Origin of the sequence: Pseudomonas huaxiensis (genome assembly GCF_003231275.1) — a bacterium.
Lineage (GTDB): Bacteria > Pseudomonadota > Gammaproteobacteria > Pseudomonadales > Pseudomonadaceae > Aquipseudomonas > Aquipseudomonas huaxiensis.
Window position 1 is genome coordinate 168,175 of record NZ_QKVL01000006.1, and the last position, 56,687, is coordinate 224,861.

Annotated in this window: 53 protein-coding genes (2 of these 53 only partly in view); 28 read left to right on the forward strand and 25 right to left on the reverse strand. The window is 62.3% G+C overall.

All coding sequences use genetic code 11. The features are described from left to right. The 4 genes in view from DM374_RS09990 to DM374_RS10005 are tightly spaced (at most 28 nt apart) and all read left to right on the forward strand, a layout consistent with a single transcriptional unit that may run on beyond the window. Positions 1 to 940: the 3' portion of an MFS transporter gene (locus DM374_RS09990; protein ID WP_110969691.1), read on the forward strand. The gene continues 602 nt to the left of window position 1, outside the view; the window shows 940 of its 1,542 coding nt (coding positions 603-1,542); the start codon falls outside the window, past its left edge; it ends in the stop codon at positions 938 to 940. A gap of 27 nt (positions 941 to 967) precedes the next feature. After that, entirely contained in the window at positions 968 to 2,029 is a 1,062-nt protein-coding gene (locus tag DM374_RS09995; RefSeq protein ID WP_110969692.1) for an HlyD family secretion protein, read from the forward strand. Continuing rightward, entirely contained in the window at positions 2,026 to 3,468 is a 1,443-nt protein-coding gene (locus DM374_RS10000; protein ID WP_110969693.1) for an efflux transporter outer membrane subunit, read from the forward strand. Before DM374_RS09995 ends, DM374_RS10000 begins: the two co-directional genes overlap by 4 nt. Positions 3,469 to 3,496: 28 nt before the next feature. Next, positions 3,497 to 4,291 (forward strand): SDR family NAD(P)-dependent oxidoreductase, encoded by a 795-nt coding sequence (locus DM374_RS10005; RefSeq protein ID WP_110969694.1) that lies wholly within the window; start codon positions 3,497 to 3,499, stop codon positions 4,289 to 4,291. A gap of 110 nt (positions 4,292 to 4,401) precedes the next feature. Here the strand turns inward: DM374_RS10005 and DM374_RS10010 are convergent, their stop codons facing one another. The 15 genes from DM374_RS10010 to yaaA all read right to left on the reverse strand — a co-directional run bounded on the left by DM374_RS10010 (position 4,402) and on the right by yaaA (position 24,153). Beyond that, positions 4,402 to 5,226 (reverse strand): SDR family oxidoreductase, encoded by an 825-nt coding sequence (locus tag DM374_RS10010; protein WP_110969695.1) that lies wholly within the window; start codon positions 5,224 to 5,226, stop codon positions 4,402 to 4,404. 54 nt (positions 5,227 to 5,280) lie between these two features. Continuing rightward, the gene (locus DM374_RS10015; RefSeq protein WP_110969696.1) at positions 5,281 to 5,745 is read right to left on the reverse strand and encodes a multidrug transporter; all 465 of its coding nucleotides are present in this window, start codon (positions 5,743 to 5,745) and stop codon (positions 5,281 to 5,283) included. A 219-nt stretch (positions 5,746 to 5,964) separates the two neighbouring features. Further along, a complete protein-coding gene (locus DM374_RS10020) occupies positions 5,965 to 7,416 on the reverse strand; it encodes a mannose-1-phosphate guanylyltransferase/mannose-6-phosphate isomerase (protein WP_110969697.1) in 1,452 nt (483 codons plus the stop codon). A 37-nt stretch (positions 7,417 to 7,453) separates the two neighbouring features. Further along, on the reverse strand, positions 7,454 to 8,110 hold the full coding sequence (locus DM374_RS10025) for an alginate O-acetyltransferase AlgF (RefSeq protein ID WP_110969698.1): 657 nt from the start codon (positions 8,108 to 8,110) through the stop codon (positions 7,454 to 7,456). A 13-nt stretch (positions 8,111 to 8,123) separates the two neighbouring features. Then, positions 8,124 to 9,281, reverse strand: a complete 1,158-nt coding sequence (locus DM374_RS10030) for an alginate O-acetyltransferase (protein ID WP_110969699.1) — start codon at positions 9,279 to 9,281, stop codon at positions 8,124 to 8,126. A gap of 11 nt (positions 9,282 to 9,292) precedes the next feature. Further along, a complete protein-coding gene (locus tag DM374_RS10035; protein ID WP_110969700.1) occupies positions 9,293 to 10,750 on the reverse strand; it encodes an MBOAT family O-acyltransferase in 1,458 nt (485 codons plus the stop codon). A gap of 173 nt (positions 10,751 to 10,923) precedes the next feature. Beyond that, positions 10,924 to 11,997 carry a mannuronate-specific alginate lyase gene (locus DM374_RS10040; protein WP_225422474.1) on the reverse strand — a complete coding sequence of 358 codons (1,074 nt, stop codon included), beginning with the start codon at positions 11,995 to 11,997 and terminating at the stop codon, positions 10,924 to 10,926. Positions 11,998 to 12,019: 22 nt separating this feature from the next. Then, positions 12,020 to 13,456 (reverse strand): alginate O-acetyltransferase, encoded by a 1,437-nt coding sequence (locus DM374_RS10045; protein ID WP_110969702.1) that lies wholly within the window; start codon positions 13,454 to 13,456, stop codon positions 12,020 to 12,022. Positions 13,457 to 13,467: 11 nt separating this feature from the next. Continuing rightward, positions 13,468 to 15,030, reverse strand: a complete 1,563-nt coding sequence (algG, locus tag DM374_RS10050; RefSeq protein ID WP_110969703.1) for a mannuronan 5-epimerase AlgG — start codon at positions 15,028 to 15,030, stop codon at positions 13,468 to 13,470. A gap of 18 nt (positions 15,031 to 15,048) precedes the next feature. Continuing rightward, positions 15,049 to 16,536, reverse strand: coding sequence for an alginate export family protein (locus tag DM374_RS10055; protein WP_110969704.1), 1,488 nt, complete (start codon positions 16,534 to 16,536; stop codon positions 15,049 to 15,051). Next, a complete protein-coding gene (algK, locus tag DM374_RS10060) occupies positions 16,533 to 17,936 on the reverse strand; it encodes an alginate biosynthesis TPR repeat lipoprotein AlgK (RefSeq protein WP_110969705.1) in 1,404 nt (467 codons plus the stop codon). The genes DM374_RS10055 and algK overlap by 4 nt, the downstream gene beginning before the upstream one ends. Before the next feature lie 106 nt (positions 17,937 to 18,042). Beyond that, positions 18,043 to 19,209 carry an alginate biosynthesis protein Alg44 gene (locus tag DM374_RS10065; RefSeq protein ID WP_110969706.1) on the reverse strand — a complete coding sequence of 389 codons (1,167 nt, stop codon included), beginning with the start codon at positions 19,207 to 19,209 and terminating at the stop codon, positions 18,043 to 18,045. Positions 19,210 to 19,248: 39 nt separating this feature from the next. Continuing rightward, positions 19,249 to 20,739, reverse strand: coding sequence for a mannuronan synthase (gene alg8, locus DM374_RS10075; protein WP_095154574.1), 1,491 nt, complete (start codon positions 20,737 to 20,739; stop codon positions 19,249 to 19,251). A 61-nt stretch (positions 20,740 to 20,800) separates the two neighbouring features. After that, positions 20,801 to 22,117, reverse strand: coding sequence for a nucleotide sugar dehydrogenase (locus DM374_RS10080; protein WP_110969707.1), 1,317 nt, complete (start codon positions 22,115 to 22,117; stop codon positions 20,801 to 20,803). A 1,256-nt stretch (positions 22,118 to 23,373) separates the two neighbouring features. Next, complete coding sequence (gene yaaA / locus DM374_RS10085) at positions 23,374 to 24,153, reverse strand: peroxide stress protein YaaA (RefSeq protein WP_110969708.1); 780 nt, start codon at positions 24,151 to 24,153, stop codon at positions 23,374 to 23,376. 121 nt (positions 24,154 to 24,274) lie between these two features. Here yaaA and DM374_RS10090 point away from each other — a divergent pair, with 121 nt between their 5' ends. The 6 genes from DM374_RS10090 to DM374_RS10115 all read left to right on the forward strand — a co-directional run bounded on the left by DM374_RS10090 (position 24,275) and on the right by DM374_RS10115 (position 29,368). Beyond that, positions 24,275 to 25,402: a polysaccharide deacetylase family protein gene (locus tag DM374_RS10090; protein WP_110969761.1), complete on the forward strand. Its 1,128-nt coding sequence runs from the start codon at positions 24,275 to 24,277 to the stop codon at positions 25,400 to 25,402. 318 nt (positions 25,403 to 25,720) lie between these two features. Beyond that, positions 25,721 to 27,115, forward strand: coding sequence for a PhoH family protein (locus DM374_RS10095; protein ID WP_110969709.1), 1,395 nt, complete (start codon positions 25,721 to 25,723; stop codon positions 27,113 to 27,115). A gap of 95 nt (positions 27,116 to 27,210) precedes the next feature. After that, positions 27,211 to 27,684 (forward strand): cyclic pyranopterin monophosphate synthase MoaC, encoded by a 474-nt coding sequence (gene moaC / locus DM374_RS10100; protein ID WP_110969710.1) that lies wholly within the window; start codon positions 27,211 to 27,213, stop codon positions 27,682 to 27,684. Then, positions 27,681 to 27,926, forward strand: a complete 246-nt coding sequence (locus tag DM374_RS10105) for a MoaD/ThiS family protein (RefSeq protein ID WP_110969711.1) — start codon at positions 27,681 to 27,683, stop codon at positions 27,924 to 27,926. Before moaC ends, DM374_RS10105 begins: the two co-directional genes overlap by 4 nt. Before the next feature lies 1 nt (position 27,927). Next, complete coding sequence (gene moaE, locus DM374_RS10110) at positions 27,928 to 28,374, forward strand: molybdopterin synthase catalytic subunit MoaE (RefSeq protein ID WP_110969712.1); 447 nt, start codon at positions 27,928 to 27,930, stop codon at positions 28,372 to 28,374. 217 nt (positions 28,375 to 28,591) lie between these two features. Further along, the gene (locus DM374_RS10115; RefSeq protein WP_110969713.1) at positions 28,592 to 29,368 is read left to right on the forward strand and encodes an ABC transporter substrate-binding protein; all 777 of its coding nucleotides are present in this window, start codon (positions 28,592 to 28,594) and stop codon (positions 29,366 to 29,368) included. Between the two features lie 74 nt (positions 29,369 to 29,442). On the opposite strand, the gene DM374_RS10120 is transcribed toward DM374_RS10115, so the two are convergent. From DM374_RS10120 to DM374_RS10140, 5 genes are all read right to left on the reverse strand, one after another. Beyond that, positions 29,443 to 30,063: a helix-turn-helix transcriptional regulator gene (locus tag DM374_RS10120; protein ID WP_110969714.1), complete on the reverse strand. Its 621-nt coding sequence runs from the start codon at positions 30,061 to 30,063 to the stop codon at positions 29,443 to 29,445. Positions 30,064 to 30,136: 73 nt separating this feature from the next. Further along, positions 30,137 to 31,279 (reverse strand): NAD(P)/FAD-dependent oxidoreductase, encoded by a 1,143-nt coding sequence (locus tag DM374_RS10125; protein WP_110969715.1) that lies wholly within the window; start codon positions 31,277 to 31,279, stop codon positions 30,137 to 30,139. 16 nt (positions 31,280 to 31,295) lie between these two features. Further along, on the reverse strand, positions 31,296 to 32,246 hold the full coding sequence (locus tag DM374_RS10130; protein ID WP_191985318.1) for an ornithine cyclodeaminase family protein: 951 nt from the start codon (positions 32,244 to 32,246) through the stop codon (positions 31,296 to 31,298). A gap of 221 nt (positions 32,247 to 32,467) precedes the next feature. Beyond that, the gene (gene rhlB / locus DM374_RS10135) at positions 32,468 to 33,895 is read right to left on the reverse strand and encodes an ATP-dependent RNA helicase RhlB (protein ID WP_110969717.1); all 1,428 of its coding nucleotides are present in this window, start codon (positions 33,893 to 33,895) and stop codon (positions 32,468 to 32,470) included. Between the two features lie 102 nt (positions 33,896 to 33,997). Further along, on the reverse strand, positions 33,998 to 34,654 hold the full coding sequence (locus DM374_RS10140) for an alpha/beta hydrolase (protein ID WP_110969718.1): 657 nt from the start codon (positions 34,652 to 34,654) through the stop codon (positions 33,998 to 34,000). Positions 34,655 to 34,987: 333 nt separating this feature from the next. On the opposite strand from DM374_RS10140, the gene DM374_RS10145 reads away from it, so the two are divergent. The 4 genes from DM374_RS10145 (at position 34,988) to DM374_RS10160 (ending at position 39,137) form a co-directional block, all read left to right on the forward strand. After that, on the forward strand, positions 34,988 to 36,016 hold the full coding sequence (locus DM374_RS10145; RefSeq protein ID WP_110969719.1) for an amino acid ABC transporter substrate-binding protein: 1,029 nt from the start codon (positions 34,988 to 34,990) through the stop codon (positions 36,014 to 36,016). Positions 36,017 to 36,083: 67 nt separating this feature from the next. After that, complete coding sequence (locus DM374_RS10150) at positions 36,084 to 37,253, forward strand: amino acid ABC transporter permease (RefSeq protein WP_110969720.1); 1,170 nt, start codon at positions 36,084 to 36,086, stop codon at positions 37,251 to 37,253. A 10-nt stretch (positions 37,254 to 37,263) separates the two neighbouring features. Further along, entirely contained in the window at positions 37,264 to 38,361 is a 1,098-nt protein-coding gene (locus tag DM374_RS10155; protein ID WP_095154603.1) for an amino acid ABC transporter permease, read from the forward strand. A gap of 11 nt (positions 38,362 to 38,372) precedes the next feature. Beyond that, a complete protein-coding gene (locus DM374_RS10160) occupies positions 38,373 to 39,137 on the forward strand; it encodes an amino acid ABC transporter ATP-binding protein (RefSeq protein WP_095154605.1) in 765 nt (254 codons plus the stop codon). 205 nt (positions 39,138 to 39,342) lie between these two features. Here DM374_RS10160 and algW read toward each other — a convergent pair whose 3' ends face one another. Continuing rightward, on the reverse strand, positions 39,343 to 40,500 hold the full coding sequence (algW, locus tag DM374_RS10165) for a Do family serine endopeptidase AlgW (protein WP_095154607.1): 1,158 nt from the start codon (positions 40,498 to 40,500) through the stop codon (positions 39,343 to 39,345). A 239-nt stretch (positions 40,501 to 40,739) separates the two neighbouring features. Here algW and DM374_RS10170 point away from each other — a divergent pair, with 239 nt between their 5' ends. The 3 genes from DM374_RS10170 (at position 40,740) to cysN (ending at position 44,471) form a co-directional block, all read left to right on the forward strand. Continuing rightward, the gene (locus DM374_RS10170) at positions 40,740 to 41,498 is read left to right on the forward strand and encodes a Nif3-like dinuclear metal center hexameric protein (RefSeq protein WP_110969721.1); all 759 of its coding nucleotides are present in this window, start codon (positions 40,740 to 40,742) and stop codon (positions 41,496 to 41,498) included. A 138-nt stretch (positions 41,499 to 41,636) separates the two neighbouring features. Next, complete coding sequence (cysD, locus tag DM374_RS10175; RefSeq protein WP_095154611.1) at positions 41,637 to 42,554, forward strand: sulfate adenylyltransferase subunit CysD; 918 nt, start codon at positions 41,637 to 41,639, stop codon at positions 42,552 to 42,554. Positions 42,555 to 42,569: 15 nt separating this feature from the next. After that, positions 42,570 to 44,471 carry a sulfate adenylyltransferase subunit CysN gene (gene cysN, locus DM374_RS10180; protein ID WP_095154613.1) on the forward strand — a complete coding sequence of 634 codons (1,902 nt, stop codon included), beginning with the start codon at positions 42,570 to 42,572 and terminating at the stop codon, positions 44,469 to 44,471. A 78-nt stretch (positions 44,472 to 44,549) separates the two neighbouring features. Here the strand turns inward: cysN and DM374_RS10185 are convergent, their stop codons facing one another. Beyond that, positions 44,550 to 45,029, reverse strand: coding sequence for an Lrp/AsnC family transcriptional regulator (locus DM374_RS10185; protein ID WP_110969722.1), 480 nt, complete (start codon positions 45,027 to 45,029; stop codon positions 44,550 to 44,552). Positions 45,030 to 45,156: 127 nt separating this feature from the next. Here DM374_RS10185 and DM374_RS10190 point away from each other — a divergent pair, with 127 nt between their 5' ends. After that, on the forward strand, positions 45,157 to 46,362 hold the full coding sequence (locus DM374_RS10190) for a methionine gamma-lyase (protein WP_110969723.1): 1,206 nt from the start codon (positions 45,157 to 45,159) through the stop codon (positions 46,360 to 46,362). A 65-nt stretch (positions 46,363 to 46,427) separates the two neighbouring features. On the opposite strand, the gene DM374_RS10195 is transcribed toward DM374_RS10190, so the two are convergent. Beyond that, on the reverse strand, positions 46,428 to 46,862 hold the full coding sequence (locus DM374_RS10195; protein ID WP_110969724.1) for a YhcB family protein: 435 nt from the start codon (positions 46,860 to 46,862) through the stop codon (positions 46,428 to 46,430). Between the two features lie 141 nt (positions 46,863 to 47,003). On the opposite strand from DM374_RS10195, the gene DM374_RS10200 reads away from it, so the two are divergent. From DM374_RS10200 to zapE, 3 genes are all read left to right on the forward strand, one after another. Next, positions 47,004 to 47,639, forward strand: coding sequence for an alpha/beta hydrolase (locus DM374_RS10200; RefSeq protein WP_110969725.1), 636 nt, complete (start codon positions 47,004 to 47,006; stop codon positions 47,637 to 47,639). Between the two features lie 25 nt (positions 47,640 to 47,664). After that, positions 47,665 to 49,014 carry a tryptophan--tRNA ligase gene (locus DM374_RS10205; RefSeq protein WP_110969726.1) on the forward strand — a complete coding sequence of 450 codons (1,350 nt, stop codon included), beginning with the start codon at positions 47,665 to 47,667 and terminating at the stop codon, positions 49,012 to 49,014. Between the two features lie 81 nt (positions 49,015 to 49,095). Then, on the forward strand, positions 49,096 to 50,190 hold the full coding sequence (zapE, locus tag DM374_RS10210) for a cell division protein ZapE (protein ID WP_095154627.1): 1,095 nt from the start codon (positions 49,096 to 49,098) through the stop codon (positions 50,188 to 50,190). 85 nt (positions 50,191 to 50,275) lie between these two features. Here zapE and DM374_RS10215 read toward each other — a convergent pair whose 3' ends face one another. Continuing rightward, a complete protein-coding gene (locus DM374_RS10215) occupies positions 50,276 to 51,172 on the reverse strand; it encodes a GlxA family transcriptional regulator (protein WP_175652472.1) in 897 nt (298 codons plus the stop codon). Positions 51,173 to 51,663: 491 nt separating this feature from the next. On the opposite strand from DM374_RS10215, the gene rplM reads away from it, so the two are divergent. From rplM to DM374_RS10250, 7 genes are all read left to right on the forward strand, one after another. Then, complete coding sequence (rplM, locus tag DM374_RS10220) at positions 51,664 to 52,092, forward strand: 50S ribosomal protein L13 (RefSeq protein WP_095154629.1); 429 nt, start codon at positions 51,664 to 51,666, stop codon at positions 52,090 to 52,092. Positions 52,093 to 52,106: 14 nt separating this feature from the next. Continuing rightward, entirely contained in the window at positions 52,107 to 52,499 is a 393-nt protein-coding gene (gene rpsI / locus DM374_RS10225; RefSeq protein WP_095154631.1) for a 30S ribosomal protein S9, read from the forward strand. Between the two features lie 262 nt (positions 52,500 to 52,761). Then, positions 52,762 to 53,355: a ubiquinol-cytochrome c reductase iron-sulfur subunit gene (gene petA, locus DM374_RS10230; RefSeq protein WP_095154633.1), complete on the forward strand. Its 594-nt coding sequence runs from the start codon at positions 52,762 to 52,764 to the stop codon at positions 53,353 to 53,355. Further along, positions 53,355 to 54,566, forward strand: a complete 1,212-nt coding sequence (locus DM374_RS10235; protein ID WP_110969727.1) for a cytochrome b — start codon at positions 53,355 to 53,357, stop codon at positions 54,564 to 54,566. Before petA ends, DM374_RS10235 begins: the two co-directional genes overlap by 1 nt. After that, positions 54,566 to 55,348 carry a cytochrome c1 gene (locus DM374_RS10240; protein WP_110969728.1) on the forward strand — a complete coding sequence of 261 codons (783 nt, stop codon included), beginning with the start codon at positions 54,566 to 54,568 and terminating at the stop codon, positions 55,346 to 55,348. The genes DM374_RS10235 and DM374_RS10240 overlap by 1 nt, the downstream gene beginning before the upstream one ends. A 119-nt stretch (positions 55,349 to 55,467) precedes the next feature. Then, entirely contained in the window at positions 55,468 to 56,091 is a 624-nt protein-coding gene (locus DM374_RS10245; protein WP_095154639.1) for a glutathione S-transferase N-terminal domain-containing protein, read from the forward strand. A 10-nt stretch (positions 56,092 to 56,101) separates the two neighbouring features. Continuing rightward, on the forward strand, positions 56,102 to 56,518 hold the full coding sequence (locus tag DM374_RS10250) for a ClpXP protease specificity-enhancing factor (RefSeq protein ID WP_095154641.1): 417 nt from the start codon (positions 56,102 to 56,104) through the stop codon (positions 56,516 to 56,518). 47 nt (positions 56,519 to 56,565) lie between these two features. Here DM374_RS10250 and DM374_RS10255 read toward each other — a convergent pair whose 3' ends face one another. Then, positions 56,566 to 56,687: the 3' portion of a BON domain-containing protein gene (locus DM374_RS10255; RefSeq protein WP_095154643.1), read on the reverse strand. 457 nt of this gene lie beyond the right edge of the window; only the last 122 of its 579 coding nucleotides appear in the window; the start codon falls outside the window, past its right edge; its stop codon occupies positions 56,566 to 56,568.

A 56,687-nucleotide genomic window follows, 5' to 3' on the forward strand; every position in this document is an offset into this window, starting at 1 on the left:
CGTCGGCTGGGGCCTGCCGCAAGACCCGCTGCGCCTGGAACGCTTCCGCCAACTCGACTGGCGCGGTGTGCTGCTCGGCCTGCCGGCGATCAGCTCGCTGGTGCTCGGCCTGAGTCTGGGTGACCGCTGGGGCTGGTTCGATTCGACGCTGATCTGCTGGCTGCTGGGCGGTGGCCTGCTGTTGCTGGTGCTGTTCATGTTCAACGAATGGTCCGAGCCGCTGCCGTTCTTCCAGTTGCGCATGCTCGGCCGGCGTAACCTCAGCTTCGCCCTGGTGACCCTGGCCGGTGTGCTGGTGGTGCTGTCGGCGGTGATCAGCATTCCGTCCGCGTACCTGGCGCAGATCCAGGGTTACCGCCCGGCCCAGACCAGCCCGCTGATGTTGCTGGTGGCGATGCCGCAACTGATCTCGCTGCCGCTGGTGGCGGCGCTGTGCAACATCCGCGCGGTGGACTGCCGCTGGGTGCTGGCGGTGGGCCTGGGGATGCTGGCGCTGAGCTGTTTCGGCGGCACGCAACTGACCTCGGAATGGATTCGCGACAACTTCTACCTGCTGCAACTGTTGCAGGTGTTTGGCCAGCCGATGGCGGTGTTGCCGCTGCTGATGCTCGCGACCAACGGCATGAGCCCGCAAGAAGGCCCGTTCGCCTCGGCTTGGTTCAACACAGTCAAAGGCCTCTCGGCGGTGGTTGCTGGGGGCTTGCTGGATGCCCTCGGCACCCTGCGCCGGCATTTCCATTCCAACCACCTCACCGACAGCCTGGGCAACGCGCCCTTGCTCGACGACAGCGCTGCCAACCTGGCCCGGCGCATCCATGAACAGGCGCTGGTGCTGGCTTCGGCCGACCTCTATCTGGTTGTGGCGTGCATCGCCGTGGCGCTGATCTGCCTGATTCCTTTCGTGCCTGTCCGGGTCTATCCACCGCGTGCGGTGGCCTGAGCCTGGATGAATTAGAGACTTGCCGACATGACTAACACACGCAAAAACATCCTTATCGGCTCGGTGCTTGCCATTGCCGTTCTCGCCGCCATCGGCGGCCCGCACCTGCTGGGCAGCGACCACCGCCAGCGCACCAACGATGCCTACGTCAGCGCCGACTACACCGTGGTCGCGCCGAAGGTGGCGGGTTTCATCAAAGAGGTGCGGGTGGAAGACAACCAGCAGGTGCGCGCCGGGCAGTTGCTGGCGACCCTCGATGATCGCGATTACCAGGCCGCGCTGGACGCCGCCCAGGCCCAGTTGCTGGTGGCCCGCGCGCAGAGTGCCGATGCCCGCGCTACCCTTGAGCGCCAGGCCGCGCTGATCGCCCAGGCCGACGCTGCGCTCAAGGCCGCGCAGGCCGAAACGGCCTTCGCCAACCATGAAGTGACGCGCTACAGCCGCCTCGCCGAGCAGGGCGCAGGTACCGTGCAGAACGCCCAACAGGCGCGCAGCCGGGTCGATCAGGCCAGCGCTCGCCAGGCCAACGCCCAGGCCGCGCTACTGGCGACGCGCAAGCAGGTGGACATCCTCCAAGCCCAGGTCGCCAGTGCCGATGGCCAACTCAAACGCGCCGATGCCGGGGTGGAAAAAGCCCACCTGGACCTGTCCTACACGCGCATCGTCGCGCCGGTGGACGGCATGGTCGGCGAGCGCGCCTTGCGCGTCGGCGCCTACGTCAATCCGGGGGCGCGGCTGCTGTCGGTGGTGCCGCTGACCGAGGCCTACGTGGTCGGCAACTTTCAGGAAACTCAACTGACCCACGTGCAGCCCGGCCAGCCGGTGAGCATCAGCGTCGATACCTTCTCCGGCGAAACCCTGCGCGGCCATGTGCAGAGCATCGCCCCGGCCACCGGCGTGACCTTCGCCGCAGTCAAACCGGACAACGCCACCGGCAACTTCACCAAGGTGGTCCAGCGGATTCCGGTGAAGATCGTCTTCGACGCCGATCAGCCGCTGCTGGAGCGCTTGCGCGTTGGCATGTCGGTGGAGGCGACCATCGATACCCAGGGCGACACCCTCGGCGGCAAGGAGGTCAGCGCCCGATGAATGCCGTCTTTCGTGTAAGCCCGTTGCTGCTCGGCCTGGTGTTGGCCGGCTGCAGCCTTGGCCCGGATTTCCAACGTCCCGACAGCCACGCGCCGACTGATTGGGCGCCGTTGCAGGGCGACGTTGCGGCGAGCCAGCCGCAGGCCGAGCCGTTGGAACTGCGTTGGTGGGAAAGTTTTCATGACGCCCGGCTCAGCGGGTTGATCCAGCGTGTTGCCGACAACAACCTCGACCTGCGCATGGCCAGTGCCCGGCTGCTGCAAAGCCGGGCACTGCGCAGCAGCATCGCCGCCGACGAGACGCCGTCGGTCGGCCTGAATGCCGGTTACAGCCGCGCCCGCAACAGCGCCGAAGGCCTCAGCGACCCGTCCGGCAATTCCGGCAAGGCCGCCTACAACCTGTGGCAGGGCGATCTGGTGGCGGGGTGGGAGCTCGACCTCTGGGGGCGTGTGCGGCGTCAGGTCGAAGCCGCCGACGCCACGGTGCAAGTGGCGGAAAACGACCGTCGCGGCGTACTGCTGGCACTGCTGGCGGAAACCGCCGGCGACTACATCCAGTTGCGTGCCGTGCAGCACACCTTGGCGGTGACCCGCGACAACCTCGAGGTGGCCCGGCACAGCCTCAAGCTGTCCCGTGATCGCCAGGACCAGGGCGTCGCCACCCGTCTTGATGTCGCCCAGGCCAGCGCCCAAGTGGCGTCCATCGAGGCGCGCCTGCCGAGCCTGGAAGCGCGACAGGCTGACCTGATCAACGCCCTCAGCCTGCTCGCCGCCGAGCCTCCGCGCAGCCTGCAAAGCGACTTGCTGGAAGCCACCGAACTGCCGGCGCCGCAACAACGCTTCGCCATCGGTGTGCCGTCGGAACTGGCCGAGCGCCGACCGGATATCCGTCAGGCCGAGGCCCGGCTGCATGCCGCCACCGCCAGCATTGGCGTGGCCAAGGCGGACTTCTATCCGAGTATCCGCCTGTCCGGAAATCTTGGTTTCCAGGCCCTGCAACTGAGCGATTTCGGCGCCTGGGATTCGCGTCGGTTCGCTATCGGCCCGCAGCTTTCCCTGCCGATTTTCGAGGGTGGGCGCTTGCAGGGCACCCTCGAATTGCGCGAGGCCCAGCAACAGGAAGCGGCGCTGAATTACCGTCAGGTGGTGCTGCGTGCCTGGCACGAAATCGACGATGTGCTACGCCTGTACAACGCCAGTCAATTGCGCCGCGATCATCTCGCCGAAGCGGTGCGGCAGAACCGCATCGCCCTGGAAACCGCCCAGCGCCAGTACGTCGAAGGCGCGGTGGACTTCCTCAATGTGCTCAGCGTGCAAGGGGCGTTGCTGGCCAGTGAAGAACAATGGATCGACAGCTCGGCGGCGGTGTCACAGGCCCTGGTGGGGTTGTACAAGGCGCTGGGCGGGGGCTGGCAGGCATTTGACGTTGCCAGTAACTGAAGATTGATAACGGTAGGAGCAAGCTCGAATGCATATTTCCCTGAACGGTAAACGCGCCATCGTCAGCGGTTCCACCGCCGGTATCGGCCTGGCGATCGCCATCGGCCTGGCCGAGGCGGGCGCCGAAGTGGTGCTCAACGGCCGCACCCAGGCGCGGGTCGACCAGGCCCTCAAGCAGGTTCGCGAACGGGTGCCGGCGGCGCGGATCATCGGCATTGCCGCTGACCTGGGCACGGTGGATGGCGCTCGCGTGCTGTTCGAGCAGGTGCCGCAGACCGACATCCTGGTCAACAACCTGGGCATCTTCGAACCCAAGGGCTTCTTTGAGATCAGCGACGACGACTGGCAGCGCTTCTTCGACGTCAATGTCATGAGCGCGGTGCGCCTGTCGCGGCATTACGCGCCGGGGATGGCCGAGCGCAACTGGGGACGGGTGCTGTTCCTGTCCAGCGAGTCGGCGCTGGAAATTCCTACCGAGATGGTTCACTACGGCACCACCAAGACGGCGCTGCTGGCGATTTCCCGCGGACTGGCGGAAACCCTGGCTGGCACAGGGGTGACGGTCAACGCGGTGTTGCCGGGGCCGACCCGCTCGGAAGGTGTGGGTGATTTCTTCGCTGAAATGGCGAAAGAGCAGGGCGTGTCGGTGCAGGAGATGGAAGCCAACTTCATCGCCGAACACCGGCCCAGCTCGATCATCCAGCGTCTGGCGACGGTGGAAGAAGTGGCGAATCTGGTGGTGTACCTGTCGTCGCGCCAGGCCAGTGCGACCACCGGTGCAGCGATGCGGGTGGATGGTGGGGTGGTGCGGGCGATTGCTTGATTGATGGGGTGGTTTTCAGGGCCTCATCGCTGGCAAGCCAGCTCCCACAGGGTAGGTGCATGCAGTCCATGTGGGAGCTGGCTTGCCAGCGATGAGGCCCAGAGCACCCCCTACAAATCCCGATCCAGCCCAAATTTCTTCTTCAACACCTTATCCAGCAACCGCGTCGGCAACCAACTCGCCAGCCACGGCAACGCCCGACTCCCATTCCCCAACCGCACCAGCGGCGGTGTCGGGCTTTGCTGCGCTGCCTTGAGCAATCCCTTGGCGAACTCCGTGGCCGGGGTCGGCTTGTCCTGCGAGGCCCGCGCCCGCGCTCGAATGCTTTCACGCATCGGCCACCACGCCGATTCCGGCTTCAGCAACTGCTCAGCCTCATGCCCGGCATTGCTGGCGAAACTGGACTGGATCGCCCCCGGCTGCACTTCCATCACCCGGATGCCAAAGGGCGACAATTCAAGCCGCAACGCATCGCTCAACGCATGCACCGCCGCCTTCGACGCGCAGTAGGCACCGGCGAACGGTGTCACCAACACGCCGGACACGCTGCCGATATTCACCACCAGCCCGCGGTTGCGCCGTAGCAAGCCGAACAGCGCGCGAGTGACCCCGATCACGGCAAACACATTGGTTTCGAACTGCCGGCGCATCGCCTCGACGCCGCCGTCCAGCAGCGGCCCCATGGCGCCGTAGCCGGCGTTGTTGATCAGCACATCGAGGCCGCCGTGGGCGTAGTCGATTTCTTCGCTCAAGTGTTGCAGAGCCTGTGGATCGTTCACGTCCAGTTGGCGGGCGCGAAACCCGGCGGACGTCAGCGCCGCCACATCCTCGGCCTTGCGTGCCGTGGCCCAGACCTCGTAGCCCGCCTGTTTGAACGTGTCGGCCAGGGCACGGCCGATACCACTGGAGCAACCGGTGATGAGAGCGATGGGCATGGGGCGGTCCTTCGTTTGATTCAGGAAGAGGGGATTGTGCCGCAGTGGAAACATCTAGTTGGCGAAGCTGCCTTGCAGGTGCTCGGCGCGAAACTCCAGGGTTTGTGGCCGATAACCGGGACGCACCGGCGGAAGGGGCAGGCAGTCGCTCCAGCTGGCGCCGGCCTGGAGTTCGCCAGGTCCACGGTAGCGGGGCGCGGCGTAGGTGTTTTCGGCGAGGTTGACGCTGTCGCCCGGCGCATAGGCCGCAACCCGCCAATGCAACTCCACCAGTGGCACGTCGTTGCCGTTGTTCATCTTCACCCGCAACGGGCGCCCGACGGGGCACTCTTGCGGCGCGTAGTCCAGGCGCAATTCCAGCCGGGCCAGTTGGCGTGCTTCGCGGTTATCCAGCCAGACCACCCAGGCGCCGACCATGACCAGCCCGAGCAGCGCCGCCAGCGAGACCGGCAGCGCCTTGGCCGGGTAGCGCAGCAGCAGGACCAACCAGGTGAGGATGAGCAGGATGCCGATGATCATGTCCAGTACCGAAACAGAAGGGTTCCTTGATCCTAGCGGCAAGGGGGGCGGACTGTCATGTTTGTCTGGGGGAAATGGGGCGTTGGTGCTTTCAAGTGCATGGCAATGAGTTTTCAGCGCCGTTGAGATCGAGCGAGCAGGATATCTCTGGACCTGCACCAAGCGGGCCTCACCCGAACCCCAAGCAGCCGTGCCCCGAAGGACACGGCCCGGTCATCTTTACTGCGCAATCGTCTTGATCGACACCCCACGCTCGATCGGCGTCGAGCGCCCGTAGATGTCTTCGAAGCGCTCGATATCATCCTCACCCAGGTAACTGCCGGACTGCACTTCGATGATTTCCAGCGGAATCTTGCCGGGGTTGCGCAGGCGGTGGATGGAGGCGATCGGGATGTAGGTGGACTGGTTTTCGGTGAGCAGGAACACGTTCTCGTCGCAGGTCACTTCGGCGGTGCCGGTGACCACGATCCAGTGTTCAGCACGGTGGTGGTGCATTTGCAGCGACAGGCTGGCTCCCGGCTTGACGGTGATGTGCTTGACCTGGAAGCGCCCGCCCATGTCCACCGAGTCATACGAGCCCCACGGTCGGTAGACCTCGCAGTGGTTTTGCGTCTCGCTGCGGCCTTGGGCGTCGAGGGTGTTGACCATCTGCTTGACGCCCTGAACCTTGTCCTTGTGGGCGATCATCATGGCGTCCTTGGTCTCGACCACGACGATGTTTTCCAGGCCAATCACCGACACCAGTTTGCCGTTGCCGTGGATCATGCAGTTGTGGCTGTCCTGCACCACCACGTCGCCCTTGGTGACGTTGCCGTTGTCGTCTTTCGGGTGCACGTCCCATAGCGACGACCAGCAGCCGACATCGCTCCAGCCCGCAGACAGCGGCACCACGCAGGCGCGCTGGGTTTTTTCCATCACGGCGTAGTCGATGGAGTTGTCCGGGCAGCAGGCGAAGGTGGCCTCGTCGATGCTCAGGCTGTCGCCGTCTTCCTGGCTGCGTTCGAGGGTCAGCAGGCAGGTGTCGTAGATGTCCGGGTCGTGCTTTTTCAGCTCTTCGAGGAAGCGGCTGGCGCGGAACAGGAACATGCCGCTGTTCCAGAAATAACCGCCGGCATCGACGAATTCGCGGGCGCGTTTTTCATCGGGTTTTTCCACGAACTGCGCCACCCGGCTGACGCCTTCGGGCAGCAGCGCGTCCTGGCTGGAGCGGATGTAGCCGTAACCGGTTTCCGGTTTGGTCGCGGGGATGCCGAACAGCACCATCTCGCCGCGCTCGGCGGCCACGGTGGCCAGGGCGAGGGCGCGTTGCAGGGCTTTCTGGTCGTCGATCACGTGGTCGGCCGGCAGCACCAGCATCAACTCGTCACGGCCTTCATTGATCAGCTTCATCGCACTCAGCGCCACCGCCGGTGCGGTGTTGCGGCCGAAGGGTTCCATGAGGATGGCCTGGGTCTCCAGGCTCAGGGTGCTCAGTTGCTCGTTGACGATGAACCGGTGGTCTTTGTTGCAGACCACGATGGGCGTGTCCATGCCGTCGAACACCAGTCGCGACAGGGTCTGCTGGAACAGCGTGTGTTCGCCGGTGAGGGCCAGGAACTGCTTGGGGAATTGCTTGCGCGACAGTGGCCACAGACGCGAACCGTTACCGCCGGACAGGATGACTGGAATCATGGGTGTTCTCCGAATCGTTCAATAAAGGGCAGTGGGATTAACGGGTCGATACCGGGCGCTTGACCCAGACCGGGGACAGCGTGTTGCCGGAACCGGTGACGTAGAGCACGGCGGCTTCGCCGCGCTCCAGGGCGACCGGTTTGACGTCGCTGACTTTCTTGTCGCCTTCGTACAGCGCCAGGCTGACCTTGACCGGGTTGATCTCGCGCTCGCCGCGGCCGCTGGCGGCCACCGGCTTGACCACTTCGGTCTTGCCGTCGGCGGTCTTCAGGGTCAGGGCCTGGTCGCTCAGGTTCTGCACCCGAACCAGGGATTTCTGCTTGTTGCGAAACGGCGGTTCTTCCACCAGTTGCGGCTTGCCGTTGGCGTGGTTGACCAGGGTGTAGTAGTGGTCCGCAGCCAGTTTTACCGGCAGGTTGGCGCTGCCGACTTTGGCGCTGTAGTCGCCTTGCGGCATGAAGCTGAAGTCACTGCTGGCCTGCGCCCCGACCTGGTTGATCGGGGTGTTGCCGACCGTGGCTTCGACCGGCTGGCTGGAGGCGTTGTACAGGCGCACGAAGGTCGAGCCTTTTGGTGCGGTCGGGCCGTAGAGCGCGGCGTCTCCGCCGGCCCAGGCTTGCAGCGAGGCGAGGGTGAGGCCGGCAGCGAGGGCGCAGGCTTTGGCGATACGGTGCTTGGAAGTGTGCAAGGTCATGTGCGTTTCCTCTTCAGTGTTCCGTCCGATGGGACGACAGGGCCAGCTCTTGATGGGATGTACGGGTTTTTTTCAGTTGCGCGATCCAGTGCGGATCGAAGCCGCTGAGATCGTTCTTGATTGGCAGATAACGCTCGGGGAATTCCCAGACCACGACTTGTGGCGGGCTGTTTTTGAATTCGTCGCTTTGCAGGTACTTGAGCATTGGCAGGATTGGGCCGTGGCCGTCTTCGGCGTAGTTGGCCACGTCGCTGCGCAGCGCTTGTTGAAGCGCGCCGAGGAAGTTCCAGTTGGGGTTGGCGCTGTAGCTGGTGCCGACCAGTGCTACCGGAATCTGCTTGTCGGCGAACAGCGCGCCGTCGTCGCCGTTGCCTTCTTCGGTGGCGCGGGTGCTGCGTTTTTGCAGTTGGTCGGGCTTGGGCAGCAGGTTGCTGAACAGCGGGTCCAGCGGCAGGAAGTTGGTCAGGTCGCCCTTGTACGGCGTCTGTTGCTGGTTCTCGGTGACGAAGGTCTGCGGCTCGCCGTTGAGCAGGGTCTGCCGGGCCACGGCTTCGGCCAGTTGCTGGGCGGCGACTTCCGCGCCCATCGGCGTCCAGTGGCTGTCGGTGCGCAGGAACACCTGGCCGCGGGACTTGGCCGCTTGCAGCGGGCCGAACAGGTCCGGGGCGAAGATGTTGGCCTGGCGGGCCTGGGCGTGGAAGGCGTTGTAGAGGTCATCGTGAAGGCTGGCTGGGGCCTGCTCGCCGATGTACTCGGGATAGACCCGCGCCTTGGCCGGGACGATCGCCAGCACCAGTTCCACTCCGTGCTCGCGCAGGGTGTCGCGCACGCCGCGCAGCAGGGCGAGGTTCTCGGCCTGGGTCTGTTCGGCGTTGGCCGCCGGCTTGAATTCCTCGTCGCTGAACAGCCACTGGTCGCGGCCCAGGACCACGCCGGGACGGCCTTCATTGAACAGCTTGAAGTCCAGCGCCGCCCACAGGTTGGTGCCGATGCGCTTGAGCGGGAATTGCTCGTCGTAGTGGGTTTCGGCGGCCTTGGCCAGCTTGCCGTCGAGCAGGCTCATCTGCGCCGTGCGCTGGAAGCCGCCGAGCCCGCCGAGGGACCACAGGCCCAGCGCCGCCAACAGCGCGAGGAACAGCAGGGAGTAGAGGATGCGTAATGATCGGGTCATGGTCGGCTCGCTCAGAACTGGAAGTAGAGGAAGGGCGAGTAGCTCTGCGCCGAGAGCTTGAGGATCGAGGCCACGAACAGCATCAGCACCAGCACGCGGGTGGCGTAGAGGCTCCAGTCGAGGCCGACGCTGCCGTCGTTGTGGATCACCACCGGGCTGGCTTTGGCGGTCGGTTTGGCGTTGCGATAGAAGTCGCGCAGGCCGAACCAGGCCAGGGTGATGTAGGCCAGGATCAGCGTTGCCACTTGCAGGCCGGTGAGGCTGGCGCGGTTGAGTTCCGAGAGGCTCCAGTCGCCGAGGCTGAACATGGCGGCGTACATGCGGCCGGCGACGTGCAGGTTTTCAGCGCGGAAGATTACCCAGCCGATCACCACCAGCAGGAAGGTGAAGGCCCATTTGACCGGGTTGAAGCGTTGCGGATTGGTGTCCAGGCCCAGCGCCCGCTCGATCGCCAGCCACATGCCGTGCCAGGCGCCCCAGAGGATGTAGGTGAAGTTGGCGCCGTGCCACAGGCCGCCCAGCAGCATGGTCAGGAACAGGTTGCGGTAGGTGGCGAAGGTGCCGCCGCGATTGCCGCCGAGGGTGATGTACAGGTAGTCGCGCAGCCAGGTCGACAGGCTGATGTGCCAGCGCCGCCAGAACTCGGTGATCGACTGGCTGATGTACGGCTGCTTGAAGTTCTCCATGAAGCGGAAGCCCATCATCAGGCCGAGACCGATGGCCATGTCGCTGTAACCGGAGAAGTCGAAGTACAGCTGTGCGGTGTAGGCCAGCGCGCCGAGCCAGGCATCGCCGGTGGTGGGGTTTTCCAGGGCGAAGCAATGGTCGGCGACCACCGCCAGGGTGTCGGCGATGAACACTTTCTTGATGAAGCCCTGCATGAAGCGGGTGCAGCCTTCGGCGAACTTGTCGACGGTGTGGGTGCGGTGGTTGAACTGGTCGGCCAGGTCCTTGAAGCGCAGCACGGGGCCGGCGATCAGGTGCGGGAAGATCGCGACGAAGGCGGCGAAGTCGATCAGGTTGCGGGTGGCCGGGGTGTCGCCGCGGTACACGTCGATGATGTAGCTGATGGACTCGAAGATGTAGAACGAGATCCCGATCGGCAGCAGCACGTGGGTGAGGATGAACGGTTCGAGGCCGAACGACGTCATGATCGCGTTGATGCTGTCGACGCCGAAGTTGGCGTACTTGAAGTAGCCGAGGATGCACAGGTCCACCGCCACGCCGAGCAGCAGCCAGCGTTGTGCGGATTTGGTGCGCACGCCGGCGGCGCCGACTTTCAGGCCGATCCAGTAGTTCCACAGGGTGACTCCGGCGAACAACGCGAGGAAGTCCACCCGCCACCAGGCGTAGAACAGGTAGCTGGCCAGCAGCAACAGCAGGTTGCGGTAGCGTTGCCCGCTCAGGTAGTACAGGCCGAGGAAGGTCGGCAAAAACAGGAACAGGAACACGTTGGACGAGAAAACCATCCCGGTTCTCCTTGTTGTTCAAGCATCCGGGGCAACAGCGCCCCCCAAACCCCCCGCTGTTTGGCGGGGGAAACCAGTGTTTCAAGATCCTTGTAGGAGCGAGCTTGCTCGCGATCGCGTCAGCAGGTCCGGCGCCGGTGTCCGGGCGGGCCTCATCGCGAGCAAGCTCGCTCCTACCGGGCTCCCGGGTCGTACACCCGCGTCACATCCCCGCCGAGGCGGAAGCTGTTGAAGGGCTGCAGGTCATGCCGGCGCTGCTGCACGTCGGCGCCGCAGGCGTAGACGCTGCACCACGGCTCCAGCCAGGCGTACTTGCTGCCGACCTTGAGGTCTTTCATGTCCTGGTCTTCGCCGTTCTTGCGCTCGAACGCCGACGGGTCCTTCGACCCGCTCAGCACCCGATCCCCCAGCCGCTTGAGGGCCTGATGGTTTTCATCGCGCAGGTCCACGCCGTTGACCTGGGCGAAGCTGGCGATCATCGCCAGCGGCGGCAGGGCGTAGTTGTGGTAGGCGAGGGCGCGTTGTTTGCGCTTGAGTTCGTTGGGCAAGAAACCCTGGTCGTCGATCTGGTTGGCGGCGACGCGGTATTCCTTCACCGACCAGTCGAACAGGTCACGACGATCAGTAGCGACGGCGGTCGCCATTACCGACCAGGCGGCCCAGTAGCTGTGGTTGTTGATCTTGGCCAGCGGCAGGTTGCTCCAGTCGCTGACCACCTGGTCAGCCAGGCGGCCGAACCATTTTTCAATTTCTTCAGCCTGGGCCTGATGTGCTGCCAGCGGCCGCGCATTGGAGAACTTCAGGCGCAGCCAGGCGCTGCTCATGCTGCCCAGCGCCCATTTGCGCATCGACTTGCCGGTGTGGTTGAAGTCTTTCGACAGCAGCGCATCGGCCCGTGCCCAGGTGCCCAGCCAGGTGAGCGTGCAGTCCAGTTGTTGCGGACGGCCATCGCGCAGGTAGCGGTTGACCTGCTGGGCGACGCCGCGCTCCAGGGTGGTGATGCTGGCGGTGGAGTCGCGGAAGGCCTGTTCGGCGTCTTCGTTGAGGGTCGAGCGGGCGCGGTCCGAGCCTTCGTACTTGCTGCGAAATTGCAGCTTGCCGGTATAAGGCGTCGGTACGGCATCGCACTTGAAGTCGTTCTTGCCGGTTTTCTGTTTCTCGATGCCGGCGTAGTAACCGGGCGGCGGCACCAGCCCGGCAGCCATGACCTGGCCGCCGAGGCTGAGCAGTACCGCGCTGGCGAGCATGCTGAGTCTGTTCATGGTGTCCTCACAGTCCGGCCTGGGCGTTGCGCGAGGCATCGCCTGAACCGCGTTTGCACAAGGTGGCCTGCACCTTCTGGCTGCCGTTTTCCGGACCCTGGAGTTCCACGGCCAGCAAGGTCTGCCCGGCCCAGTCCTCGTCCTCGCGCAACTGGAAGGTGAAACGGCCATCGGTGTCGGAGGTGGTCGGCTTGTCGATCTTCAGGTCTTCGTGGCGGCCGTTGAGGTACCAGAGGGTGGCCTGCAGGGTCTTCACCGAGGTGTCTTCGAAGCGGATATCGAGCTGGTGATTGCGGTTGGTCAGGTCCTTGATCACGCCGTTGCGACCGTTGACCAGCAGCTCGTTGGTGCCCGGCTTGAGCGAGGAACTGGCGCTCATCTGCGCCGGCTTGCCTTCGCAGCCGTTGTCGAGCAGGGCGAGCATCTGCCGCCAGATGGTTTCCTGGTTGAGCGGGTACAGCGGCGAGAATTCCCAGACCAGAATCTTCGGCGGGTTCTTCTTGAATTCCTCGCTGCCCAGGTACTGGATCATCGAGCCTTCCAGGCCACCACCGGGGAAGGCGACGTTGAGCACGTCGGCGCCGATGTACTGTTCCAGGAAGCCGGCGAAGTTGTAGTTCTTGCCGCTGTGGCTGGTGCCGACCAGGGTGATCTGCGCGTTGCCGGAGTCGCCGAACAGGTCGTCGCCGCCGCTTTCGCCCTTGGGTTCGGTGGCGAACTGGTCCATGTACTGCACCGCGTAGCTGGTGCCGCAGAGCTGGCCGGCGACGTTGTGCAGGGTGCCGGTCTTGCCCATGCGCCCGGATTTGGTCGTCTCGAATTCCTTGCGCGGGATGCCTTCGAAGGCGGGCATCGAGTGCACCGTCTCGGCCACGATTTTCGCTGCGCGCTCGGCGCCGTAAGGCGTCCAGTGCTGGTCGCCGCGGAAGTAGAAATCCTTGCCCTGGTCGGCGGCGGCCAGTTGCTCGTTGGTCAGCGGCGACAGGTCGGGCACGTTGTAGCCCATGCCGCCAAAGCGCTTGAGCATCGCTTTGTAATTGCCGAGGGCCTTCTGGTAGTCGAAGCCGGCTTTGTCGGCGGGGTTGAGCATGTTGCGGTTCACCAGGCCACGGGTCGGTTGATAAACCACCACCAGCTCGATGCCGCGTGCCTTGAACGCATCGTGGATCTGCTGCAGGCGTTTGTAGCCGGCCGGGGTGGTGCTGAACTCGGTGCGCAAGTCTTCCTTGGTACGGAACAGCCAGTCGCCCTGGGCCTGCACCAGCGTGGTGAAGTTCTGCTGGTAGCGGGTGGTGTAGCGGCTGGCATCGTGAGCTTCCGGGCACAGTTGGCAGCAAGGCTCGGCGCTGAAGGTCGGCGCCTTGATCTCGTCGGCGCGCACGCCGTTGCTGATCGCCAGCAGGGCGGCGCTGAGGCCGAGGAGTTTCATCAGGTGTGGGGTCATGTCGGGCTTCCTCAATCCAGCATTTCGGTCTGGCGTTCGACCGGGTCGATCAGTACGGCCTTCTGCTGGCGCACCATCAGGTCGAGGATCTCGTCCTGACGCTCGCCGAGCACGCCGGAGAAACTGATGCCGCTGGCCTTGCTCGGGGCCAGCATCGACACCCGGTACAGCTCGACGCTCAGCGGCGAGTCGATGGACAGCGGGCCGCTGCCGTTGGCCGCCAGTTCGCCGCCGACGAGAATCAGCGAGACCTTGGTGTCGAACGGGTCGAGGGCGATGTCGCGGTCGGTGTCGGAGAGGTCCTTGATGTGCCCGTAGACACCCACCAGGCCGTTGGCCATGGCGAGGTTTTCGTACAGGCGGATGTTCACGCTGTTGCGCACGCGGATGCCGTGGCGACGGTTGCTGATCAGCTTGTTGCCCCAGATCAGGTTGTCGCCGCTCTCGTACAGGGTGATGCCGTCGGTGTGGTTGCGGTAAATCTCGTTGTAGGCGATCAGGTTGTTGACGCTGTTGCGGTCGATCACCACGCCGGAGAGTTTGTTGTCGAAACTCTTGTTGTTGATGATCCAGCTGTCGTTGACCTCGCGGGAAATGATGATCCCGTGCTTCTTCTTCGTGCCGTGCACGGTGTTGCCGGCGATGATCAGCCGGTGCGAGCGGTCGTGGGGGTCGATGCCGTAGACGATGTTGTCGCGGTAGGTGCTGTCCTTGACCACGAAGTCGCTGGTCTCGTAGCAGTAGAAGCCGTACCACATGTCGCTGAAGGTCGAGCCGATGATCCAGCCGGTGGGTTCGGCGCGGCCCATCTGCTTGGCCATGTTCGGCGTGTACTGCGAGATGCTCACACCGTAGGACTTGCTCTTGGCGTAGCCGAAGCTGGCCATGGTGGTGTTGACGATGTAGGTCTCGGTGCCGCCCCACGACAGCAGGAACGGACGGAATTCATCCGGTTTGCGGAAGGTCGCCGGGCCGTTGTCGGCCTCGCGCCAGCCGACCACCCGGCTGTCGCTGACGAACAGTTTGCCGTCGTTGACCAGGAACGAGCCGCCTTCCTGGGACAGCCGCAGTTCCTTGACCTTGCCGTTGATTTCCAGGGTCGCGTCGTGGCCGACGACGATCGGCAGGCGGGCCAGGTACACGCCCGGCGAGACTTCACGGACATAGCGGTCGGGCACTTTTTTCGCCAGTTCGGCGAAGTCCACATGGCCGCCGTCGATGAAGATCGCCTGGGGAATGCCACGCTGGCGGGCGACCCATTCGGCGCCCTTGTTGTCGCCGCCGATGAACTCCTTGAGGGTGGTTTCCTGGAGCATGCGGCGCACCGAAACCTGGCCCTTGTGACTGCGGTCGATCTTCTTCTGCACCGCCTCGGCGGTGTAGCCGCTGAGGTCCGGCAGGGTCGGCGGGTCCATGTGCAAGGGCTCCACCGGCGCGCTGCTGACGGTGTAGGTCTTGGCGTGCTGCAGCCCTTTGGCGGTCGGCGCTGCCTGGCCATTGGCCTGGGCGATGCCGCTGGCCAGCAGCAGGGCGCCGGCCAGCAGGGCGTGGAGCCTGTTCGGATGAAGGTTCATGTCAGTGCTCTCCGTGCATCAGAAGCGCCAGACCACGTCAACGAAGGCGCGATGCATGTAGGAGTCGGCCTCTTTGCCGTAGGCGTCGCCCGGCTTGAACACGCCGCCGCGAAAACGCACCAGCGCCGAGGGTTCGTCGATCGACTTGCTCAGCGCCGCTGGCAGCAGGCCCTGTTTGAAGTACTTGGTGACCACCAGGTCCATTTCCTGCCCGACATCTTTTTCGCCCTGGATCAGCGGACGGTTGATGCCGCCGTCGTCGACCACAGCGTTGATGCCGCTGCCGCCGAGGTTCTGGTCGCCATCGACGCGCCAGAACTTGTGGTAGATCAGGCTGGCGTCGTAGTCGTCGCGCAGTTGCCAGGAGGTGAACAGGGTCGCCGCTTGCAGGTTGCCCAGCTCGCCGCGGAAGGCTTCGCCGAAGCGGTGTACACGCGAGCGGGTGCCGGTGAAGTTGGAGCGGTTGCTCTCAAGGCCGGTCTGCTCGTAGTTGTTCGAGCCGTCGCTGCCGCCACCACCGCTGCCGCGGGCGTAGGCGGCGCCGACTTGCCAGTTGGGATCGAGACGCAGGCGGATGCCGAGGTCGGTGGCCCAGGCGTTGACGTCGCCGCTCTGCTTGCCGGTGGCGACCTGTTCGCCGTTCACCGTGGTGCTGCCGAGGGTGTCGCGGTCGCCGGTCAGCCAGGTGAGGCTGCCCCAGTAATTGACGGTGTTCTGGTTGCGCCAGTTGTAGGCGTCGCTGTTGGCTTCAACACCGAGCCAGGTGAGGTCGCCGGTGCGGGTCTTGTCGAGGGCGTCGAGGGTTTCGCCGGGGTTCTTCAGCTTGCCGTCGTCGTGGGTGTGGTGGGCGCGCAGGCCGACCCAGTGGCCGGGTGTCCATTGCGCCGCCACATCGCCGTAGACATGCAGGCGGTCCTTGTCTTCGGCAGCCAGTTCCGTGAGGTCGGTGCGGTACTCGCTGAAGCGTTCGGCCACGCCGAGGTTGGCCCGCAGCAGGGTGGTGTCGAAGGTCCAGTTCAGCGCTTCGATGTTGGTGTCGCGCCACATGCCGTCGTCGTTGCGCAGGCGCTGGCGGCCGAAGCGCAACTGCTCGCCGGGGTAGGCGGTGAAGCCGCTGTAGCCGACCCAGAACTCGCGCATCGCCAGGTAGTTTTTCTTGGCTTCGCGGTCGTCGCTGCTGCTGTTGGCGTTGTCGATTTCGCTGCCGTCGGCGGACTGGCGGCTGGTGTCGGTCTCGATGATGTCGGTGGCTGCGACGGCCTGGCCCATGGCGTAGGCGCTCCAGTCGCCGCGCTCGAAGAACACCCACGGGCGCAGGTCGAGGCCGAGGCCGTTGACGTCGCCGCCAGCGCGGGTGCCGAGGTCACGGTCGTCTTCGGACTGGCCGGTGATTTTCACTTCCAGGCCGAAGTTCTTTTCGGCGGTTTCGGCGGCCAGGGTCGGGCAGGCCCAGAACAGCGCGAAGCTCAGGCCGAGGCCGGCTTTCATCCACGGATTGAGCGTCATAGGGAGTCCTCAGCTTGTTCGTCGTCGGGGGCTTGCACCGTTTGTATGGCCAGGGCCGCAGGGCCTGGGCCCATGGCGCCACGGGCGGCACGTTCCTGTTGCAGCAGGCGCTGGGCGGCGGCTTTCTGTTCGGGGCTGAGCTGGGCGTCGAGTTCGCCCGCCAGGGCGGTGGATTGCTCGCTGGCGTTGGCCTGCGCCAGTTGGGCGAAGACCCAGGCGTTTACAGGGTCCTGGCGAATGCCGTGACCTTCGCTGAACAACTGGGCCAGGGCGTAGTCGGCGCTGAGCTGGCCGCCGCGTGCGGCTTGCAGCAGGTGATCGACCGCCTTCTGTGGCTCGACATCGCCCAGGTAACCGCGGCGGTAAAGCTGGCCGAGGTAGTAATGGGCGCTGATCTCGCCGGCGCTGGCGGCGGCGAGCAGGTGGGATTCGGCTTTCGGCGCGTCGGCCGGCAGGGTCTTGCCTTCGTAGTAGAGGCGACCCAGCAGCAGTTCGGCGCGTGGTTGCTCGGCGGCGCGGCCCTTGTCGATGTAGCCCATCAACTGGTCGCTGTCGCCCAGTTCGGGGAAGTCGTAGAGCAGTTGCGCGAGACTGACCCAGGACGCCGGGTTCTGCGGCGCGATGTTTTCGAGCAGGGCCTGCGCGGTTTTTTCGTCGGTCTGGCCGAGGTTGCGGTCGGCCAGTACACGGGCCACGCTGTCGACCCGGCTGGCCGGGACTACGCCGCGCTGGTAGGCGCTTTTGAGCTGGTCCAGCAGCGCCGCCTGTTGCTCGGGCTGGGCGCGTTTCTGGTAGACGGTGGCGAGTTCGACGTAGCAGATGTCGGTGCTGGTCAGCGCAGCCTTGCAGATGCGCTCGACGTCATCGAGGTGCTGGTCGTAAGTGTTCTGCGTGCGGTACAGCAGCACCTGGGCCAGGCCCGCTTCCGGGTAGCCGGCGGCGCGCCACTGGTCGATCTGGTTTTGCGCATTGATCCGCGGGAAGCTCTGCGGGTATTGCAGGTAGAGCATCGCCAGCGGGATCAGGGTGTTGCCCTCGCCGTTGGCGAAGGCTTTCTTCAACAGGGTTTCGGCTTCCTGGCGCTCGGCTTCGCTGGCATCGGGCTTGGCTGCCAGCAGACGGCCGAGGCGGGCCTGGGCGCGGGGCGAGACATCGGCGGCGGCGCGGTAGGTGGCTTCGGCTTCCTTCAGCTTGGCCGGGTCGCGGGTTTCCACCTGGATATCGGCAAGCCCGACCTGGGCTTCGCTGTAGCCGAGGTCGGCGAGTTGCCGGTAGTTGCGTTCGGCGGTGGCAGTGTCACCGTTTTTCAGGGCTTCGTTGGCCAGGCGCTGGTCGGGGAGGCCGGCGCAGCCGGTGAGGCTGATGGCCAGGGCCAGGGCGCAAATTAGTGTGGGCCTCATCGCTGGCAAGCCAGCTCCCACAGAGACTGCTTGCATTGAACTTGTGGGAGCTGGCTTGCCAGCGATTAGCCACAACGCGGTGTAATTGTTCATCGGAGAACCCTCTTCAGAGCCCATGCGCCACAGCGCTATCGATCAACCAGTCCAGCGACGGACCCCGCTTGGCGTTGACGCTCGCCGGCAAGCCGATCAGGTTCGAAGGCATCGGCGCATCCGGTTTGATCTGCACGCGGATATCCGAAGACAGGTCGTCCTGGTTCAGGTTGCTGCTGCTGACGATCTGCCCGGTACGGGTCTGCTCTTCACCGGCGACCTGGAAGTTGACCCGGGTGCCCGGCTTCACATCGTCGAACTGGCGATAGCTGAAGCGCGCCTCGACCGTCGGGTTGGTGGTGCGCGGGACCAACTGGAAGATCACCGTGCCCTTGGCGGCGTACTGGCCGTCGTCCACCAGTTGCCGCGCCACGGTGCAGTCGCACGGGCTGGTGAGGGTGCCGCTCATCTGCTTGCCGAACAGTTCTTCAACCTTGGCCGGCTCCAGTTGCTGGTCGTCCAGATGCCCCTTGAGCAGATCGAGCATGCTGGTGCTGAAAGACGCCAGCGGCGCGCCCTTGACCACTTCGCCACCGTTGTCCACCAACGCCTGCACCGTACCGTCGCGCGGCATGGTGACCTGGGTGGTCGGCACGCTGACCACGCCGGCCTCGGCATGGCTGACGAAGTACAGGCCGTAGATCGACTTGGCGACGAAGCCGAACGCCGCGACCCCGACCACGAATACGCCGAGGCTGAAGGTCACCGCCCGCAGCCGGCCCAGCGGGCTCAGGCCGCCATGGGTGTCTTTCTGCTTGCGCGCCTTGGTGAAGTTGTCGCGCTGCAGGGTGCTGAGCACGTCGCCGATGCTGATCAATTCGCCGGACAGGTGCGAGGTGATGAGGTGGCGCAGGGTGGCGATGTCGCGCTGTTCGAGGTTCTGGAACTGCACCCCGGTGCGGCCGCTGGACGGATCGAAGGAGCGCACCTGGAATTCCACGTCCATCGACAGGCCGAGGTTGTCCACCGTGAATTGCAGGCGGCCGCGCAGCACGTCGCCGACCGTCAGTGGCTGTTTGGCGTGGAAGCTCAGGCCCCCGGCGGAAAGGTCGTCGACCTTCATTTCCAGGGTTTCGCGGTTGGCCCCCAGGTAGCGCAGCTTGGCGGGAATGCGCACCCTGGCATGCTGACGCTGGGTTTCGGACTCATGCACGACATTGACGTTCACGGCGGTATTCATGGTTATGTTTTCCTGTTGGGTCCGTTGGGTTACCGCGGCTCACACGACCACGAACAGCACAGCAACGAAGATGCTGGCCGCCGAGAAGGTCATGGTCCGGGAAGACCAGGTGTTGAACCATTGTTGAAAGCTGGCGAGGTCGCGTTTGAGCGCGGTGGGCTGGCGGGTCCAGGACTGTCGGTCGAGGCGGAAGAACACGTAGATCTTCATCAGCGCGCCGACGATCTGGTTGTAGTAAAGGATCAGCGGATAAGCCGGGCCGATCTTGTGCCCCGAGCACAGCAACATGAGGGTCAGGATCAGGCGGGTCAGGCCGATCCACAGCAGGTAGGCGAGGAGGAACTTGCCGCCGAACTTGAGGCTGGCGATCACCGCGACGGTGAGGCCCAGCAGGCTGGTCCACATCGACACGCGCTGGTCGAACAGCACCACGCTGGTGAACAGACCGAGGCGACGCATGCCCAGGCCGAGGGCGCGAGAGTTCTGCCGCAGGTTATTGCCGTACCAGCGGTACATCAGTTTGCGGCTGGCTTTGATGAAGCTCTTTTCCGGCGGGTGCTCGACGGTGTTGATCGCCGCGTCAGGCACGTAGAAGGTGTCGTAGCCCAGGCGCATCAGGCTGAACCAGCTCGACTTGTCGTCGCCGGTGAGGAACTTGAAGCGGCCCAGGCGCCAGTGCATCAGCGAGTCGCTCTCGACGTCGGCGATGAACTCGGGGTTGGTCACCACGCTTGCGCGGAACACCGACATGCGCCCGGTCATGGTCAGCACGCGCTTGGACAGGGCCATCGAGCACATGTTGATGTGGCGCTGGGCGAAGCGCAGCTTGTGCCATTCGCTCATGATGTAGCCGCCGCGCACTTCGCAGAATTCGTTGGTGGTCAGGCCGCCGACGTTGCCGAACAGCTTGAACCAGGGGACGGTCTTGCGCACTACACCTTCGCCGAGCACGGTGTCGCCGTCGATCACCGCGACCACTGCGTTGTCGTCCGGCAGGTGACGGGAGATGGCGCGGAAGCCGAAGGCCAGGCCATCGCGCTTGCCGGTGCCGGCGATGCGCACGAAGTCCAGGCTGACCCGATCCGGCGGGTTGTATTTGGCCCACAGGCTTTTCACCAGCAGCTCATCGGACATTTCCACCAGCGAGCAGACCACGGTGGTGGGGTAGCCGCAGTCGATCGCTTCGCGAATCACCGAGCTGTAGACCTGGGCGGTGGTCAGGGCGTCGATGCGAAAACTGGTGACCATCAAGTACACGTGCGACGGGTCGGCGGCGGCGCCGAGCTTGCGCACCTTGCGCCGCAGCCGTGGGTAAACCACGTAGAGAAACAGCATGCCGCGGACGAAATGGGTGGCGCCCATGGAATAGCGCCAGATGCCGACGGCGCCGATCAGAAAGAGGAAATCCTTCGAGTCGGGGTCGAACAGGGTGTTGGGCAAGGCCAGGGCGATCAACATGAGCAAAGTCACGTAGAACAGCCAACCGGCAGCCTGTAGCAGGCCGTGCTTGAGGCTTTGCATGTTCTGCATCCGTATCGGTGACGTCAGGTTGGAAAAAGCGCGCGGGGCCGGACAGCCCCGCGCGGCCTGCTTACCAGCAGATGCCTTCGGTACGGGTGGTCGGGCAGGTGGACTTGCTCATGAAGCCCACCAGGTCGATCACTTGCTTGCCGGCCGGAGCCTGTTGGGCGAGGGCGCGGAACTGTTCGTCGCGGTTGCCCAGGACGATGATCTCGGCGTCGTCGATGACCTGTTGCAGGTCAGCGTTGAGCAGCGAGGAGACGTGGGGGATCTTCGATTCGATGTAGTCCTTGTTGGCGCCGTGGACGCGGGCGTACTGGACGTTCTGGTCGTAGATGTTCAGTTGGTAGCCTTTGCCGATCAGGCGCTCGGCAAGTTCCACCAGCGGGCTTTCGCGCAGGTCGTCGGTGCCGGCCTTGAAGCTCAGGCCGAGCAGGGCGACCTTACGCTTGTCGTGGCTTTCGATGATGTCGAAGGCGTTCTGCACCTGGGATTCGTTGCTGCGCATCAGCGAGTCGAGCAGCGGTGCTTTCACGTCCAGGCTGCCGGCGCGGTAGGTGAGCGCGCGGACGTCCTTGGGCAGGCACGAGCCGCCGAAGGCGAAGCCGGGGCGCATGTAGTACTGCGACAGGTTGAGGGCCTTGTCCTGGCAGACCACGTCCATCACTTCGCGGCCATCGACACCCACCGCCTTGGCGATGTTGCCGATCTCGTTGGCGAAGGTGACCTTGGTCGCGTGCCAGACGTTGCAGGTGTACTTGATCATCTCGGCCACTTCGATGTCCTTGCGGATGATCGGTGCGTCGAGTTCTTCGTAGAGAGCCTGGAGCACGTCGCCGCTGGCGCGGTCCAGCTCACCGATGACGGTCATGGGTGGCTTGTCGTAGTCGGCGATCGCGGTGCTTTCGCGCAGGAACTCGGGGTTCACCGCGACACCGAAATCGACCCCGGCTTTCTTGCCCGAGCAGTCTTCGAGGATCGGGATCACCACGTTCTTCACTGTGCCCGGCAGCACGGTGCTGCGGACTACGATGGTGTGGCGGCTGGCTTTGTCGCGCAGGACGAAACCGATTTCACGGCAGACCGACTCGATGTATTCCAGGCCCAGGTCGCCGTTTTTCTTACTGGGGGTGCCGACGCAGATCATCGACAGGTCGCTGTCGCGGATGGCCTGGGAAAAGTCGGTGGTGCCGCGCAGGCGGCCGGTGCTGATGCCCTGTTGCAACAGGCCTTCGAGGCCTGGCTCGACAATCGGGGATTTGCCCTGGTTGATCAGGTCGATCTTGGTTGCGGAAACGTCCACGCCAATCACGTCATGGCCTCGTGTGGACAGACAACCGGCACAGACTGCACCCACATAACCCAAACCAAAGATGCTGATACGCATCGCATTCACCTCATGTAGTTAGCAATGCCGATTCCATTCAAAGAACCGGACCGGGTTGATTTACCAGCCGTTTTTCGGGCGCACGGAACTGTGGCGTTAAATGCGCAGTACCGCGTGCAGGCATAAGTAATTTGTGAGCGCGCTATCGCGTGCTCAAAGTAGGCAGCCAATGGCCATTAATCGGGACGTGCCCAAAACGCTAGCCGTCTTTATTGCAGTACTGCACTTTCAATACTGCAGTGCTTGTTTTTTCAAGTGGATTAAATCCTTTGAAATCAACCACTAGGACGAGTTGTGAGTGCGTATTCTCCTGGGCGTGAGCCGCGCGCCGAACGGGTCTCGGGCGGGTGCTCAACTGACTCTGTATAACTTCCTGACTTCAGTTTGTTATGTAAGTCATTTCTCACACATGGTTCGAAAATCGTTACGGGTGGTATGAGCGAGCGGCGAGGGGATAAGTTCCTGAGGGCGGAGAGTGCCGGTGAAAGATTTTTTAATATTTCTCTACTTGCCGATACTTTCACTTTGATGGCACGCAGGAGTTTCGTCCCGGTATATAAAGGGCGAACTTGGGGTGGGATGGTTTTGTGCCAGTACTGAAAATTTTTTCAGGATTTTTCGTCAAAAAACTACGAACGGTCTTATGGCGTTTTGCGATAAGGATGGAGGGGCGGTTTTTTGGCGCCGGAATAATGGCGATTTTGTAGGGTCAGGGTGAGGTTGAGGGGCGTCCCGACAAGCCAGCTCCAGGGTTCGGTGCATGCCGATTCTGTGGGAGCTGGCTTGCCAGCGATAAGCATGGGTATCTACACAATTTATGGTTATGCATTGGCTGCCATGTGTCAGCCGACATGCCTTTAGCGCCTTGAGATCGAGCGCCGCCCGCGCGGCGCATCGCGAGCAAGCTCGCTCCTACATGGATTGCAACGTCCCATGGCCTGTCAGAGAGGTGTTGCCCGCTCTTGGCGTTCGGCGATGAATCGCGGGGAGGCTGTTAGGGTCGACTCAATACCGCGCCGTACAAACAAGGCGGTCAACTATGGCCTGACAGGCATAGGTACGTTGCAACCAATGTAGGAGCGAGCTCGCTCGCGATGCGCCGCGCGGGCGGCGCTCGTTCTAAAGGGCGCTAGAAAACTTCCGGCATGCGCCTGGTGGCCCCTACTCGGTCTTTTGACAGGCGCCTTCCAGCCACCACATGACCGAAAGATGTGTAGATACCCATGCAGCGATAAGGCCGTCAGCAGCACAACAGATCAGTCGTCAGGATGATCCCGCAGGAACACCAGATTATCCGGCTTCGACTGCTCGGCACTGTAGTAGTAGCCCTGCACATCGAACTGCTTCAGGCGCTCCGGATCATTGATGCGCTCCTGAATCACGAAGCGGCTCATCAGGCCGCGCGCCTTCTTGGCGTAGAAGCTGATGATCTTGTACTGGCCATTCTTCTGGTCGCGGAACTCGGTGTTGATGATCCGCGCCTTGAGGGCGCTGCGTTTCACGGCGCTGAAGTATTCGTTGCTGGCCAGGTTCAACAGCAGGTCGTCGCCTTGCTCGGCGAGCGCCTGGTTCAGCCATTCGCTGATCCGCGTGCCCCAGAAGGCATACAGGTCTTTGCCGCGGGCGTTGGCGAGCTTGGTGCCCATTTCCAGGCGGTACGGCTGCATCAGGTCCAGCGGGCGCAGCAGGCCATACAGGCCGGACAGCATGCGCAGGTGATCCTGGGCGTAGCTGAAATCGTCCTCACTGAGGCTTTCGGCAGCGAGCCCGGTGTACACGTCACCCTTGAACGCCAGCAGCGCCTGCTTGGCGTTAGCCGGGGTGAAATCCGGGGTCCAGCTACCGAAACGCGCGGCGTTGAGGCCGGCGAGCTTGTCGGACAGGTGCATCAGTTCACTGATCTGCGCCGGCGACAGGTCGCGCAGTTGCACTATCAGTTCCTGGGAGTCGTCCAGGTACTGCGGCAGGGTGTGCCGCGAGGTGACGGGCGGGGTGTCGTAATCGAGGGTCTTGGCGGGGGAAATCACCGTCAGCATGAGGTCGGCTCCTTGAATCGTGGCCGCGATTCTACGGGGCGGGGCCGATGTTCTCCAGCTATCGCGGCGATAGCCGGGCGCGCTGCTATAGTGCGCGGCGGATGAACCGGAGAGTGTGAACGTGCGCATAGCCCTAGTTGCCCTGACAGCCCTGCTCAGCCTCGTGGCCCAGGCCGCCCCGCTGGAAATCGCGACGTTCGAGCGCAGCCACTGGCCGGAAACGCTGGATACACCGGTGTTGTTCGACGTCGCCTCGCGGGCCGAGATTCTGTCCTTCGCCCGTGTCCTGAGTGAAACCGAGGTGCTGAACGAGCCGACCCTGGCGGCGCGTCTGCAACTGCGTCAGATCAACCTGCCGGCCATCAGCGAATACCGCGAACGGCTCTGGCGCACGCTGTGGCGCAACTACGACAGGGCCCAGCAGAGTTGCGAGCAGGACGCGTCGTTCTGCTATGCCATCGAAAACCTCGGTGACCTGCGCCAGCAAGCGGCGAAGTTCGCCGTCGACGCCGATTCCTTTTATGCCGGCTGGGCCGAGCCGAGCCGGCAATTCCACACCACCTACCTCAACGAACTGCTGCGCAAGGCCGCGCTGTTCCCGCAGACCGCCAGCGAAGTGATGTTCTACGACGCCGCAGAGGTCAACGGTGATCGCCTCAATGACCGGGTGTTCTTGTTCACCTTCGATGGTGGCCCGAGCATGGCCGGGGCCACCACCGAGCAATTGAGCGTGTTCCTGCGCAAGCAGAAACTCGACGGCCTGTTCTTCGTCCTCGGCCAGAGCGTGCAGGGCCGCCGCGACAAACTTTCGCTGGCGGCGCTGCGCGAGGTCTATCGCGGACAGTGCGTGGGTGTGCAGGGCTGGCAGTACCGCTCCCATGCCCAGTGGAAGGACTGGGAAGACTCGGTGCTGCGCAGTGTCGCGCGGGTCCAGGGCGATCTGCCAGATCAGTATGTGCCACTGTTTCGCCCACCCTACGGCCAGCGCCGGGCCGACAGCGCTGGCTTTTTCGCCAGTCAGAACCTGCGCGTGACGTTGTGGGATATCGACGCTCAGGACCTCAGCCCGCTGACCGCCGAGCAATCGGCGCAGCGCACCTTGAGCCTGATGTTGTTATGGCGTCGCGGCTTGATCCAGTTGCACGACAGCCAGCCGAAAGCGCAGGCGGTGGTGACCTGGTTGCTGACGCACACGGCACAAAGCGGGATTGGCTGGGAGAGTTGCCGAGACTTTGCGGGTCGGCAGTAGCAGGGAAGCCCGGGGCTGGGCGAAACGTTTCAACGGGCTCCATCCTTGAATGTAGTCGTGCTTTGCGACGCCGCCAAGGGCAATTCGTCCAAGCGAAAAATAAACTGTCCTTGTGCATGAAAATGCTTTTTCCGGTAACGGTTTTTGCGGTATGTAGGAGTCAGACAGCCGAACCCTGCAGCCAGGTGGCGTCTTCCAAGGCCCCCTTGTTGGCAGGTTCGCTTCCCGCCCGTAGCAACGCGGATACGGAAAGCGCGGCGGTCACTCTGCGATGCGCGAAGTACCGCATCGTGTAGCTTCCACATAAGGTGACCGAGTATGGATGACCAAGGACGCAACCCTTCCTCCAACCAGCCAATCCTGTATGTGCTCGATACCAATGTCCTGATTCACGATCCCAACGCCTTGCTCAACTTCGAGGAGCACCACGTCGCGATACCGATGACGGTGCTGGAGGAACTCGACAAGCTCAAGACCGGAAAACACACCATCGCCGCCGAATGTCGCCAGGCTATTCGCCTGATCGACCAGACCCTCGGTGACGCCAACCCCGAAGACGTCGAACAGGGCGTATCGATCCAGCGTGGCAAGGGCGGGCCCAAGGGCTTCCTGTCGATCCTGATGACCCCGCGTGCCGAACCGCACCGTCTGCTGCCCGAACACCTGAACGACAACATCATCATCAACCAGGTGCTGGAACTGCGCAGTCGGCGCAAGGACCGCGACGTGGTGCTGGTGACCAAAGACATCAACATGCGCCTCAAGGCCCGCGCCTGTGGAATCGCGGCGGAGGACTACAGTACCGACCAGCTGGTTGACGACGTCAGCCTGCTGTCCAAGGGCTATCACTCGGTCACCGGATCGTTCTGGGACCGCGTTAGCAAGGTCGAGACCCGCCAGGAACGGGGTCGCACCTGGCACCGTGTGCAATTGATCGACAACCTGCCAGCGGTCCACGTCAACGAGTTCATCATCGACGAACAGGGCTTCGTCGGCTGGATCAAGGGCATCAAGGACAGCGAACTGCTGCTGCTCGACCTCCATCAGGAACCGCTGCTGCACCAGGAAGCCTGGGGCCTGAAACCTCGCGATATTCATCAGGCGCTGGCACTGTTCGCGCTGCTCGACCCGGACATCCACCTGGTCAACCTCACCGGCGCCGCGGGCTCCGGCAAGACCATCCTGGCCCTGGCCGCGGCCATCGAGCAGACCATGGTCAGCAAGCGCTACCGGCGCATCATCGCCACCCGCAGCGTGCAGGGGCTGGACCAGGAAATCGGCTTCCTGCCGGGCACCGAGGCGGAAAAAATGGAACCCTGGCTCGGTGCCATCACCGACAACCTCGAAGCCCTGCACATGGACGACGAGAACACCCATGGCAGCGTCGAGTACATCCTTGAAAGAGTCCCGCTGCAGTTCAAGTCGCTGAACTACATTCGTGGTCGCAGCTTCCAGCAAAGCCTGATCCTGATCGACGAATGCCAGAACCTCACGCCGCACCAGATGAAAACCATCATCACCCGTGCCGGCACTGGTTCGAAGGTGATCTGCCTGGGCAACCTGGCGCAGATCGACACCCCTTACCTGTCGGCCACCAGTTCCGGGCTGACCTACCTCACCGAACGCTTCAAGGACTTCCCCAACGGCGTTCACATCACCCTGCAGGGCGTACCGCGGTCGGTCCTCGCCGAATACGCCGAATCCCACCTGTAAACCACGCCCCGGGCGGCCTCGCGCCGCCCGGTTTTTTTCGCTGGCAAAGCTGACTCCCAGGTTTACAATCGGGGCTCCTGATCTGGAGTAACCCTGTGCTGACTCATCTCGATTCCCAAGGCCGCGCCGCCATGGTCGACGTCACCGACAAGGCCGTGACCTTCCGCGAAGCCGTGGCCGAAGCCCGCGTGCGCATGCTCCCGCAGACCCTGGCAATGATCGTCGACGGCGCCCATCCCAAGGGCGATGTGTTTGCCGTGGCGCGTATTGCCGGGATCCAGGCGGCGAAGAAAACCAGCGACCTGATTCCCCTGTGCCATCCGCTGATGCTCACCAGCGTCAAGGTCGAACTGAGCGCCGAAGGCCAGGACGCCGTGCACATCGTCGCCCGCTGCAAGCTGTCCGGGCAGACCGGCGTGGAAATGGAAGCCCTGACCGCCGCCAGCGTTGCCGCGTTGACCATCTATGACATGTGCAAGGCCGTCGATCGCGGCATGACCATTGAAAACGTGCGCCTGCTGGAAAAGCTCGGCGGCAAGAGCGGCCACTACCAGGCGGATACGCAATGACGATCAACGTGGTGTATTTCGCTCGCTACCGTGAGTTGTTGGGCATGGACGGCGAGGTGCTCGACGGCGCTTTCGCCTGCATCGAAGACGTGCGCCAGGCCTTGCTCGACAAGGGCGAGCGCTACGCCGTGCTGGCCGAAAAGAACCTGATGTGCGCGCGCAACCAGGACCTGTGCAAGCCGGACGAAGCCCTGGAAGATGGCGACGAAGTCGCGTTCTTCCCGCCGGTCACCGGAGGTTGAGATGAGCGTTCGGGTCCAGACCGCGCCCTTCGATCCAGGGGCGGAAACCAATGCCATGCACGCGGCCAACGTCGGCGTTGGTGCCGTGGTGGCTTTCGTTGGTTATGTGCGTGACTTCAATGATGGTCGGGAAGTGGCGGGGATGTTCCTCGAGCATTACCCGGGCATGACCGAGAAGGCGCTGGGCAAGATCGTCATTGAGGCCGAGGCACGCTGGCCGCTGCTCAAGGTCGAGGTGCTGCACCGGATCGGCGCACTCGAACCGGGCGAGCCGATCGTCTTCGTCGGCGTCGCCAGCGCCCACCGCCAGGCGGCATTCGACGCCTGCAACTTCATCATGGACTACCTCAAGACTCGCGCGCCGTTCTGGAAAAAGGAACAGACCCGCGAAGGCCCGCGTTGGGTCGAGGGCAAGCAGAGTGATGCTGACGCCGCCGAGCGTTGGTAGTGAGGGGCAGTCGCAAGTCGCAAGCTTGAAGCTGCAAGAAAAAAGCTGGAACGCCATCGACTGTTTCCTCTTGCAGCTTGGCGCTTGTAGCTTGCACCTACCGTGTGTACGATAAAGTCCATAATAGAAATATAAGTATAAAATTGTTCGGCCATTGGCCGGCCCCTTTCCTCTGTCTTGTCACCCCCAACACAACAACGAGCGAGAGAGCCCCATCATGAAGACCTCCAACCTGATCGCCGGTCTGGCGCTGGGCCTGCTGGCCAGCAGCCCTGTGTTCGCGGCCGACGACGTTCTGCGCATCGGCATCGAGGCTGCTTACCCGCCCTTTGCCTACAAGACCCCGAACGGCATCGAAGGCTTTGACTACGACATCGGCAACGCGCTGTGCGCCGAGATGAAGGTCAAGTGCCAGTGGGTCGAGCAGGAATACGACGGCCTGATTCCGTCGCTGAAGGTCAAGAAGATCGACGCGGCCCTGTCGTCGATCACCATCACCGAAGAGCGCAAGAAGTCCGTGGACTTCACCAACAAGTACTACTTCACGTCGGCGCGCCTGGCGATGAAGGAAGGCACCCAGGTGGACGATCAGTACGCAGCCCTGAAGGGCAAGCGCATCGGTGTGCAGCGCGCCACCACGACTGACCGCTATGTGCGTGCGGTGCTGGAGCCCAAGGGCGTGATCGTGGTGCCGTATACCACCAACGAAGAGATCTTCCTGGACATGGAAAGCGGGCGCCTGGACGGTGTGTTCGCCGATACCATCCCGCTGCAACTGGGCTTCCTCGACACGCCACGGGGCAAGGGCTTCGCCTTTGTCGGCCCTGAGCTGAAAGATCCGAAATTCGTCGGTGAAGGCGCCGGTATCGCCGTGCGCAAGGGCAATACCGAACTGGTGAAGAAACTGAACGATGCCATTGCCGCAATCCGCGCCGATGGCGAGTACCAGAAGATCCAGGCCAAGTATTTCAAGACCGACATCTACGGCGACTAATCGCCTGACTCAAGCGCCCGAGGCTGCTGCCATTTTGTAGGAGCGAGCTTGCTCGCGAAGCGGTACCCGCAGCCTCAGGCCTTGAGTTCCTTCAGGTGTTTGTACACCGTCGCCCGCCCCATATTCAGCACATTGGCCACATAGTTGGCCGCACTCTTGCCGCGGAACGCGCCTTCGGCGTGCAGGGCCAGGACCAGCTCGCGCTTGTGGTCGCGGTTGAGCACATTGAGGCTGAGCTGACGCTGGCGCAGCCAACTGTTGAGAAAGGTATTGATCCGCTCCTGCCAGTCGTCGCGAAACAGGGCGTCGGGCTGTGGGATCAATTTGCTGGGTGACAGGAACAAATCCAGCGCCGCCTTGGCGTTCTCGAACAGGGAAATATTCAGGTTGATGCACAACACGGCCTGCGGGTTGCCCGTGGCGTCGCGCAGCACCGTGCTCAGGGAGCGGATCTTCTGCCCGTCCCAGTTGAGCTTCTCGTAGGGGCCGATATTGGTCTCGTCGGTACCTTCCTCGAACATGTCCTCCAGCGCCGCGTCGTCACCGATTTCGCGCTTGGACAGGTTGTTGGCGATGTAGTCGATCTTCTGTGTGCGCAGATCGTGCAGCACGACTTCGGCATGGGGGAAGAACAGCGTGGCGATGGCATCGGCGATCGCCCGGTAGTTCTGCAGGACATCATCGGGTGTCGACATTCGGGCGGGCTCCGGACGGGTTCAGCGCCCTGGGGCCAGGGCGCTGGGAGTGTGCCGCAAACGCGCGGGCGCGTCATCCTTCCTGGCGGGTGGCCAGGCGCGCGGGCGAGAGTTGCTCGGCGCTCAGGCCGAAATCACCGAGGTGGGCGGGCAGGGGCTCGCCACGCACCAGCGCGGCGCTGGCCTGGCCCATCGCCGGCGAGGTCTGGATACCGTAGCCGCCTTGCGCCGCGACCCAGAACAGGCCGGGTACATCGCCGTCGAAACCGGCCACCAGGTCACCGTCGGCGACGAAGCTGCGCAGTCCGGCCCAGGTGCGGAACGGGCGGCGGATGCTCAGCGTGGTGGCTTCCTCGATCTGGTAGATGCCCATGGCGATGTCCAGTTCTTCGGGCTGCACGTCGTGGGGCTCGACCGGGTCGGCGTTGCACGGCGAACCGAGCAACATGCCGGCGTCCGGCTTCATATAGAAGGACTCGTCGAGGCTGACCAGCATCGGCCAGTCGTGGGTGTCCAGGTCGGCCGGTGCTTCGAAGATGAACGCGGCACGCCGCTTGGGTTGCAGACCCAGTGGACGGGCGCCGGCCAGTTGGCCGATGTGGTCGGCCCAGGCGCCGGCGGCGTTGATGACTACCGGCGCGCGGAATTCGCCGCGGCTGGTTTCCACGCGCCACTGGCCGTCGTCCTCGCGGTGCAGGGCGAGGACTTCACAGTCACCGTGCACTTCGCCCTGCTGGCGGCGGATACCGCGCAGGTAACCCTGATGCAGGCCGTCGGTGTCGATGTCGCTGGCGCTCGGGTCGTACAGCGCGCCGTGGACTTTCTCCCGACGCAGTACCGGCAGGCGCGCGCAGGCCTCATCGGCGCTGAGCAATTGCATCTCCGGCACGCAGGCGCGGGCGCTGTCGAACTGGCGTTGCAGTTCGGCGGCATCGCCGTCGAAGTCCACGGTCATCTCGCCGCGCGGGGTTAGCAGCGGATGCTCGGCGAAGCCGGCTGGCGGCTGGTCGAAGAACGCCCGGCTGGCCAGGGTCAGGGCGCGGACTTGCGGCGTACCGTAGGCGGCGGTGTACAGCGCCGCCGAGCGACCGGTGGAGTGATAACCCGGCAGCGTCTCGCGTTCGAGCAGCAGCACCTGGCCATGCGCGGCCAGCCAGTAGCCGGTGGACGCGCCGGCGATACCGGCGCCGATGATGATGAAGTCAGCCTGTTGCATGGGACCTCCGACGCTGTCAGCGCGCGCGTTGCAGGTGGTACAGGGCGTTGGCCAGGGCGATGTCTTCCAGGCCGAGGCCGATGGAGCGGAAGAACGCATGGCGTTGGTAGTCCGGGCGTGGAGCCTGGCCGCTGATCAGTTCCGGCAGGTCGCCGACAATGGCGTCGGTCTTCCAGCCATGCTCTTCGGCGGCCAGGCGCATTTCACCGGCGCTGCCCGGTGTGGTCACCCGGTAGTCGCAGTACACGTCCATCGCCGCGAGGCTGGCCGGTGGCACCTCATGAGCACGCACCGCATTGGTGCTGATGGAGGTGATCAGTGCCGGCTTGCTCAGCTTGGCCGGATCGATGACCGGCTTGGCCGACGAGGTGCACAGCAGGATCACGTCGGCATCGACCAGGGCCGCTTCGGCGTCGTCGTGCAGGCTCAGGCGTGGATCGAGGGTGGTGAGGGCATCACGCTCGCTGGCGCTCTTGCCGTTCAGGCTCGGCGAGTACAGGCGGATGTCCTGCCATGGGCGCAGGTTGCGCACGTAATGCAGATGAGCGCGGGCAATCGGGCCGCTGCCGATAAGGGTCAGGCGCCGGGCGTCGGCCGGGGCCAAGGCATCGACGGCCACGGCGGTGGTGGCGGCGGTGCGCGCGGTGGTCAGTTCGCCGGCGTCGCACAGCAACAGCGGTTGGCCGCTGTCCATGGACATCAGCAGGGTCCAGGCGGTGACCAGCGCGCCTTGCTCACGGACGATGTAAGGCGAAGTCTTGACCCCGTAGACGCGCTCCTGCGCCAGCACGCCGCCGTAATTGATGAAGTCGCCTTTGCCGGACGGGAATTCCACCAGCTGCTGCGGTGGCTGCACCGCCTGGCCGGCTGCCAGGTCGCGGAACAGATCACGCAACACCTGGGGAACATCCACCTGGGTGAGCAATTGACGGGCGTGCTGCTGGTCGAGAACGAGGGGCGCGGCCATTCGGGACTCCGGGGTGACTGGTTTATAAACTAATTTTTCCATTATGGACTTTTAGTTTAATTTTTATCTATCCCGGGACACAAAAAAGATGGGGCTGCCGAGAGGCCTTCGCGAGCAAGCTCGCTCCTACAGGCCGGTATGGTCTGAATCTGTAGGAGCGAGCTTGCTCGCGAAAAATTGCAGCCATAAAAAAACGCAGCTCCAAGGCTGCGTTTTCTCGATCATCCGTGCTTACGCGGCACTGATTTCAACAACTCGGTCGGCGGCATCTCGCAGCTGATCTTGCGACCCAGCAACGTCTCGATCGCCGGCAACTGGTAGGAGTCATCCTCACCGGCAAAGCTGATCGACACACCGCTGGTCCCCGCACGACCGGTACGGCCGATACGGTGCACGTAATCGTCCGGATCTTCCGGCAGGGTGAAGTTGATCACGTGGCTGATGCCATCGATGTGGATACCGCGACCAGCCACGTCGGTGGCAACCAGCACGGTAATGAGCCCTTCGCGGAAGCTTTCCAGGGTGCGGATGCGCTTGTGCTGGGGCACGTCGCCAGACAGTTGCGCGGCATTCACGCCGTCGCGCACCAGTTTCTCTTCGATGCGCCGCACTTCGTCCTTGCGGTTGGCGAAGACGATCACCCGTTCCCACTTGTTTTCGGTGACCAGGTTGTACAACAGCTTGTACTTGTCGCTGCCGGCGACGGCGTAGACGTGCTGTTCGACGGTTTCGCTGGCGACGTTCTCCGGCTCGATCTCGACGATGGCCGGATCGGTGGTCCACTGCTTGGCCAGGTTCATCACGTCTTCGGTGAAGGTGGCCGAGAACAGCAGGGTCTGACGCTCGCTCTTCGGCGGGGTCTGGCGAATGATCTGACGCACCTGCGGGATGAAGCCCATGTCGAGCATGCGGTCGGCTTCGTCCAGCACCATCACTTCGACCATGTCCAGGTGCACTTCGCCGCGCTGGTTAAAGTCCAGCAGACGGCCAGGGGTGGCAACCAGGATGTCGCAGTGGCGGGCTTCGAGGGCCTTGAGCTGCTTGTCGTAGTCCATGCCGCCGACGAAGGTCATCACGTTCAGGCCGGTGTACTTGGTCAGCAACTCGGCGTCCTTGGCGATCTGCACCACCAGTTCCCGGGTCGGGGCGATGATCAGCGCCCGTGGCTCACCCATGTAGCGCTCTTTCGGCGGTGGGGTCTGTTGCAACTGGGTGATGATCGAGATCAGGAAGGCCGCAGTCTTGCCGGTGCCGGTCTGGGCGCGACCGATGGCGTCCTGGCCACGCAGGGTGAAGCCCAGGACCTGGGCCTGGATCGGCGTGCAATAAGGAAAGCCGAGGTCATGGATGGCGTGCATCAGCTCGGGGGAGAGCTTGAAGTCGTGGAAACGGGTTTTGCCTTCCTGTGGCTCGACGGCGAAGTCTTCCAGCTTCCAGGTCGAAGCTTGTGGTTTTGGCTTGCGCTCGCGGCGAGGTTTGGCAGCGGCAGCGGGTTCGGCGCGAACGGGTTGGGGTTCCTCGGCCTTGAGCGGGGCCACCGGTGCGGGAGCGGTGGCCGGCGTGGGAGGCTGCATCACGGGAGCAGCGCTTTCGGCGGCGAGTGGCTCATCCTCGCCTTTGCCGAACATCTTCTTGAGTGCTTTGAGCACGGTCTTCTCGTCAATTGATTAAGGAATGTACGCCGGGCAGTGTAATGCAAGATTCGGGCTCGGCGTAGCGGATTGCACTGACAACTACAGGGAATGCGACCGTCAGCGCAAGCGCTCTGTCAGCCAGGCGCCAATGTCGTTGATTTCCTCCGGCAGCACCGCGTGTTCCATCGGGTATTCCTGCCATTGGGCGCTGACGCCCCATTTTTTCAGGTACTCGAAGGCCGTACGGCCCATGGCCGGCAGTACTACCGGATCGTAGACGCCGTGCAGGCACAGCGCGGGGATGCGTTGCTGGCTGGCGCTGAGCTGAAGGTCGTCCTTGAAGGTCGGCGCGTAGGTGGACAGGGCCATCACCCCGCCGAGCGCTTCTTGCCACTTTATATAAGCGGTGTGCAGCACCACTGCGCCGCCCTGGGAAAAACCGGCCAGGATGATGCGGCTGGCGTGGATGCCGGCGCCGCGTTGTTCTTCGATCAGTTCGATGACGTGGGCGGCGGATTCTTCCAGTTGCGCCTCGTCGATCGCCCGGGCCGGGCTCATGGCCTTGATGTCGTACCAACTGGGCATTTCATAACCACCATTGATCGTCACCGGGCGACTCGGCGCCTGGGGCATTACGAAACGTGTGCTGAGCAAATGCTCCTGCAGGGCTTCGGCTACTGGCATGAAGTCGTAGCGGTCGGCGCCCAGGCCGTGCAACCAGATCACACAAGCGTCCGCAGTTTTCTGGGGTTCGAGAATCAAGGGTTTGGTCATGACTGCTCCAAAAAAGTGCACGCGATCTCAATGAGGTGCATGAAAAAAAGGCACGAGGGGGCAATACGGAAGAAAGTGTCGCATTGCTGCAACTTTGTACGTTTTTAGAGACTGAATCGCTTTAGCCGAGTGATCTGGTACGCGCTTTGCAAATTCACCTTCGACGTGAGGCTAAATGTTTCTACGGTAACACCCCTCATGGGTAACCCAAGGCTGTCACAGAACAGCGTATTGCGCCAATTGACCCAATAACAAGCCGAAACGGGTCGGATGCGCCTCATAAGGGTGCGGTGCAAAACCGGCTCACACAACAAGAGCGATCTGGAGGTTTGAATGAAGATGTTGAAATCCACCCTGGCAGTCATGACGGCTGCCGCTGCGCTGGGCCTGAGCTCCTTCGCCCACGCGGGTGCGACCCTGGATGCGGTGCAGAAGAAAGGTTTCGTGCAGTGTGGCGTGAGTGACGGTCTGCCGGGCTTCTCGGTGCCGGACGCCAAAGGCACCATCGTCGGGATCGACGCCGACGTCTGCCGCGCAGTAGCTGCGGCGGTATTCGGTGACGCGACCAAGGTCAAGTTCAGCCAGCTCAACGCCAAGGAGCGCTTCACCGCGCTGCAGTCCGGCGAAGTCGATGTGCTGTCGCGCAACACCACCTGGACCAGCTCGCGTGACTCCGGCATGGGCCTGGTGTTCGCCGGCGTCACCTACTACGACGGCATCGGCTTCCTGGTGAACAAGAAGCTCGGCGTTTCCAGCGCCAAGGAACTGGACGGTGCCACCATCTGCATCCAGGCCGGTACCACCACCGAGCTGAACGTCTCCGACTACTTCCGCGCCAACGGTCTGAAATACACCCCGATCACCTTCGACACCTCCGATGAAAGCGCCAAGTCGCTGGAATCCGGTCGTTGCGACGTGCTGACCTCCGACAAGTCGCAACTCTACGCACAGCGTTCCAAGCTGGCCGCGCCGACCGACTACGTGGTTCTGCCGGAAACCATCTCCAAGGAGCCGCTGGGCCCGGTGGTGCGCAAGGGTGACGAGGAGTGGTTCAGCATCGTCAAGTGGACCCTCTTCGCCATGCTCAATGCCGAAGAAATGGGCATTACCTCGAAAAACGTCGAGGCGGAAGCCAAAGCCACCAAGAACCCTGACGTGGCGCGCATGCTCGGCGCCGACGGCGAATACGGCAAGGACCTGAAACTGCCGAAGGACTGGGTGGTGCAAATCGTCAAGCAAGTGGGTAACTACGGCGAAGTGTTCGAGAAGAACCTCGGCAAGGCTACCCCGCTGCAGATCGACCGCGGTCTGAACGCCCTGTGGAACAACGGCGGCATCCAGTACGCGCCACCGGTGCGCTGATTGGGTCGGCCCGCGGCGGCGAGGTTGCCGCCGCGGGCCGTTACGTTCCTTCTCTTCGGGGCTTTTCATGCAAAATCCACCCAAGGGCTTGTCCCTGAACGACCCACGTGTGCGTGCGTGGCTGTTCCAGATCCTCACCATTGTCGTGGTGGTCGGTCTGGGCTGGTACCTGTTCCACAACACCCAGACCAACCTGCAACACCGGGGCATCACCTCGGGCTTCGACTTCCTTGAGCGCAGTGCCGGCTTCGGCATCGCCCAGCACCTCATTCCGTACACGGAATCCGACACGTACGCCCGGGTCTTCGTCATCGGCCTGCTCAACACCCTGCTGGTGACCGTCATCGGCATCATCCTGGCGACCCTGCTGGGGTTCATCATCGGCGTGGCACGACTGTCACCGAACTGGATGATCAACAAGCTGGCCACGGTGTATGTCGAGACTTTCCGTAACATCCCGCCGCTGCTGCAGATTCTCTTCTGGTACTTCGCGGTGTTCCTGACCCTGCCGGGACCGCGGGGCAGCATCAACCTCAACGACACCTTCTTCATCAGCAACCGTGGGCTGAACATGCCCGGGGCTTCGCTGGCCGATGGCTTCTGGCCGTTCGTGATCTGCCTGGTGGTGGCAATCGTCGCCGTGGTGCTGATGGTGCGCTGGGCCAACCGGCGTTTCGAAGCGACCGGCGTGCCATTCCACAAGTTCTGGGCCGGACTGGCCCTGTTGCTGGTGATCCCGGGGCTGAGCGTGCTGTTGTTCGGCAACCCGCTGAGCTGGGAACTGCCGCAATTGAAAGGATTCAACTTCACCGGTGGCTGGGTACTGATCCCCGAGCTGCTGGCGCTGACCCTGGCACTGACCATCTACACCGCGGCGTTCATCGCCGAAATCGTGCGCTCCGGCATCCGTTCGGTGAGCCACGGCCAGACCGAGGCGGCCCGTTCGCTGGGTCTGCGTGAGGGCCCGACCCTGCGCAAGGTGATCATTCCCCAGGCGCTGCGGGTAATCATTCCGCCGCTGACCAGCCAATACCTGAACCTGGCGAAGAACTCCTCGCTGGCCGCCGGTATCGGTTACCCGGAAATGGTTTCGCTGTTCGCCGGCACCGTGCTCAACCAGACCGGCCAGGCCATCGAGGTCATTGCCATCACCATGAGCGTTTACCTGGCCATCAGCATCAGCATTTCGCTGTTGATGAACTGGTACAACAAGCGCATCGCGCTGATCGAGCGGTAAGGAGACGCGCATGACTTCCCATGTTTTCAAACCCGATATGCCGCCACCGGTGAAAACCGTCGGCGTACTCGCCTGGATGCGCGCCAACCTGTTCTCCAGCTGGATGAACACCCTGTTGACGCTGTTCGCCATCTATCTGGTCTGGCTGATCGTGCCGCCGCTGCTGCAGTGGTCGATCTTCGATGCCAACTGGGTCGGCACCACCCGCGCCGACTGCACCAAGGAGGGCGCCTGCTGGGTGTTCATCCAGCAGCGCTTCGGCCAGTTCATGTACGGCTATTACCCTACCGAGCTGCGCTGGCGGGTCGACCTGACGGTCTGGCTGGCAGTGATTGGCGCGGCGCCGTTGTTCATCTCGCGCTTCCCGCGCAAGACGATCTACGGCCTGTGCTTCCTCGTTGCGTACCCGATCGTTGCCTACACCCTGCTGCACGGCGGCACCCTGGGTCTTGCCACGGTACCGACCAGCCAATGGGGCGGCCTGATGCTGACCCTGGTCATCGCCACCGTGGGCATCGTCGGCGCCTTGCCGCTGGGTATCCTTCTGGCCTTGGGCCGGCGCTCGAAAATGCCGGCGGTGAAAGTGGTCTGCGTGACCTTCATCGAGTTCTGGCGTGGCGTGCCGCTGATCACCGTGCTGTTCATGTCTTCGGTGATGCTGCCGCTGTTCCTGCCTGAAGGCATGAGCTTCGACAAGCTGCTGCGGGCGATGATCGGCGTCATCCTGTTCCAGTCGGCGTACATCGCCGAGGTGGTGCGCGGTGGTCTGCAGGCCATTCCCAAGGGTCAGTACGAAGCCGCCGCGGCCATGGGCCTGGGCTACTGGCGCTCGATGGGCCTGGTGATCCTGCCCCAAGCGCTGAAGCTGGTGATTCCCGGCATCGTCAACACCTTCATTGCCCTGTTCAAGGACACCAGTCTGGTGATCATCATCGGCCTGTTCGACCTGCTCAACAGCGTCAAGCAGGCGGCCGCCGACCCGGCCTGGCTGGGCATGGCGACCGAGGGCTACGTGTTCGCGGCCCTGGTGTTCTGGATTTTCTGTTTCGGTATGTCCCGCTACTCCATGCATCTGGAGCGCAAGCTGGACACAGGCCACAAGCGTTAGGAGAGATTTTGATGAGCGAAGCGATCAAACAGCCTGTGGGCCCTGAAGGCATTATTCAGATGCAGGGCGTGAACAAGTGGTACGGCCAGTTCCACGTGCTCAAGGACATCAACCTGAATGTGCGCCAGGGCGAGCGCATCGTGCTGTGCGGGCCTTCGGGTTCGGGCAAGTCCACCACCATCCGCTGCCTCAACCGTCTGGAAGAACACCAGCAGGGCCGCATCGTGGTCGATGGCGTTGAGCTGACCAATGACCTCAAGCAGATCGAGGCGATCCGCCGTGAAGTCGGCATGGTGTTCCAGCATTTCAACCTGTTCCCGCACCTGACCATCCTGCAGAACTGCACCCTAGCGCCGATGTGGGTGCGCAAGATGCCCAAGCGCAAGGCCGAGGAAATCGCCATGCACTATCTGGAGCGGGTGCGGATTCCGGAGCAGGCCAACAAGTTTCCCGGCCAGTTGTCCGGTGGTCAGCAGCAGCGTGTGGCGATTGCCCGGGCGCTGTGCATGAAGCCGAAGATCATGCTGTTCGACGAGCCAACCTCGGCACTCGATCCGGAAATGGTCAAGGAAGTGCTGGATACCATGGTCGGCCTGGCGGAAGACGGCATGACCATGCTCTGCGTGACCCACGAAATGGGCTTCGCCCGTACCGTGGCGAACCGGGTGATCTTCATGGACAAGGGGGAAATCGTCGAGCAGGCCGCGCCGGATGACTTCTTCGACCGGCCGCAGAACGAGCGGACCAAGTTGTTCCTGAGCCAGATCCTGCACTAATGAAAAGGGGCCGCAAGCTTCTAATGTCAGTCAGTTAAATCAATTAGGGCCGCTTTGCGGCCCTTCGCGAGCAAGCTCGCTCCCACAGGATCCTCGCCAAGGTGCAAGTTGTGGGAGCGAGCTTGCTCGCGAAGGGCTGCAGAGCAGCCCCAATATAGGCGCTGAAACGCTAATTGAATGGCATTAGCCGCAAGCGGCCCCGAAATCAGTTCTCTTCCTGCACCGCCGGCGCTGGCGGCGGTCGCAGACCTACCTCGGCAACCAGTTTCAGCGGCTTGCCATTGCGCACCACTTCGATCGCAACCTTTTCATTGGGCTTGATCCGCGCCACCTGGTTCATCGAGCGGCGGCCATCGCCGGCCGGTTCGCCATTGATGCTGAGGATCACGTCACCCAGTTGCAGACCGGCTTTCTGTGCCGGGCCATCGCGGAAAATCCCCGCCACCACGATGCCAGGCCGGCCCTGCATGCCGAACGACTCGGCGAGTTCCTGGCTCAGCGGCTGAACCTCGATACCCAGCCAGCCACGAATCACCTGGCCATGCTCGATGATCGACTTCATCACCTCCAGCGCCAGCTTGGTCGGAATGGCGAAGCCGATCCCTTGCGAGCCGCCGGATTTGGAGAAGATCGCCGTGTTGATACCGGTCAGGTTGCCGCTGGCGTCCACCAGCGCGCCGCCGGAGTTGCCGGGGTTGATCGCCGCGTCGGTCTGGATGAAGTCTTCGTAGTTGTTCAGGCCCAACTGATTGCGCCCGGTGGCGCTGATGATGCCCATGGTGACGGTCTGGCCGACCCCGAACGGGTTGCCGATGGCCAGGGCAACATCGCCGATGTGGATATTGTCAGAGCGGCCGATGGTGATGGCCGGCAGGTTCTTCAGGTCGATCTTGAGGACCGCAAGGTCGGTTTCCGGGTCGCTGCCGATGACCCGGGCCAGCGTTTCGCGGCCATCCTTGAGCGCCACCACGATCTGGTCGGCGCCGGCGGTCACGTGGTTGTTGGTCAGCAGGTAGCCTTCCGGGCTCATGATCACTGCCGAACCCAGGCTCGACTCCCAGCGCCGCTGCTTGGGCAGATTGTCACCGAAGAATCGACGGAATTGCGGATCTTCGAACAGCGGGTGGGCGGACTTGTTGACCACTTTGGTGGTGTACAGGTTGGCCACCGCGGGCGCCGCGTGGCTGACCGCATCGGCGTAGGACACCGGGCCCTGGACGATGCTGGTGGTCTGCGGCGCTTGTTGCAGGTTGACGTCCTGGCTGGGCAGGCCGACCCATTGGGGAAAACGCTGGATGACCAGCAGCGCGATCAGCACGCCGGTAAACAGTGGCCAGCCAAAGTAACGCAAAGCCTTGAACATTGAATGGATCCTGGAGGGTTGGCCCGAGCCGATGACGCAGTGGGGAAGTGATGAACGCGCGCGATCATACTTCGGCAAGACCTGTGCAGGAATAGCTAAATCATCCGGCGTGTGACGACGTTGGCCAGATGCCCCCAGGTTGTTGCCGCCGGTTTCCCCAACACAGTCGACGGCCCATAATGGCGGGCATTATACGGGGCCTTGCGCCGCGCTGAACTGCTGAATTGAGGACTCTTTCCATGGCTGTTGCCCTGACTACCCTGATCGAGGAAGCCGACCGCTACCTCGGTAGCGCGAAAATCCAGGATTACTGCCCCAACGGCCTGCAGGTCGAAGGCCGCCCGCAGGTCACCCGGATCGTCAGCGGCGTGACCGCCAGCCAGGCACTGCTGGATGCCGCCGTAGAAGCCGGGGCTGATCTGGTGTTGGTGCACCACGGTTACTTCTGGAAGGGCGAGAACCCCTGCATCACCGGCATGAAGCAGCGGCGCCTGAAAACCCTGCTGAAGAACGACCTGAGCCTGCTGTCGTACCACTTGCCGCTGGACGTTCACCCCGAAGTGGGTAACAACGTGCAACTGGCGCGGCAACTGGACATTACCGTGGAAGGTCCGCTGGACCCGAACAACCCGCGGGTGGTGGGACTGGTCGGTTCACTGGCCGAACCCGTGTCGGCGCGGGATTTCGCACGCCGCGTCAATGAAGTGATGGGCCGCGAGCCGTTGCTGATCGAAGGTGAGGGGATTATTCGCCGGGTCGGCTGGTGCACCGGCGGCGGCCAGGGCTATATCGACCAGGCGATCGCCGCCGGCGTCGACCTGTTCATCAGTGGCGAAGCCTCCGAGCAGACATTCCACAGTGCCCGGGAAAACGGCGTCAGCTTCATCGCCGCCGGTCACCACGCCACCGAACGCTACGGTGTGCAGGCGCTGGGTGACTATCTGGCGCGGCGTTTTGCCCTGGAGCATCTGTTCATCGATTGCCCCAATCCGGTCTGAATCCTAAAACGACAGGGCATATCCATATACTGTTTCGTTCTAGCCGGCTTCCTAAATAGAATCGGGCGCTGTGATAAAGTTGCCCGCTCGAACACGGCCCGCTTGGCCGTCCATAAGATCGTTTTCCCGTGAGTAGCCATGGTCGACAAACTGACGCATTTGAAACAGTTGGAGGCGGAAAGCATCCACATCATTCGTGAGGTGGCCGCCGAGTTCGATAACCCGGTGATGCTGTATTCCATTGGCAAGGATTCGGCCGTGATGCTGCATCTGGCACGCAAGGCCTTCTTCCCTGGCAAGCTGCCGTTTCCAGTGATGCATGTCGACACCCAGTGGAAATTCCAGGAGATGTACAGCTTCCGCGACAAGATGGTCGAGGAAATGGGCCTTGAACTGATCACCCACGTCAACCCGGAAGGTGTGGCGCAGGGCATCAACCCGTTCACCCATGGCAGCTCCAAGCACACTGATATCATGAAGACCCAGGGCCTGAAACAGGCGCTGGACAAGCATGGTTTCGACGCCGCCTTCGGTGGCGCGCGCCGCGACGAAGAGAAGTCCCGCGCCAAGGAGCGTGTCTACTCCTTCCGTGACAGCAAGCACCGCTGGGACCCGAAGAACCAGCGTCCCGAGCTGTGGAACGTCTACAACGGCAAGGTCAACAAGGGCGAGTCGATTCGCGTCTTCCCGCTGTCCAACTGGACCGAGCTGGACATCTGGCAGTACATCTACCTCGAAGGCATCCCGATCGTCCCGCTGTACTTCGCCGCCGAGCGTGAAGTCATCGAGAAGAACGGCACCCTGATCATGATCGACGACGATCGCATCCTCGAGCACCTCAGCGACGAGGAAAAGGCCCGTATCGTCAAGAAGAAGGTGCGTTTCCGTACCCTCGGCTGCTACCCGCTGACGGGCGCCGTCGAGTCGGAGGCCGAGACCCTGACGGACATCATTCAGGAAATGCTCCTGACCAGGACGTCCGAACGCCAGGGCCGTGTCATCGACCACGATGGCGCCGGTTCCATGGAAGACAAGAAACGCCAAGGCTACTTCTAATTTCAGGGTTACTCCATGTCGCACCAATCTGATCTGATCAGCGAGGACATCCTCGCCTACCTGGCCCAGCACGAGCGCAAGGAACTGCTGCGTTTCCTCACCTGCGGCAACGTCGACGATGGCAAGAGCACCCTGATCGGGCGCCTGCTGCACGACTCCAAGATGATCTACGAGGACCACCTCGAGGCCATCACCCGCGATTCGAAGAAAGTCGGCACCACTGGCGAAGACATCGACCTGGCGTTGCTGGTCGACGGCCTGCAGGCCGAGCGTGAGCAGGGCATCACCATCGATGTGGCCTACCGCTATTTCTCCACCGCCAAGCGCAAGTTCATCATCGCCGACACCCCCGGCCATGAGCAGTACACCCGCAACATGGCCACCGGTGCATCCACCTGTGACCTGGCGATCATCCTGGTCGATGCCCGTTACGGCGTGCAGACCCAGACCCGCCGCCACAGCTACATCGCGTCGTTGCTGGGCATCAAGCACATCGTTGTCGCCATCAACAAGATGGACCTCAAGGGCTTCGATGAGCAGGTCTTCGAGTCGATCAAGGCCGACTACCTGAAGTTCGCCGAGGGCATCAACCTCCAGCCGAGCAGCCTGCACTTCGTGCCGATGTCCGCGCTCAAGGGCGATAACGTGGTCAACCGCAGCGAGCGTTCGCCGTGGTACACCGGCCCCGCGCTGATGGAAATCCTCGAGACCGTTGAAGTCGCCGCCGACCGCAACTTCACCGACCTGCGCTTCCCGGTGCAGTACGTCAACCGTCCGAACCTGAACTTCCGCGGCTTCGCCGGCACCATCGCCAGTGGCGTGGTGCACAAGGGTGACGACGTGGTCGTGCTGCCGTCGGGCAAGAGCAGCCGCGTCAAATCCATCGTCACCTATGAAGGTGAGCTGGAGAACGCAGGCCCAGGCCAGGCCGTCACCCTGACCATGGAAGACGAGATCGACATCTCCCGTGGCGACCTGCTGGTTCACGCCGACAACGTACCGCCGGTGACCGACCAGTTCGACGCCATGCTGGTGTGGATGTCCGAAGAGCCGCTGTTGCCGGGCAAGAAATACGACATCAAGCGCGCCACCAGCTATGTGCCGGGCTCGGTTGCCAGCATCACCCACAAGGTCGATGTGAACACCCTGGAGCAGGGCGCCGCCAGCGCACTGCAACTGAACGAGATCGGCCGGGTCAAGGTCAGCCTCGACACCGCCATCGCCCTGGACGGTTACGACAGCAACCGCACCACCGGTGCGTTCATCGTCATTGATCGCCTGACCAACGGCACCGTCGGTGCGGGCATGATCATCGCGCCTCCGGTTCTGCCACACGGCAGCACCGGTCAGCATGGCAAGCTGGCTCACGTTGCGACCGAAGAGCGCGCTCTGCGCTTTGGCCAGCAGCCGGCCACCGTGCTGTTCAGCGGCCTGTCCGGCGCTGGCAAGAGCACCCTGGCCTATGCTGTGGAGCGCAAGCTGTTCGACATGGGCCGTGCGGTCTACGTCCTCGACGGCCAGAACCTGCGCCATGACCTGAACAAGGGCCTGCCACAGGACCGCGCCGGTCGCACCGAGAACTGGCGTCGTGCCGCTCACGTGGCGCGTCAGTTCAACGAAGCCGGCCTGCTGACCCTGGCCGCGTTCGTTGCACCGGATGCCGAAGGTCGCGAGCAGGCCAAGGCACTGATCGGCAAGGAGCGTCTGGTTACCGTTTACGTCCAGGCGTCCCCGCAAGCCTGCCGCGAGCGTGACCCGCAAGGTCTGTACGCTGCCGGTGGCGACAACATCCCGGGCGAAAGCTTCCCGTACGATGTGCCGCTGAACGCCGACCTGGTCATCGACACCCAATCCACCAGCGTGGAAGAGGGCGTCAAGCAGGTGCTGGATGTGCTGCGTGAGCGTGGCGCGATCTAAGCGTCGAAGCTGAAAAGCAACAAACCCGCGATGGTGAAAACCATCGCGGGTTTTTTTGTGCCCGATGGAGAGGGCGCCTCAGATGTGCTTTTCCGATACCGGGATCACTCGCTTCTCCTTCACTGCCTTATAGGAAAAGCTCGAGTAGATTTCCTTAACACCTGGTAACGATTGCAATACCTCGCGGGCGAATTCGCCGAAGGACTCCAGGTCCCGCGCCAGCACTTCCAGCAGGAAGTCATAGCGCCCGGAAATATTGTGGCAGGCGACGATTTCGGGGATTTCCATCAGCCGCTGTTCGAAGGCGCGGGCCATCTCCTTGGTGTGTGAGTCCATCATGATACTGACGAAGGCGGTGACGCCGAAACCCAGGGCCTTGGGCGAAAGAATCGCCTGGTAACCGGTGATATAGCCGCCTTCCTCCAGCAGCTTGACCCGTCGCCAGCAGGGCGAGGTGGTCAGGGCGACGTTGTCGGCCAATTCCGAAATGGTCAGTCGGGCGTTGTCCTGCAGGGCGGCGAGGAGGGCGCGGTCGGTACGGTCGATGGCGTTGGGCAAAATTTGCCCCGTCTTCACGGAATCATGAGCTTTCATGCCTGCAATACCCCAAAGCGGTAGTCACATTTGGAAAAATATTAGTCGGTCGGTGGCATAAGCTTATTACAAACCACAAGAGGCTGTTGTCATGAGCGGCTCGACCAGAAATCCAGGATTCGCTACCCGTGCCATTCACCATGGCTACGACCCGCAGGCCCACGGAGGGGCGCTGGTGCCGCCGATCTACCAGACGGCCACGTTCGCTTTTCCCACCGTTGAATATGGCGCGGCCTGTTTTGCCGGCGAAGAAGCCGGGCATTTCTACAGCCGTATCTCCAACCCCACCCTGGCGCTGCTGGAGGCGCGAATGGCGTCGCTGGAAGGTGGCGAGGCAGGCCTGGCCCTGGCCTCCGGCATGGGCGCCATTACCGCCACCTTGTGGACGCTGCTGCGCCCCGGCGACGAAGTGTTGCTGGGCAGTACGTTGTATGGCTGCACCTTCGCTTTTCTGCACCACGGCATCGGTGAATTCGGTGTGAAGCTCAAGCATGTCGACATGGCCGACCTGCATGCGGTCGAGGCGGCCATCACACCAGCAACGCGGCTGATCTATTTCGAGTCGCCGGCCAACCCCAACATGCATCTGGCCGATATCGCCGGTGTCGCGAAGATCGCCCATCGCCACGGCGCAACACTGGTGGTGGACAACACTTATTGCACGCCCTACCTGCAACGCCCGCTGGAGCTGGGCGCGGACCTCGTGGTGCATTCGGCGACAAAGTACCTCAGCGGTCATGGCGACATCACTGCGGGACTGGTGGTCGGGCGCAAGGCGCTGGTGGACCGCATCCGCCTGGAAGGGCTCAAGGACATGACCGGCGCGGTGCTCTCGCCGCACGATGCGTCGTTGCTGATGCGTGGCCTGAAGACCCTCAATTTGCGCATGGATCGCCACTGCTCCAATGCAATGGCCGTCGCCGAATTCCTCCAGCAACAGCCAGAAGTCGAGCTACTGCATTACCCCGGCTTGCCATCTTTCCCGCAGCACGCCCTGGCGAAGCGGCAAATGGCGCTGCCGGGAGGCATGTTGGCGTTCGAACTCAAGGGTGGTATCACCGCTGGCCGCCGCTTCATGAATGCTCTGCAATTGTTCAGCCGGGCGGTCAGCCTGGGGGATGCCGAGTCGCTGGCGCAGCATCCGGCGAGCATGACCCATTCCAGCTACACGCCGGAGGAGCGGGCGCGTTACGGGATTTCCGAAGGGCTGGTGCGGCTGTCGGTCGGGCTGGAGGATGTCGAGGACTTGTTGGCGGATGTTCGTCAGGCGCTCAAGGCCTCCAGTCGAAAGGCCTGAGCGACAGACCAATGAAAAGGGGCGCCACTGAGGGCGCCCCTTTTCATTGGTCGCGGATCTTTCGATCAGCGTTTCAGGCCGTAGCTCTCGTCAAGCATGCCCGGTGTATTCGGCGCTTTGGGCGCGTAGTCACGCGGGACTTCGGTGTCCTTGGGCGGGGTCAGGCGATCACGCGGACCTTGTGGCGCGTCGGAATGCAGGGCAGCCAGCAGACGCTGGCGGGTCAGTTCATCCAGCGCCAGGCGGTTGGCGCCATCGGCCAGGTGATCCTGCACTTCCTGGTAGCTTTGGGTGAGTTTCTTGACCAGAGCCGCGGTGCTGTTGAAGTGGGTCACCACTTCATTCTGGTAGCTGTCGAAGCGTTCCTGGATATCGTCCAACTGCCGCTGGGTGCTGCTCGGTGCGGCATTGGGCAGAAGGCGGGCAACCAGGAAACCAACGACGACGCCCACTGCCAGGGCCAGGGTCGGCAACAACCAAACTAAGAGCGAGAGTTCCACGAGTCCTTCCTCTATAAACGGCTTTGCTTTACGTTAACGGCTCGGACCTGCGCTGTATACCGCGAAGCATCGCAAATATCTCAGAACAGAATCATTCAGCTAGACGAGTCGACCCTTGCCGGGGTCACGGAGTTTAATTCCTTGCTTACCCGCGAAACCCCCGTATTCATCGACGGCCCGGTCGGCCAACTGGAAGCGCTTTATCAGGATGCGGCCGACGCCCATGGGGCGGTGCTGATCTGCCATCCCAATCCGGTCCAGGGCGGAACCATGCTGAACAAGGTGGTTTCGACGCTGCAGCGTACCGCGCGTGACGCCGGGCTGATTACCCTGCGTTTCAATTACCGTGGCGTTGGTGCCAGCGAGGGCAGCCACGACATGAGCAGCGGTGAAGTGGATGATGCTCAGGCCGCCGCCGCCTGGCTGCGGGAAAAACACCCGGACTTGTCGTTGACCCTGCTCGGTTTCTCCTTCGGCGGTTTCGTCGCCGCTGCCCTCGGCGGCCGTCTGGAGGCCGAAGGTGCGGCGTTGAAGCAGTTGTTCATGATCGCGCCTGCGGTGATGCGCCTGGGTGACGCCTATCCACTCCCGCTGCAGTGCCCGCTGACGGTTATCCAGCCGGATGCCGACGAAGTGATCGAGCCTCGCGCCGTCTACGACTGGTCCGCTGCATTGCCGCGTCCCCATGAGCTGCTGAAAGTGGCAGAATGCGGACACTTTTTTCATGGCAAGCTGACCGACCTCAAGGATCTGGTGCTGCCGCGTCTTTCGAACTGAGCCAAGCCTGAATAAGCGATAACCCATGACTACGCGCATTCTCACCGGTATCACCACCACCGGCACCCCGCACCTGGGCAACTATGCCGGTGCCATCCGCCCGGCGATTCTCGCCAGCCAGCAGCCGGGTGCCGACTCGTTCTATTTCCTCGCTGACTACCACGCCCTGATCAAATGCGATGACCCGCAGCGCATTCAGCGCTCGCGTCTGGAAATCGCCGCGACCTGGCTGGCCGGTGGCCTGGACCCCGAGAAGGTGACCTTCTATCGCCAGTCCGACATTCCCGAGATTCCCGAGCTGACCTGGCTGCTGACCTGTGTCGCCGCCAAGGGCCTGCTCAACCGCGCGCATGCCTACAAGGCGTCGGTGGACAAGAACCTGGAAAACGGCGAAGACCCGGATGCCGGCGTGACCATGGGCCTGTACAGCTATCCGGTGCTGATGGCTGCGGACATCCTGATGTTCAACGCGCACAAAGTGCCGGTGGGCCGTGACCAGATCCAGCACGTGGAAATGGCCCGGGATATCGGCCAGCGCTTCAACCACCTGTTCGGCCAGGGCAAGGACTTCTTCGTCCTGCCGGAAGCGGCGATCGAGGAAAGCGTGGCGACCCTGCCGGGCCTGGACGGTCGCAAGATGTCCAAGAGCTACGACAACACCATCCCGCTGTTCAGCAGCGCGAAGGACATGAAGGACGCGATCTCCCGCATCGTCACCGACTCCCGCGCACCGGGTGAGGCGAAGGACCCGGACAATTCGCACCTGTTCACCCTCTATCAAGCCTTCTCCACGCCAGCGCAGGCCGACGCCTTCCGCGGCGAGCTGCTGCAGGGCCTGGGCTGGGGCGATGCCAAGCAGCAACTGTTCCAGTTGCTGGACGGCCAACTAGGCGAAGCTCGCGAGCGTTACCACCAATTGATTTCCCGTCCGGTGGACCTGGAGGACATTCTCCTGGCCGGTGCGCAGAAAGCCCGCAAAGTTGCGACCCCGTTCCTCGAACAACTGCGTGAAGCGGTGGGCCTGCGCTCGTTCCGCGCCCTCGATCAGGGCCCGGCCGAAGTGAAGAAGAAGGCCGTGAAAGCCGCGCGTTTCGTCAGCTTCCGTGATGAAGACGGCAGCTTCCGCTTCCGCCTGCTGGGCGCTGATGGCGAGCAACTGCTGCTTTCCCGCAGCTTCGCCGATGGCAAGACCGCCGGTGCCGTGACCAAGCAACTGCAGCAAGGTCAGACGCTGGATGTCCGTGAAGATGGCCTGGGCTTCAGCCTGTGGCTGGAAGGCGAGTGCGTGGCCGATGGCCCGCAGTTCGACGATGCCGCGGCTCGTGACAACGCCATCGAAGCTCTGCGCGCGGCGCTGGCGCCTCAACAGGACTGACGGCTTATCGGAAGTCTGATTGCCATTACCCGGGGCCGTCGCTACAGTGACGGCCCGCTTTTGTTGCCTTGCTAACGAATTATGACGCCCCTAGAACGATATCAAGCAGATCTGAAACGTCCCGATTTCTTCCATGACGCGGCCCAGGAAACGGCAGTGCGCCATTTGCAGCGCCTGTACGACGATCTGATCGCGGCGCAGAACAGCAAGCCGGGCGTGTTCGGCAAACTGTTTGGCAAGAAGGAGCAGGTGCCGGTCAAGGGCTTGTACTTCTGGGGTGGCGTTGGCCGGGGTAAGACTTATCTGGTCGATACCTTCTTTGAAGCGCTGCCATTCAAGGAAAAGTCCCGCACGCACTTCCACCGCTTCATGAAGCGGGTCCACGAAGAAATGAAGGGGCTCAAGGGCGAGAAGAACCCGCTGACCCTGATTGCCAAGCGTTTCTCCGACGAAGCGCGGGTGATCTGCTTCGATGAATTCTTCGTCTCCGACATCACCGACGCCATGATCCTTGGCACGCTGATGGAAGAGCTGTTCAAGAACGGCGTGACCCTGGTGGCTACCTCCAACATTGTCCCGGACGGTCTGTACAAGGATGGCCTGCAGCGGGCGCGCTTCCTCCCGGCTATCGCCCTGATCAAGCAGAACACCGAGATCGTCAACGTCGACAGCGGCGTGGACTATCGTCTGCGCCACCTGGAACAGGCCGAGCTGTTCCACTTCCCGCTGGACGAAGCTGCCCACGAAAGCCTGCGCAAGAGCTTCCGTGCGCTGACGCCGGAATGCACCCAGGCAGTGGAAAACGATGTGCTGATCATCGAAAACCGCGAAATTCGCGCGCTGCGCACCTGCGACGACGTGGCCTGGTTCGAATTCCGCGAACTGTGCGATGGCCCGCGCAGCCAGAACGACTACATCGAGCTGGGCAAGATCTTCCATGCGGTGTTGTTGAGCGGTGTGGAGCAGATGGGTGTGGCGACCGACGATATCGCGCGGCGCTTCATCAACATGGTCGACGAATTCTACGACCGCAACGTCAAGCTGATCATCTCGGCGGAAGTGGAATTGAAGGACCTGTACACCGGCGGACGCCTGACGTTCGAATTCCAGCGCACCCTGAGCCGCCTGCTGGAAATGCAATCCCACGAATTCCTGGCTCGTGCACACAAGCCCTGAAAAGCAGCTACAAGCTACAAGCGGTAAGCGACAAGTCGAGCGTGTGCTCTTCTTGTAGCTTGCCGCTTGCCGCTTTCAACTGCCGTCAAGCTTCCTGCATGAACTGCTGCCGATACTGATTCGGCGATAGCGCAGTGTGCTGCCTGAAGAGTCGTGCGAAGAAGCTGGCATCGTCGTAGCCGACTTCGTAACTGATGGTCTTGATGCTCTTGCGCGTGCCGGACAACAACCCTTTTGCCGTTTCGATCCGCAGCCGTTGCAGGTAATGAAGCGGTTTGTCGCCCGTGGCGCTCTGGAAGCGACGCATGAAGTTGCGGATGCTCATGCCGTGGTTGCGGGCCACATCCTCAAAGCGGAACTTGTCGGCGAAGTGTTCTTCGAGCCAGTGCTGGATCTGCAGGATGATCACGTCCTGATGCAACTTCTGCCCGCCGAAGCCCATGCGGCCCGGCGTGTAGTTGCGTTGCACTTCATAAAGGATGTCGCGGGCAACGGCCTGGGCGACATTGGCGCCGCAGAATCGCTCGATCAGGTAGATATAGAGGTCGCAGGCCGATGTGGTGCCGGCGGCGCAATAGAGGTTGTCGGCGTCGGTCAGGTGCTTGTCCTGGTTCAGCTGGACCTTGGGGAAGCGCTCGGCGAACTGGTTGAAGAAGCGCCAGTAGGTGGTCGCCTCCTTGCCGTCCAGCAGGCCGGCCTCGGCCAGCCAGAACACACCGCTGGCCTCGCCACAGAGCACCGCGCCACGGGCATGTTGCTCGCGTAGCCAGGGCAGGATCTGGGGATAACGCTCGCATAGCGAGGAGAAATCCTCCCAGAAGGCGGGAAGGATGATCACGTCGGCTTCTTCCAGGCCGCCGTCGACCGGCACCTGGACGTCGCTGAAGCTGTTGACCGGCTCGCCGTCAGGGCTCACCAGGCGGGTCTCGAACATGGGCTGGAGACTCAGGCCCAGTTGCTTGGCATAGCGCAGGCTGGCCAGGTGGAAGAAGTCCTTGGCCTGCATCAGGGTCGAAGCGAAGACTTTGTCGATGGCCAGGATGCTGACGCGGCGCAGGGGCGCGTTGGGTTGGGTAAACATCATGTTCTTTATTCTTATAGGGGAGAGTGGTCAATCACCGGCTGGATCGTCTTATTTTTTGGCGATTGTGTCCAGTCTCGCGTCCCGGTGTTGTGTACACGTTCTTCAAACATTGCCCCGAGCGCAGGCGAAGGCTTGGGAATCGTCCGCCAGAGCACGGTTTCCGCAAAATCAGGTTGATATTTCCCCGGTAATCTGGATAATCCTGCTGCTCTTTCTTCGGTGGAAGTGATGCCCCGCCGTCGAACGGAATCCCTGCCGTATATTGGACGCGCTGACCCGAGCCCCCGATAGCGTTCGTATGCGGCTGCCTTTGACCTTGTCAAAGTAAGCACTATTCAGTAAGATTTGCCGTCTTATTTTCGCAGGGCGGCCCCTGAGGCTTATAAAGAATGAAAACTTTTACTGCTAAACCGGAAACAGTAAAACGCGAGTGGTTCGTCGTTGATGCTGCTGGTCAGACCCTGGGTCGTCTGGCCACTGAAATCGCGAGCCGTCTGCGTGGCAAGCACAAACCTGAATACACCCCTCACGTTGACACCGGCGACTACATCGTCGTAATCAACGCCGAGCAGGTACGTGTTACTGGTGCCAAGAGTTCGGACAAAATGTACTACTCCCACTCCGGTTTCCCGGGCGGCATCAAGGAAATCAGCTTCGAGAAGCTGATTGCCAAGGCCCCTGAGCGTGTGATCGAGACCGCGGTCAAAGGCATGCTGCCTAAGAACCCGCTGGGTCGTGACATGTACCGTAAGCTGAAAGTCTATGCGGGCGCTGCTCACCCTCATACTGCTCAGCAGCCCCAAGAACTGAAGATTTAACGGAATAGTTCATTATGTCGGCGACTCAAAATTACGGCACTGGCCGTCGCAAGACTGCAACCGCACGCGTTTTCCTGCGTCCGGGCACTGGCAACATCTCCATCAACAACCGTTCTCTGGACGTGTTCTTCGGTCGTGAAACCGCGCGCATGGTCGTTCGCCAGCCGCTGGAACTGACTGAAACCACCCAGAAGTTCGACATCTACGTCACCGTTATCGGTGGTGGTGTCAGCGGTCAAGCCGGTGCTATCCGTCACGGTATCACCCGCGCTCTGATGGACTACGACGAGTCCCTGCGTGGCGCTCTGCGCCGTGCTGGCTTCGTTACCCGCGACGCTCGTGAAGTCGAGCGTAAGAAAGTGGGTCTGCGTAAAGCACGTAAGCGTCCACAGTACTCGAAGCGTTAATTCGCCCGAGTTTCAAAAAAAGCCCGGTTCCAGGTGGAACCGGGCTTTTTTTATGTCTTGAATAATGGGGGTTGATCATCCGTGTGACAACTTGCCGCATAGACGCAGGTCAAGGCCAGCGCGGGATGCAGGCCTTTGGCCAGGGTAATAACCTTGTCAGACATGGGTCTTTTCTTTACCATGCGGCAAATTTTTAGCGGTTCGGAAGTTACTTAGTAGATGCCTGTTTCAACAGGCCACAAAGCTGATGGGAGAGGACTGAATGAGCAATGACGGCGTCAACGCAGGCCGGCGTCGCTTCCTGGTAGCAGCCACGTCTGTAGTGGGTGCAGCAGGAGCGGTGGGGGCTGCGGTCCCGTTCGTAGGGTCATGGTTCCCCAGTGCCAAGGCGAAAGCTGCCGGTGCACCGGTGAAGGTCAATATTGCCAAGGTGGAGCCTGGGCAGCAGTTGGTGGCCGAATGGCGTGGCCAGCCGGTTTTCATTGTCCGTCGCACTGAAGAGATCCTCGGTAACCTCAAGAAGATCACTGGCGACCTTTCCGATCCGGAGTCCAAGGCGTCGGTCCAACCGACTTACGTTGACCCGTCGAACCGCTCGATCAAGCCGGAGATCCTCGTGCTGGTTGGTCTGTGCACCCACTTGGGTTGCTCGCCGACTTTCCGTCCGGAAGTGGCGCCCGTCGACCTCGGGCCCAAATGGGTGGGTGGCTATTTCTGCCCATGCCACGGTTCTCACTACGACCTCGCCGGCCGCGTCTACAAGTCCCAGCCTGCGCCGCTCAATCTACCGGTGCCACCGCATTCGTACGAGTCGGATGAGATCATCATCGTCGGCATCGATCAGGAGAAAGCGTGATGAGTAAGTTCATGGAATGGGTTGACGCCCGCTTCCCCGCCACCAAGATGTGGGAAGACCATCTGAGCAAGTATTACGCTCCGAAGAACTTCAACTTCCTGTATTTCTTCGGCTCCCTGGCGCTGCTGGTGCTGGTCAACCAGATTGTTACCGGTGTCTGGCTGACCATGAGCTTTACCCCTTCGGCCGAAGAGGCGTTCGCCTCGGTCGAATACATCATGCGTGACGTCGAGTACGGCTGGATCCTGCGCTACCTGCACTCCACCGGTGCGTCGGCGTTCTTCATCGTCGTCTACCTGCACATGTTCCGCGGCCTGCTCTACGGTTCGTACCAGAAGCCACGCGAGCTGGTGTGGATCTTCGGCATGCTGATCTACCTGGCGCTGATGGCAGAAGCCTTCATGGGTTACCTGCTGCCTTGGGGTCAGATGTCCTACTGGGGTGCCCAGGTGATCATCTCGCTGTTCGGTGCGATCCCTGTGATCGGCGATGACCTGACTCAGTGGATCCGTGGTGACTATCTGATTTCGGGCATCACCCTGAACCGCTTCTTCGCGCTGCACGTGATCGCACTGCCTATCGTGATCCTCGGCCTGGTGGTTCTGCACATCCTGGCGTTGCACGAAGTGGGTTCGAACAACCCGGATGGTGTCGACATCAAGAAGAAAAAAGACGAGAACGGCATTCCGCTGGACGGCATTCCATTCCACCCTTACTACACCGTGAAAGACATCGCTGGTGTGGTGGTCTTCCTGTTCGTGTTCTGCGCCGTGGTGTTCTTCTTCCCGGAAATGGGTGGTTACTTCCTGGAGAAACCGAACTTCGAGCAGGCCAACGCGTTCAAGACGCCTGAGCACATTGCGCCGGTTTGGTACTTCACGCCGTTCTACGCAATTTTGCGGGCGGTTCCAGACAAACTCATGGGTGTGATCGCCATGGGTGCTGCCATCGCTGTGCTGTTCGTCCTGCCTTGGCTGGACCGCAGTCCGGTTCGCTCCATGCGCTACAAGGGCTGGCTGAGCAAGGTGTGGCTGCTGGTGTTCTGCATCTCCTTCGTGATCCTGGGTGTGCTGGGTGTGTTGGCACCAACCCCGGGCCGTACGCTGTTGTCGCAGGTATGTACCTTCCTGTATTTCGCCTACTTCATTCTGATGCCGTTCTACACCAGGCTTGAGAAGACCAAACCGGTTCCGGAAAGGGTGACTGGCTGATGAAAAAGCTATTTGCAGTATTGATGCTGGCAGTGATGCCGACCCTGACCTTCGCTGCCGGTGGGCATGAAGTGGAACTGGACAAGGTCAATATCGACCTGACCGACAAGGCCGCCATGCAGGACGGCGCCCGTACCTTCGCCAACTATTGCATGGGCTGCCACAGCGCCAAGTTCCAGCGCTATGAGCGTGTTGCTGATGACCTCGGCATTCCTCATGAGCTCATGCTCGAGAAGCTGGTCCTCACCGGTGCCAAGATCGGCGATCACATGAACATCGGCATGCAGCCGAACGACGCGAAGACCTGGTTCGGTGCGGCGCCGCCCGACCTGACCCTGGTTGCCCGTGTCCGTGGTACTGACTGGCTGTACAGCTACCTGCGGGCGTTCTACGAAGATCCATCGCGCCCATGGGGTGTGAACAACAAGATCTTCCCGAACGTCGGCATGCCGAACGTGCTGGTTGGTCTGCAGGGTCGTCAGGTCGTGGGTTGCAAGCAGATCCAGACCGTCGTTGAAGGCAAGAAGCAATTCGACCCGCTCACCGGTGCTCCGCTGACCCATGAAGCATGTGATCAGCTGACCATCGTGCCGAAATCCGGTACCCTGACCGACGAGCAGTTCGACGAGAAGGTCAAGAACCTGGTGACCTTCCTGGCCTATTCGGCCAACCCGGTCAAACTGGAAAGTCAGCGCATCGGTACTTACGTGCTGTTGTACCTGGCCTTCTTCTTCGTATTCGCCTACCTGCTCAAGCGCGAATACTGGAAGGACGTGCACTGATCACGCAGTAATTTCTGGTAGTTGAACGCGCGCCCTGGGGCGCCTCCGGAATACGGAGGTGGCTGCAGGGCGCGTTTGCATTTGTATCTTTATTATTCCAACACGCGAGGAGGACCCATATGGGCGTGACCAACCGGTTAGCCTGCTACTCCGACCCCGCTGATCACTATTCTCATCGGGTGCGCATCGTTCTCGCCGAGAAGGGTGTCAGCGTCGAAATCATCAACGTCGCGGCGGGAAACCAGCCGGCCAAACTGCTTGAGGCCAATCCGTACGGCACGCTGCCGACCTTGGTCGATCGCGATCTGGCGTTGTACGAATCGACGGTCGTAATGGAATACCTCGATGAGCGTTATCCCCATCCGCCGCTGCTGCCGGTGTACCCGGTGGCGAGGGCGAACAGCCGGTTGTTGATTCACCGTATCCAGCGTGACTGGTGCTCGCTGGTGGACCTGATCCTCGATGCTCGCAGCAAGGATGCGGCACGCGTCCAGGCACGCAAGGAGTTGCGCGAGAGCCTCACGGGCGTCTCCCCGCTATTCGGTGACAAGCCCTGTTTCCTGAGTGAGGATCAAAGTCTGGTGGATTGCTGTCTACTGCCCATACTGTGGCGTTTGCCGATACTGGGTATCGAGCTGCCACGGCAGGCCAAGCCGTTGCTGGACTATATGGAGCGGCAGTTTGCCCGCGAAGCTTTCCAGGCAAGCCTGTCCTCTACAGAACGAGAAATGCGCAAGCTTTAAGGAGCTGTTGATGAACTCCAGTCGCCCCTACCTGGTGCGTGCACTGTATGAGTGGATCGTGGACAACGATTGCACGCCTCACATCCTGGTGAATGCCGAATACCCGGCTGTCCAGGTTCCCCAAGGTTTCGCCAGCGACGGTCAGATTGTTCTGAACGTATCGCCCAGTGCTGTGCGCAGTTTGCACATGGATAATGACGCGGTGAGTTTCGAAGGCCGGTTTGGTGGTGTTGCGCACAGCTTGTTCGTGCCCATCAGTGCCATCCTCGGAATCTATGCTCGTGAGAACGGTCAGGGCATGGTCTTCGAGCTGGAGCCGCCGGTGATTGATGATGAAGATGATGTCGAGCCGGATGACGACGGTCCGCCGGACGGTGGGCAGCCACCTCGCCCTAGTGGCCGGCCAAGTCTGAAAGTGGTGAAATGAAAAAAGGCGACCTTCGGGTCGCCTTTTTGCTGCAGAGCGTTCGTTGTTCAGTCGATGTATTCGAACAGCTTGACGATCTTCTGCACGCCGGAAACACCTTGGACCAGGTTAGTGGCGCGGCCGGCTTCCGCCTGGGTCAGCAGGCCCAGCAGGTAAACGATACCGTTCT

Coding starts and splice junctions, on each gene's coding strand:
- DM374_RS09995 (WP_110969692.1), top strand. CDS start 968: ATGACTAACACACGCAAAAACATCCTTATCGGCTCGGTGCTTGCCATT.
- DM374_RS10000 (WP_110969693.1), top strand. CDS start 2,026: ATGAATGCCGTCTTTCGTGTAAGCCCGTTGCTGCTCGGCCTGGTGTTG.
- DM374_RS10005 (WP_110969694.1), top strand. CDS start 3,497: ATGCATATTTCCCTGAACGGTAAACGCGCCATCGTCAGCGGTTCCACC.
- DM374_RS10010 (WP_110969695.1), bottom strand. CDS start 5,226: ATGCCCATCGCTCTCATCACCGGTTGCTCCAGTGGTATCGGCCGTGCC.
- DM374_RS10015 (WP_110969696.1), bottom strand. CDS start 5,745: ATGATCATCGGCATCCTGCTCATCCTCACCTGGTTGGTCCTGCTGCTG.
- DM374_RS10020 (WP_110969697.1), bottom strand. CDS start 7,416: ATGATTCCAGTCATCCTGTCCGGCGGTAACGGTTCGCGTCTGTGGCCA.
- DM374_RS10025 (WP_110969698.1), bottom strand. CDS start 8,110: ATGACCTTGCACACTTCCAAGCACCGTATCGCCAAAGCCTGCGCCCTC.
- DM374_RS10030 (WP_110969699.1), bottom strand. CDS start 9,281: ATGACCCGATCATTACGCATCCTCTACTCCCTGCTGTTCCTCGCGCTG.
- DM374_RS10035 (WP_110969700.1), bottom strand. CDS start 10,750: ATGGTTTTCTCGTCCAACGTGTTCCTGTTCCTGTTTTTGCCGACCTTC.
- DM374_RS10040 (WP_225422474.1), bottom strand. CDS start 11,997: ATGCTCGCCAGCGCGGTACTGCTCAGCCTCGGCGGCCAGGTCATGGCT.
- DM374_RS10045 (WP_110969702.1), bottom strand. CDS start 13,456: ATGACCCCACACCTGATGAAACTCCTCGGCCTCAGCGCCGCCCTGCTG.
- algG (WP_110969703.1), bottom strand. CDS start 15,030: ATGAACCTTCATCCGAACAGGCTCCACGCCCTGCTGGCCGGCGCCCTG.
- DM374_RS10055 (WP_110969704.1), bottom strand. CDS start 16,536: ATGACGCTCAATCCGTGGATGAAAGCCGGCCTCGGCCTGAGCTTCGCG.
- algK (WP_110969705.1), bottom strand. CDS start 17,936: ATGAGGCCCACACTAATTTGCGCCCTGGCCCTGGCCATCAGCCTCACC.
- DM374_RS10065 (WP_110969706.1), bottom strand. CDS start 19,209: ATGAATACCGCCGTGAACGTCAATGTCGTGCATGAGTCCGAAACCCAG.
- alg8 (WP_095154574.1), bottom strand. CDS start 20,739: ATGCAGAACATGCAAAGCCTCAAGCACGGCCTGCTACAGGCTGCCGGT.
- DM374_RS10080 (WP_110969707.1), bottom strand. CDS start 22,117: ATGCGTATCAGCATCTTTGGTTTGGGTTATGTGGGTGCAGTCTGTGCC.
- yaaA (WP_110969708.1), bottom strand. CDS start 24,153: ATGCTGACGGTGATTTCCCCCGCCAAGACCCTCGATTACGACACCCCG.
- DM374_RS10095 (WP_110969709.1), top strand. CDS start 25,721: ATGGATGACCAAGGACGCAACCCTTCCTCCAACCAGCCAATCCTGTAT.
- DM374_RS10105 (WP_110969711.1), top strand. CDS start 27,681: ATGACGATCAACGTGGTGTATTTCGCTCGCTACCGTGAGTTGTTGGGC.
- moaE (WP_110969712.1), top strand. CDS start 27,928: ATGAGCGTTCGGGTCCAGACCGCGCCCTTCGATCCAGGGGCGGAAACC.
- DM374_RS10115 (WP_110969713.1), top strand. CDS start 28,592: ATGAAGACCTCCAACCTGATCGCCGGTCTGGCGCTGGGCCTGCTGGCC.
- DM374_RS10120 (WP_110969714.1), bottom strand. CDS start 30,063: ATGTCGACACCCGATGATGTCCTGCAGAACTACCGGGCGATCGCCGAT.
- DM374_RS10125 (WP_110969715.1), bottom strand. CDS start 31,279: ATGCAACAGGCTGACTTCATCATCATCGGCGCCGGTATCGCCGGCGCG.
- DM374_RS10130 (WP_191985318.1), bottom strand. CDS start 32,246: ATGGCCGCGCCCCTCGTTCTCGACCAGCAGCACGCCCGTCAATTGCTC.
- DM374_RS10140 (WP_110969718.1), bottom strand. CDS start 34,654: ATGACCAAACCCTTGATTCTCGAACCCCAGAAAACTGCGGACGCTTGT.
- DM374_RS10145 (WP_110969719.1), top strand. CDS start 34,988: ATGAAGATGTTGAAATCCACCCTGGCAGTCATGACGGCTGCCGCTGCG.
- DM374_RS10150 (WP_110969720.1), top strand. CDS start 36,084: ATGCAAAATCCACCCAAGGGCTTGTCCCTGAACGACCCACGTGTGCGT.
- DM374_RS10155 (WP_095154603.1), top strand. CDS start 37,264: ATGACTTCCCATGTTTTCAAACCCGATATGCCGCCACCGGTGAAAACC.
- DM374_RS10160 (WP_095154605.1), top strand. CDS start 38,373: ATGAGCGAAGCGATCAAACAGCCTGTGGGCCCTGAAGGCATTATTCAG.
- algW (WP_095154607.1), bottom strand. CDS start 40,500: ATGTTCAAGGCTTTGCGTTACTTTGGCTGGCCACTGTTTACCGGCGTG.
- DM374_RS10170 (WP_110969721.1), top strand. CDS start 40,740: ATGGCTGTTGCCCTGACTACCCTGATCGAGGAAGCCGACCGCTACCTC.
- cysD (WP_095154611.1), top strand. CDS start 41,637: ATGGTCGACAAACTGACGCATTTGAAACAGTTGGAGGCGGAAAGCATC.
- cysN (WP_095154613.1), top strand. CDS start 42,570: ATGTCGCACCAATCTGATCTGATCAGCGAGGACATCCTCGCCTACCTG.
- DM374_RS10190 (WP_110969723.1), top strand. CDS start 45,157: ATGAGCGGCTCGACCAGAAATCCAGGATTCGCTACCCGTGCCATTCAC.
- DM374_RS10205 (WP_110969726.1), top strand. CDS start 47,665: ATGACTACGCGCATTCTCACCGGTATCACCACCACCGGCACCCCGCAC.
- zapE (WP_095154627.1), top strand. CDS start 49,096: ATGACGCCCCTAGAACGATATCAAGCAGATCTGAAACGTCCCGATTTC.
- rplM (WP_095154629.1), top strand. CDS start 51,664: ATGAAAACTTTTACTGCTAAACCGGAAACAGTAAAACGCGAGTGGTTC.
- rpsI (WP_095154631.1), top strand. CDS start 52,107: ATGTCGGCGACTCAAAATTACGGCACTGGCCGTCGCAAGACTGCAACC.
- petA (WP_095154633.1), top strand. CDS start 52,762: ATGAGCAATGACGGCGTCAACGCAGGCCGGCGTCGCTTCCTGGTAGCA.
- DM374_RS10235 (WP_110969727.1), top strand. CDS start 53,355: ATGAGTAAGTTCATGGAATGGGTTGACGCCCGCTTCCCCGCCACCAAG.
- DM374_RS10240 (WP_110969728.1), top strand. CDS start 54,566: ATGAAAAAGCTATTTGCAGTATTGATGCTGGCAGTGATGCCGACCCTG.
- DM374_RS10245 (WP_095154639.1), top strand. CDS start 55,468: ATGGGCGTGACCAACCGGTTAGCCTGCTACTCCGACCCCGCTGATCAC.
- DM374_RS10250 (WP_095154641.1), top strand. CDS start 56,102: ATGAACTCCAGTCGCCCCTACCTGGTGCGTGCACTGTATGAGTGGATC.